Here is a 57,671-nt window from a genome sequence, read left to right as displayed (position 1 = left end):
AACATGGGCGTGACCATTTACGAAAACAGCCCCGTGACCCATTGGCAGTCCGGCGGCCTGCGCACCGCCAGGGCCAGCGTGCGCGCCGCCTGGGTGGTGCCTGCTGTCGAGGGTTACGCCAATACCTTGCCCCCATTGGGTCGCTACCAGTTACCGGTGCAGAGTTTGATCGTCGCCACCGAACCGCTGCCGGCCAGCACCTGGGAGGGCATCGGGCTCAGCCAGGGCCAGGCTTTTGGCGAGAGCAGCCGACAAGTCACCTACGGCCAGCGCACGGCCGACAATCGCCTGGTGTTCGGCGCCCGTGGTGGCTATCAATTTGCCGGCAAGTTACGGCACAACTTCGACCTGACGGACAGCGAAGTAGAGTTGCGTCGCTACCTGTTTGGAGAACTCTTCCCACAGCTGAAAAAGGCCAGGATTACCCACTCCTGGGGCGGCAATCTGGGCATGTCGCGCCGTTTTCGTCCGCACATGCTCTGTGACCACGCCACTGGCATCGCACTGTCCGGCGGTTATGGCGGGGAGGGCGTGGGCGCCACCAACCTCGGCGGCCGTACCCTGGCCGACTTGATCCTGGGCCGCGACACCCCGTTGACCCGACAACCCTGGGTGATTCGCGAAGGCGGACTCCAGGCGCTCAAGTCCTGGGAGCCGGAGCCGTGCCGCTGGCTGGGTTACAACGCGATCATTCGCAGTTTTGTCCATGAAGACCAGGTGTTGGCCAACCCCAACACCCCGCCCTGGCGCCGCAAGCTGGCAACCGGCGTTGCCGGTTTCATGGAAGGCTTCATGCACTGACTCGTTCCACCCACAGGGGAAAACCCATGAGCATCACGCAATTCAAAGACACGCTGAACACCGCTCTGCCAGATTCATCACCGGTGGCGGTGCCCCTGGGCGCGCCCATCGCCGTGGCCTCGACCCTGAGCGTGGAACGCAACGACGGGGTCGAGACCGGCATCTGGGCCTGCACCCCGGGGCGCTGGCGTCGGCAGATCACGTCCCAGGAGTTTTGCCATTTCATCCAAGGGCGCTGCACCTTCACGCCCGATAATGGGGAAACCCTGCACATACAAGCCGGTGACGCACTGTTGTTGCCAGCCAATAGCACCGGTATCTGGGATATCCAGGAAACCGTGCGCAAGACCTACGTCCTGATTCTGTAACGCTTTGATCCTTGATCGCCTGCCATAAAAACAGCCCTAAAACCGCCAGGAAATCGAACCATGAAAGCCATTGCCCTGTTGCCCTTGATGTTGGTGGCCTCTATCTGCCAGGCCGCCGAGACCGTGAAGATCTATAACTGGTCGGACTACATCGCGCCGGACACCACCAGGAATTTCCAGAAAGACACCGGCATCGGTTTCACCTATGACGTGTATGACAGCAACGAAACCCTCGACGGCAAGCTGATGACCGGTAAATCGGGCTACGACGTGGTGTTCCCCTCCAACCATTTCATGGCGCGGCAGATCCAGGGCGGCGCTCTTAAAAAGCTCGACAAGAGCCAGTTGCCCAACTGGAAAAATCTCAACCCCGTGCTACTCAAGGCCGTGGAAAACAATGACCCTGGCAATGCTCACGGCTTTCCGTACCTGTGGGGCAGCACCGGCATTGGCTACAACATCGACAAGGTCAAGGCGGTACTCGGCGACGACGCCCCGGTGGACTCCTGGGACTTGATCTTCAAGCCGGAAAACATGGCCAAGCTGCAAAAGTGCGGGGTCGCCATCCTCGACAACGGCCCCGAACTGCTGCCGGCCGCGCTCAATTACCTGGGCTTGCCGCACCACAGCAAAAAAGCCGAGGACTACAAGAAGGCCGAAGCCCTGCTGATGCAAGTGCGGCCTTACGTGGCGTATTTTCATTCCTCGAAATACACCGCCGATCTGGCCAATGGCGATATCTGTGTAGCCGTCGGTTTCTCCGGCGACATCCTGCAGGCCGAAAGCCGCGCCAAGGAAGCCAGGAACGGCGTGAATATCGGCTACAACATTCCCAAGGAAGGTGCGGCGATCTGGTTTGACATGGTCGCCATGCCCGCCGACGCGCCGGATGAGAAAGCCGGCTATGCCTTCATGAACTATCTGCTGCGCCCCGACGTGATGGCGAGTGTCACCAACTACGTGCACTACGCTAACGGCAACGCGGCGGCCGACAGCCTGGTAGACCCGGCGATCAAGGCCGACACCAAGGTGTATCCGAGCCCGGAGATGATGGGCAAGCTGTTTGCACTGCAAGCCATGCCGTTGAATATCGACCGGGTGCGTACTCGGGTATGGAATACCATACGGACGGGGCGTTGACAGGCGCCAACCACGCTTTCAGATCGAATGAGGTTTATGGGTTCTCCAGGTCATGCCCCAATGACTGGATGAATAGCGAAAACAACTCGGGCTGCGACGAAATGTCCAGCTTGGCGTACAGATGCCTGCGGTGCACTTTTACGGTGTCCGGCGAGATCTTCAAGCGTTCGGCCATGGCCTTGGAGGAGAACCCACGCAACACCAGCCGGGCGATTTCCAGCTCGCGGTCCGACAGCACACCGCTGCCGAAATGACTCAGGGCATCGCGAATCTGGCTGTCCATGGCCGGTGCCCGCTGGGTGCTTTGCTGCCAATGCTGGTGCATGAGCGGCAACACCCACGCCGACAGCGTGGTCAACAGCCCGGCTTCTTCGAGGCTGAAGCGCCGCTGCATGCCCAGCGACAGCGACAGCGTGCCCACGCCGGGCAGTTGCAGGATCACTTGCACTTCGTCTTCCAGCACATTGTCGTGGAAGTAATTGAGGAAGTACTCACTCTGGCGAAAATGGTCCGGCGCCACTTCCTCCAGGCGGTATACGCCGCTGGCATAGTTTTCGCGGCAGGCCTGGTAAAACGGGTCGAGCAGGTACAGGCCGTTGAGGTACACCAGCATCGACGCCGGCTTGCTGCTGGGTTGGGCGTCGTACTCCTCCAGGGCCTGGGGCGGGCCATCCAGCGGGTAGAAAATCGCCAGGGCATTATCGAAGGGCAGGCACTGGTGCAATAACAGCACCAGTTGCTTCCAGAACCGCTCGGTGCCGATCTGTGACAGGGTGCGGCCCAACCCCGCGTGCATACCGATTTCCCGGAACAGGCTCATCTCAACATCCCCACCCTCAAATGATTGGCCAAGGGTTAGGCTTCTGCAGGGCACCGTCAAGGGGAGTACGCCAATAGGGGAATTGGCCGGCAGCCCCACCAGCCGATAACGTCGACACTGTCCAACGGGAAGCATATCCCGAGGAACAATCATTTTTCGTTTCTGCCTCACACCAAAAACAACGACAGAGGATAACGATATGAGTGCCACCCCCGCGCCCGATGGCGTGCTCAAGCCCACCCTGAGCGTCTTTGATGTAGTGGCCATTACCGTTTCAGCGGTAACGCCGGCCAGTTCCGTCTTCGTGATCGCCCCGTTTGCCATCCAGCAGGCGGGCAGTGGCGTGTTCCTGGCGTTTGTGATGGCGGCGTTGCTCGCGTTGATGTTCGCCTTCTGTTACGCCGAACTCGGCCGCGCCCATAACAGCGCCGGCGGCGAGTATGTGTATGCCAAGCGCGTGTTTGGTGGCATGGCCGGTTACGCCACCTTCCTGACGGTGTTGGTGATGTTGCTGTTTATCCCGCCGGTATTGGCGACCGGTGCGGCGACTTATCTGAATAACGCCCTCGGCACGACATTCGATTCGCAAACCGTCGCCCTGGTGATCGTGGTGTGCAGCTACGCCCTGGGCATCCTCAACATCAAGCTCAACGCCTGGATCACCGGCACCTGCCTGCTATTGGAAGTGGCGGCGTTGCTGGTGATTGTGGTGATCGGCTTCGGTAACCCGGTGCAACCGGCCAGTGTTTTGTTGCAGCCACAAATCGTCGAAAACGGCGTGTTGCACCTGGCGCCCTGGGCGTTGGTGATCGGCGCCGTCGGCATCGGCCTGTTCTCGTTCAACGGCTATGGCCCGGCGGTGTTGCTGGCCGAAGACATGAAGTGCGGCGGCAAGGGCGTGCACAAGGCGGTGCTATGGTCGTTGGGGTTGGTGGTGGTCATCGAGTTGGTGCCGATCACTGCGCTGTTGATCGGCGCGCCGTCTTTGAGCGAGATGATCAGCAGCCCCGACCCGATCGGCTATCTGTTGACTAGTCATGGCAATGAAACCTTGTCGCGGCTGGTGAGTGCCGGGATTTTCCTGTCGGTGTTCAACGCCATCGTCGCCATCGTGATCCAGATTGGCCGCGTGGTGTTCAGCAGCGGTCGCGATGCGTTGTGGACGCCTGGCATCAACAAGCTGTTCACGCGTATTCACCCGCGCTGGGACTCGCCGTGGCTGGCGACGCTGTTCCTGGCGATACCCTCGGCGCTATTGAGTTTCAGCTCGAACCTGGCCGACCTGACCTCGTTCAGCGTGCTGCTGATCATGCTGGTGTACCTGGTGGTGGCGCTGAGCGCGCTGATGAGCCGGGTGCTGCTGCGTGATCGTGAGCATCCCTATCGCATGCCGCTATGGCCGCTGCCGGCATTGCTGGCGGTACTGGGTGCCGGTTACCTGCTGGTCACCTTGATCCTTGAAGCCTCGGTACGCGACATCATGATTATCATCTGCTTGCTGGCCCTGTCGGTGATTTTGTATTGCATCAGTGGCCGGTTGAGTCCGGCGTTCCAGAAACTGTAAGGAGTGGGTATGCGTGCACGTCAATTGGGCATTACGTTGGGGTTGGGCATGCCCGGCGAATTGAATGCCATCACCGATGTTCCCGGGGTTCGGGTCGGTCACTCGACGATCAAGGGCTGTGTGGACGGTAAGCAGGTGCGCACCGGCGTCACGCTGATCCAGCCGCGGGCCGGGGAAGCCCGGCAGCAACCGTGTTTTGCCGGCTATCACGTGCTCAACGGCAATGGCGACGCCACGGGCCTTGAGTGGATAAGCGAGGCGGGGCTGTTGACCACGGCGATGGCCATCACCAACACCCACAGTATCGGAGTGGTGCGCGACAGCCTGATCGCCCTGGAGCGCGAGCGCCTGGCGGACCCTGCGGTGTACTGGTGCATGCCGGTGGTCATGGAAACCTACGATGGCCTGCTCAACGATATCTGGGGCCAGCACGTGCGCCCAGAACACGTGCGCCAGGCCCTGGACCAGGCCGAAAGCGGCCCGGTGCAGGAAGGCGCGGTAGGCGGTGGCACCGGCATGATTTGCCACGAGTTCAAGGGCGGCATCGGCACGGCGTCACGGCGGTTGCCAGCAGAGCAGGGCGGCTGGACCGTGGGCGTATTGGTGCAGGCCAACCATGGCAAGCGCCAGGAGCTGCGGGTCGATGGCTACCCGGTGGGCCGTCACTTGATGGGCATTGCCTCTCCCGTTACCGAGCGAGGCACCCCCGGCATGGGCTCCATCGTGGTGATCATCGCCACGGACGCCCCCTTGCTACCCCACCAATGCCAGCGCCTGGCGCAGCGCGCGTCCATCGGCATTGCGCGCACCGGTGGCGGTACCGAGGATTCCAGCGGCGACCTGTTCCTGGCGTTTGCCACCGGTAACCGTGATTTGCCGCCGGCCGACTATGGGCGCAAGGACCTGCCCCTCAGCACCGGGTTGCAGATGGTCAACAACGACCATATTTCGCCGCTGTTCAGCGCGGCGGCAGAGGCGGTGGAGGAGGCGATCATCAACGCCATTCTGGCAGGTGAAGACATGACCACCCAAGACGGCGTCACGGTGCCGGGCCTGGCTGGCGAAACCCTCTTGGCAGCCCTGCAACAGTGTGGCTGGAGTATGTCCCGGTAATGGGGGACAGAGCACTTTAATAGTGCGGATAGTGGCTCTTTAATGTTGCTAATGACACCGTGACAATATATTGGATCCATTAATCAAGTGGGCCGCTCACTTAGAGTGGCTTTACTTGTATTTAATATTTAAATAGTGGTGTGCCCCGATTCGGCCACATAAACGCAACGGCCCCCAATAAACACTGCGTGGGACTTCTTCAACTTGAACCTGCGTCACAATTGTGCGATGGAAATAGATGTAGACGAAAGATTTCAAGTTGTGTCAGTTTTCTTACGCCTTCAAAAGAGGTGAGTGATAGGACTATCCTCGCCCGCGAGGTTCCTATCGAACAAAGACTGATGCACTTGCAAACAAGGAAGTACGTTTATGTCAAAAGTAAAAGACAAGGCTATTGTATCTGCCGCGCAAGCCAGCACTGCTTACTCGCAAATCGATAGCTTCAGCCATTTGTATGACCGTGGCGGTAACCTCACAGTCAATGGCAAACCGTCCTACACCGTGGACCAGGCAGCGACCCAGCTGCTGCGGGATGGTGCTGCGTACCGGGACTTTGATGGCAACGGCAAGATCGATCTGACCTACACCTTCCTCACCTCGGCTACCCAGAGCACCATGAACAAACATGGCATTTCGGGGTTCAGCCAATTCAACACCCAGCAGAAAGCACAGGCCGCACTGGCCATGCAATCCTGGGCGGATGTTGCCAACGTGACCTTTACTGAAAAGGCTTCCGGCGGTGACGGCCACATGACCTTCGGCAACTACAGCGGTGGCCAGGACGGCGCCGCGGCCTTCGCTTACCTGCCCGGTACCGGCGCAGGCTACGACGGCACCTCGTGGTACCTGACCAACAACAGCTACACGCCGAACAAGACCCCGGACCTGAACAACTATGGCCGGCAGACCCTGACCCACGAAATCGGCCACACCCTGGGCCTGGCTCACCCTGGCGACTACAACGCCGGGAACGGCAACCCGACCTATAACGACGCGACCTATGGACAGGACACGCGTGGCTATAGCCTCATGAGTTACTGGAGCGAGAGCAACACCAACCAGAACTTCAGCAAAGGCGGTGTCGAGGCTTACGCTTCCGGCCCGCTGATCGACGATATCGCCGCGATCCAGAAGCTCTACGGTGCCAACCTCAACACCCGCGCCACGGACACCACCTACGGGTTCAACTCCAACACCGGGCGTGATTTCCTCAGCGCCACTTCCAATGCCGACAAGCTGGTGTTTTCGGTATGGGACGGTGGTGGCAACGACACCCTGGACTTCTCCGGTTTCGCCCAGAACCAGAAGATCAACCTCACTGCCACCTCGTTCTCTGATGTGGGCGGCCTGGTGGGCAACGTGTCCATCGCCAAGGGCGTCACCATCGAGAACGCGTTCGGCGGTTCGGGTAACGACCTGATCATTGGTAACCAGGTTGCCAACACCATCAAGGGCGGGGCCGGCAACGACCTCATCTACGGCGGCGGCGGTGCAGACCAGCTGTGGGGCGGCGCTGGCAGCGACACTTTCGTGTACGGTGCCAGTTCCGACTCCAAGCCAGGGGCCGCGGACAAGATCTTCGACTTCACCTCCGGTTCGGACAAGATCGACCTGTCCGGTATCACCAAGGGTGCGGGCGTGACCTTCGTCAACGCATTTACCGGGCATGCCGGCGATGCTGTACTGACCTATGCCTCAGGTACCAACCTGGGCACCTTGGCGGTGGACTTCTCCGGGCACGGCGTGGCGGATTTCCTCGTCACCACCGTTGGCCAGGCGGCTGCCAGTGACATCGTAGCCTGATGTAAAGCGCGCGGCGCTTCGGCGCCGCGCTCCAGGCTGGAGTTGGATATGCCACGTTTTTCCCATTTGATCGCCTGTGTTGTGCAGGTGTTGTTCGTGTCGGCAGGAGCCCACGCAATGGCTAGCAGTCTTGTATTACCCACCTCCGCGCAGCTTGCCGGGCAGTGGGAGCTGAAGCAGCAGGATCAGGTGTGCGCGCTCAAGTTAGTGGAGCAAGCCAACGCCCTGGAGGGCGATATCGCCTGTGCCGAGCAATGGCTGGGCGACAAGCCGCTGACGTGGTCGCCCACCCCGGATGGTATTTGGCTGTTTAACGCTGAAGGCTCAGGGATCACCCATTTGAATCGCCAGAAAGAGGGCGACTATCAAGCCCGCACTAAAGCGGGTGAAGTTGTAAGGCTGCAACGAAAACTTTAATTAAAAGTTATAAGCATATAACTCGATTTGTTAGGCGGCCGTGCCCTACTTGGTAGGGGTGACCCTTTTGCGTAATTCGCTGCAAGGAAAAACAATTAATATGGCGAAGTCCCATGGGGTGGCGCCCTTATTCAGGGCGTTGGGTGAATACAAGAGTATTTTGATCAGCGTTGGCTGTTTCACGGCATTGATTAACCTATTAATGCTGGTGCCCTCGATTTACATGCTGCAAGTGTATGACCGGGTGTTGTCCTCCCAGAATGAAACCACCCTGGTGATGTTGACGCTGATGGTCGTGGGCTTCTTTGCGTTTATCGGCCTGCTGGAAGTGGTGCGCAGCTTTATCGTGATCCGCATTGGCAGCCAGTTGGAGCGACGCTTCAACTTGCGCGTGTACAAGGCCGCCTTCGAGCGCAACTTACAGCGTGGCCAGGGGCATGCCGGGCAATCCTTGGGCGACCTGACTGCTTTGCGCCAATTCATCACCGGGCCTGCGCTGTTCGCATTCTTTGATGCGCCATGGTTCCCGATCTACCTGTTCGTGATTTTCCTGTTCAACGTGTGGCTCGGCGTGCTGGCCACGGCCGGCGCGGTGCTGTTGATTGGCCTGGCGTGCCTTAACGAATACCTGACCAAAAAGCCATTGGGCGAGGCCAGCGGTTATTCGCAGCAGTCCACCCAACTGGCCACCAGCCATTTGCACAACGCCGAAACCATCCAGGCCATGGGCATGCTCGGTGCGCTGCGCCAACGCTGGTTTGGCGTGCATTCGCAGTTCCTGGGCTTGCAGAACCAGGCCAGCGACACCGGTTCGATCATCACCTCCTTGAGCAAATCCTTGCGCCTGTGCCTGCAATCCTTGGTGCTGGGCCTGGGCGCCTACCTGGTGATCAAGGGCGACATGACCGCCGGCATGATGATCGCAGGCTCCATCTTGATGGGCCGCGTACTCAGCCCCATCGACCAACTGATTGCAGTGTGGAAGCAATGGAGTTCGGCCAAGCTGGCCTATCAGCGCCTCGACGAACTGCTGCGCGAATTCCCGCCGGAGGTCGAGCACATGGCCTTGCCGGCGCCCCACGGCCAGGTCAGTTTCGAGCAGGTCAGCGCCGGCCCGCCGGGGCGACGCATGGCGACCCTGCATCAGGTCAGCTTCAACCTGGCTGCCGGTGAAGTGCTGGGCGTGCTGGGTGCGTCGGGCTCCGGCAAGTCCACCCTGGCTCGCGTGCTGGTGGGCGTATGGCCGACCCTGGCCGGTACCGTGCGCCTGGACGGCGCGGATATTCACCGCTGGAACCGCGACGACCTCGGCCCGCATATCGGCTATTTGCCCCAGGACATCGAGCTGTTCAGCGGCAGCATCGCCGACAACATCGCGCGCTTTCGCGAGGCCGACCCGGAGCTGGTGGTCAAGGCCGCGCAACAGGCCGGTGTGCATGAACTAATCCTGCGCCTGCCCCAGGGCTACGACACCGTGCTGGGCGACAACGGCGGTGGCTTGTCCGGCGGCCAGAAACAGCGGGTCGCCCTGGCTCGCGCCCTGTACGGCGGGCCGCGGCTGATCGTGCTGGACGAACCCAACTCCAACCTCGACACCGTCGGCGAAGCCGCATTGGCCAGCGCCATCATGCAGATGAAAGCCCAGGGCAGCAGCGTGGTGCTGGTCACCCATCGTTCCTCGGCATTGGCCCAGGCCGATAAGTTGCTAGTGCTCGGCGAAGGCCAACTGCAAGCGTTCGGGCCCAACCAAGAGGTGCTGCGGGCGTTGTCCGGGCAGCAGGAAGCGCCGAAAGAAAAAACCGGTGTCAGTTTCAGTCGTCAGTACCAGGCCGGAAGGAATCCAGGCGCATGAGCAGCCTTACCGTTGAACCTCAAATCAAAGAACGCGATGCCGGCTTTTTCGTAAAAATGGGCTGGGTGATGACCATTGTCGGTGCCGGTGGGTTTTTCCTCTGGGCCAGCCTCGCACCCTTGGATCAGGGCATCCCGGTACAAGGCACCGTGGTGGTGTCGGGCAAGCGCAAGGCGGTACAAACCTTCAGCCCCGGTGTGGTCAGCCGCATCCTGGTAAAAGAGGGCGAACTGGTCAAGCAAGGCCAGCCGCTGTTCCGTCTTGACCAGACCCAGAACCAGGCCGATGTGCAATCGCTGCAAGCCCAGTACCGTATGGCCTGGGCCAGCGTGGCGCGTTGGCAGAGCGAACGTGACAACCTTTCCAGTATCACTTTTCCCGCTGAACTGAGCGCCAACCCCGATCCGGCCCTGATGCTGGTGCTGGAAGGCCAGCGCCAATTGTTCAGCAGCCGTCGCGACGCGTTTGCCCGTGAACAAGCCGGGATCCGCGCCAGCATCGAGGGGGCTACCTCGCAGTTGAGCGGCATGCGCCGTGCGCGCAGCGACTTGACCGCCCAAGCCCAATCCCTGCGTGCGCAACTGAGCAACCTGCAACCCTTGGCCGACAACGGCTATATCCCGCGCAACCGGCTGATGGACTATCAGCGCCAGTTGTCCCAGGTGCAGCAGGACCTGGCGCAAAACGCCGGGGAAAGCGGCCGGATAGAGCAGGGCATTGTCGAATCGCGCCTCAAGTTGCAGCAGCACAGCGAGGAGTATCAGAAGGAAGTGCGCAGCCAGCTGGCCGACGCGCAACTGCGTAGCCTGACCCTTGAACAGCAACTGACCTCCGCCGGCTTCAACCTGCAACACAGCGAGATCAACGCGCCGGCCGATGGCATCGCGGTCAACCTCGGCGTGCATACCGAAGGCGCCGTGGTGCGCGCCGGTGAAACCCTGCTGGAGATCGTGCCCCAGGGCACACGTCTGGAAGTGGAAGGGCATTTGCCCGTGCACCTGGTGGACAAGGTCGGCACACACTTGCCGGTCGACATCCTCTTCACCGCCTTCAACCAAAGCCGCACGCCACGGGTGCCGGGTGAAGTCAGCCTGATCTCCGCCGACCAGATGCTCGACGAAAAAACCGGTGCGCCGTATTACGTGCTGCGCACCAGCGTCAGCGAGGCGGCCATGGAAAAACTCAACGGCCTGGTGATCAAGCCCGGCATGCCCGCCGAGATGTTCGTGCGCACCGGCGAGCGTTCACTGCTCAACTATCTGTTCAAGCCGCTGCTGGACCGCGCCGGCTCTGCGTTGACAGAGGAATGAGCATGAAGCCAGTGTTCATTTCGCTGTTGCTGGTGTGTGGCAGTGCCCAGGCCGCGATGGGGCCCTTCGATGTGTACGAGCAGGCGCTGCGCAACGACCCGGTGTTCCTCGGCGCCATCAAGGAGCGCGACGCCGGCCTGGAAAACCGCACCATTGGCCGTGCCGGCTTGCTGCCGCGGCTGTCCTACAACTACAACAAGGGCCGCAACAATTCCGAGGCGCACCTGCCCGACGGGCGCGGCGGCAGTTACCGCGACGACCGCAACTACAACAGCTATGGCTCCACCTTCAGCCTGCAACAGCCGCTGTTCGACTACGAAGCCTATGCCAACTACCGCAAGGGCGTAGCCCAGGCGCTGTTTGCCGATGAAAGCTTTCGCGACAAGAGCCAGGCGTTGCTGGTGCGGGTGTTGAGCTATTACACCCAGGCGCTCTTTGCCCAAGACCAGATCGACATCGCCAGGGCCAAGAAGAAGGCGTTCGAACAACAGTTCCAGCAGAACCGGCATCTGTTCCAGCAAGGCGAGGGCACTCGCACCGATATCCTTGAAGCCGAGTCCCGCTATGAGCTGGCCACCGCCGAAGAGATCCAGGCCCTGGATGAGCAGGACGCCTCGCTCCGGGAGCTGGGCGCGTTGATCGGCGTGCAAAGCGTCAACATCAACGACCTGGCACCGCTGAACCAGAGCTTTGCCGCGTTCACCCTGACCCCGGCCAACTACGACACCTGGCATGAGTTGGCGCTGACCAACAACCCGGTGCTGGCGTCGCAACGCCAGTCCCTGGAAGTGGCGCGCTATGAAGTGGAACGCAACCGCGCCGGGCATTTGCCGCGAATCACCGCGTATGCCACCTCGCGCAAGCAGGAGTCCGACAGCGGCAACACTTATAACCAGCGCTACGACACCAACACCATCGGCGTCGAAGTAAGCATGCCGCTGTATGCCGGTGGCGGTATCTCGGCTTCCACCCGCCAGGCCAGCCGCGCGATGGAGCAGGCCGAGTACGAGCTGGAGGGCAAGACCCGCGAAACCCTGATCGAACTGCGTCGCCAGTTCAGCGCGTGCTTGTCAGGCGTGAGCAAGTTGCGCGCCTATCAGAAAGCGCTGGCATCCGCGGAGGCGCTGGTGGTGTCGACCAAGCAAAGCATTCTCGGCGGCGAGCGCGTCAACCTCGACGCACTGAACGCCGAACAGCAGTTGTACAGCACCCGCCGCGACCTGGCCCAGGCCCGTTATGACTACTTGATGGCCTGGACCAAATTGCACTACTACGCGGGCAACTTGCGTGACACCGACTTGGCCAAAGTGGACGAAGCCTTCGGCCCGGATGGAAAACTGTAGGAGCGCGTGTTTTGTGGCGAGGGCGCTTGCTCCCGCTCGACAGCGAAGCTGGAGCCGGCTTTTTTAGGGAGCGCTTCGCACTCCAGCGGGAGCAAGCTCCCTCGCCACAGGGCAGGGAATAACAATAATAGGGAGTGTGCACATGATCACCGATTCACCGCGTTTCAAACCCTTCACCGCAGGTTCCTTGCTCTTGCTGTCCGTTGCGGCACAGGCGCAATACACCGAGACCGGCCAGCCGGGTAACCCCGCCAGTTGGCGCTCGGCCGAGTACCAGAGCGACTGGGGCCTGGGCCGCATGAAAGCCGATGAAGCCTACGCCGCCGGGATCAGCGGCCAAGGCGTGAAAATCGGCGCGCTGGACTCAGGGTTCGATGCCAATCACCCCGAAGCCTCCAAAGACCGTTTCCACCCGGTCACCGCCACGGGCACCTATGTCGATGGCAGCGTCTTCAGCACCACGGGCGCGCTCAACCCGAACAATGATTCCCACGGCACCCACGTCACCGGCACCATGGGCGCCGCCCGCGACGGCGTGGGCATGCATGGCGTGGCCTACAACGCGCAAGTTTTTGTGGGCAACACCAACGCCAACGACAGCTTCCTGTTCGGCCCCACCCCTGACCCCAAATACTTCAAGACCGTGTACACCGCTTTGGTGGACTCCGGCGTGCGCGCCATCAACAACAGCTGGGGCAGCCAGCCCAAGGACGTCAGTTACCAGACTCTGGATAACATGCACGCGGCGTACGCCCAGCATTACAACCGTGGCACCTGGCTGGACGCGGCAGCGGACGTGGCCAAGGCTGGCGTGATCAATGTGTTCAGCGCCGGCAACAGCGGCTATGCCAACGCGAGCGTGCGCTCGGCCTTGCCGTATTTCCAGCCGGAACTGGAAGGCCACTGGCTTGCCGTGTCCGGGTTGGATAAGGCCAATAACCAGAAATACAACAAATGCGGCGTCGCCAAGTACTGGTGTATTTCTACCCCCGGCGCGCTGATCAACAGCACCATTCCTGACGGGGGTTATGGGGTCAAGTCCGGCACCTCGATGGCAGCGCCCCATGCCACCGGCGCGTTGGCGCTGGTGATGGAACGTTATCCCTACATGACCAACGAGCAAGCCTTGCAGGTGCTGCTGACCACCGCCACGCAGCTCGACGGCTCGATCACCCAGGCGCCCAATGCGATTGTCGGCTGGGGTGTGCCTGACCTGGGCCGGGCGATGCATGGCCCTGGGCAATTGCTCGGGCCTATGGAGGTGAACCTGGCCGCCGGGCAGGGCGATGTGTGGAGCAATGGCATCTCCGACCAGGCGCTGCTTCAGCGCCAGGCCGAGGACCGCGCCGAACACACTGCCTGGCAGCAAACCCTGATCGACAAGGGCTGGCAAAACGGCGTCGGCGCGACTGCCAGCCAGCAGGACCAGACCGACTACGCCATCGGCAACGCCCGCGACCAGGCCGCCGCCAACCGCGTGTACGAGGGCAGCCTGGTCAAGGCCGGTGCCGGTAGCCTGGTGCTCAGCGGCGACAGCAGCTATCGCGGCGCGACCCTCGTCAACGGCGGTCTGCTGGCCGTCAATGGCTCGCTGGCTTCGGCAGTGACGGTGAATGAAAGCGGCACCCTCGGCGGTTCCGGGCGTATTGCCGCGTTGTCTGTAAACAACGGCGGCCGTGTGGCCCCGGGCAATTCCGTGGGCACCTTGCAAGTGGCAGGGGACGTAAACCTCGGCGCCGGCTCTACCTATGCCGTGGAGCTGACACCCACCAGCAGTGACCGCATTGTTGCCGGCGGCCAGGCGGTTCTGGGCGGCGGCACGGTCACGCTGGCGCTGGAAAACAGCCCGACCTTGCTCAGCCAGAGCCAGGCCCAAAGCCTGATTGGCCGGCAGTACTCGATTCTCGAGGCGGCGGGCGGTATCCAGGGCCAGTTTGGGCAAGTGCTGCCCAACTACCTGTTCCTCGGTGGCACCCTTGACTACGCCGCCAATGCGGTGCAACTGAATGTTGGGCGCAATGGCGCCAGCTTCGCCAGCGTCGGCGCGACCCGCAACCAGCGCAACGTTGCGGCGGCGGCCGAGCAATTGGGCGCTGGCAACCCAGTGTTTGAAAGCCTGCTGCAGTCGCAGTCAGTCGCCACCGCCCAGCAGGGTTTGCAGCAACTGTCGGGGGAAATCTACCCCGCCGTGGGTGCGATGCTGATCAACGACAGCCTGCAACTGCGTAATGCCGTGGGCGAGCGCCTGCGCCATGTGCCAGTGACCGGTGAAAGCAACCTGTGGTTCAAGGCGCTGGGCGCCTGGGGCAAGACCGACAGCCGCACTGAAACGGCGGGTTCCACCACCTCCATCGGTGGCCTGTTGGCGGGCGTGGATGGCGCGCTGGATGAGCAGACCCGCGTAGGTGTGGTTGCCGGTTACAGCGACAGTTCCTTGAACATGGGCAGCGGTACCCATTCATCGGCGTCCATCGACAGCTACCACTTTGGCGCGTACGCCGGGCGTGAGCTGGGTGACTGGCGCCTGAGCGTCGGCGGTGCCTACAGCTGGCATCGCGGCGACGTGAAGCGCGACCTGCAATGGGGTGATGTCAGCGGCAAGCAAAAAACCAAGCTGGACGCGACCACGGCGCAAGTCTTCACCGAAGCAGCGTACCGCATCCGCCTGCAAGCCGTGGCCCTGGAGCCGTTCGCCAACCTGGCCTATGTGCATCTGAACAGCGAGTCCTTCCACGAAAAAGGCGACGCCGCTGCCCTGGAACGCGGCAGCGACCGGCGTGATGCGGTGCTCAGTACCCTTGGCGTGCGTGCCCTGAAAACCCTGGCCCTCAATGACCACCAGCAACTGGACCTGTCCGGTTCGTTAGGCTGGCAACACAGCCTGACGGCGGTGGAGTCCGAAGAGCACCTGGCGTTTGTCGCCGGCGGGCCTTCATTTGCGGTGCGCAGTGCACCGTTGCTGCGCGATGCCGCCCTGGTGGGCTTGCAGGCCAGCCTGGCGCTGAATGCGTCGACACGGGTCAACCTGGATTACAACGGCCAACTGGGTGGGCGCGCGAAAACCCAGGGCGTGGGTTTGAGCCTGAACTGGGAGTTCTAAGCACACCGCGAACAAAAAATGTGGGAGCTGGCTTGCCTGCGATAGCGGTGGGTCAGCCAGCAGAGGCGTGACTGGCCGGACGCTATCGCAGGCAAGCCAGCTCCCACATTTGTAACGCTCCGCGTCACGCTTTGGGACGCAGAGCGTCCGGGGCCGCATTCCCACGCGGAGCATGGGAACGATCAGCGGCGGTGTTCTGGAGAAAGTGATTTACACACGTGCAATAAGAAAACTAAGGAAGGTCACCGTGAAAAAACGCAAGTCAGGGTTAACTACCGCCATCCACACAGGCCCGGGCTATCCGCTCAAGGCGCTGAGCTGCGTGCCATACGGCGCGTTGCTGTGTTGCCTGGCAAGCCTGGGGACCGCCCAGGCTGCACCCTATGTGGAAACCGGCAAACTGGGCGACGCCGCCAGCTGGCGCAGCAATGAGTTCAAAGCCGACTGGGGCCTGGGCGCCGTGCACGCCGACACCGCCTATGCGGCCGGCTATACCGGCAAGGGCGTCAAGCTGGGGATCTTCGACCAGCCGGTGTACGCCCAGCACCCGGAGTTCGCCAGCCCAGACAAGGTGGTGACGATTGTCACCGAGGGCATTCGCCAATACACCGACCCGTATATCCCGGTGAAGGCCGGAGATGCGTTCCGCTACGACGGCACGCCGTCCAAGGACTCCAACGGCAAGTTGGGTAACCACGGCACCCATGTCGGCGGCATTGCGGCCGGTAACCGCGATGGCGGGCCGATGCACGGCGTGGCGTTCAACGCACAAATCCTCACCGCCGAAAACGGTGACCCGGGCCCGGAAGACGGGATCATCCTCGGCAACGACGGTGCCGTGTACAAGGCCGGCTGGGATGGGCTGGTCGCCAGTGGCGCGCGTATCATCAACAACAGCTGGGGCATCGGCATCGGTGATCAGTACGCCAAGGGCGGCCGCGATCCGGCGTTCCCCAATTTCACCGTCAACGAAGCCCAGGCGCAGTTCAATACCATCCGGCCGATCCTCGGCACCGTTGCCGGGGGGGCGTACCAAGGCGCCATCGACGCGGCCCGCAGCGGTGTGCTGACCATCTTTGCCGCAGGCAATGACTACAACCTCAACAACCCGGATGCGATTTCCGGCCTCGCGTATTTTGTGCCAGAGATCGCGCCTAACTGGCTGTCCGTCGCGGCACTGCAGCAGAACCCGAATACCGCCAGCCCCGATCCGTACGTGATCAGCACTTTCTCTTCGCGTTGTGGCTATGCGGCGAGCTTTTGCGTGTCGGCACCCGGCACCAAGATCTACAGCTCGATCATCAACGGCACCAGCCTGGACAACCTCACCACCGACTGGGCCAACAAAAATGGCACCTCCATGGCCGCACCTCACGTGGCAGGCGCCGCAGCGGTGCTAATGGAACGCTTCCAATACATGAGCGGCGACCAGATCTCCACCGTGCTCAAGACCACCGCCACCGACCTCGGCGCGCCGGGCATCGACTCCCTCTATGGCTGGGGCATGATCAACCTGGGCAAGGCGGTCAACGGCCCAGGGATGTTTATCACCGCCGAGGATATCCCGGCCGAGTTCCGTATCGACGGCGCCTACGGCAGCGGCCAGTTCGTGGCGGACCTGCCGGGCGTCGGCGCGGTGGTGGATGCCGGCAACCCCACCCAGCGTGTGTGCGATGACCTGCACTGCGGGCGGGATGTGTGGAGCAACGACATCTCGGGCCATGGCGGCCTGACCAAGCAGGGCATCGGTACCTTGGTGCTCACCGGCGCCAACACCTACAGCGGGCCGACGCTGGTCAACCAGGGCTTGCTGGCGATCAACGGTTCGGTCACCTCCGACGTCACCGTGAGCCAGAGCGGCGTGGTCGGTGGTTCGGGGCGTATCGGTTCGCTGAGCGCGAAAAGCGGCGGTACTGTGGCACCGGGCAATTCCATTGGCACCTTGAACGTGGCGGGCAACGTCAACTTCGAACCGGGCTCGACCTACGCGGTAGAATTGTCGCCCACCAGCAGCGATCGTATCGTCGCGGGCGGCACCGCCACCCTCAACGGCGGCACCGTGACCCTGGCCTTGGAAAACAGCCCGACCTTGCTGAGCGCGACCCAGGCCCAAAGTCTGATCGGCCGCCAATACAACATCCTGCAAGCGGCAGGTGGCGTCACCGGCAGCTTCGCGGCAGTGGTTCCCAACTACCTGTTTGTCGGCGGTACCTTGAACTATGCCGCCAACGGCGTGCAGCTGGATGTGGCACGCACCAACAGCTTCGCCAGTGTGGCCGCCACGCCGAACCAGCGCGCCGTGGCCGCAGCCGTCGAGCAATTGGGCGCGGGCAATGGCGTGTACGAAAGCCTGCTGCTGGCACCCACGGCCGCCTCGGCCCAGGGTGCGTTCCAGCAACTGAGCGGCGAGGTTTACCCGGCGCTGGAAACCGCGCTGGTCAATGACAGCCGCTACGTACGCGAAGCGGTGGGCGAGCGTCTGCGCAATGGCGAGATGGGCGCTACCAGCCAAGCCATCGACAGCCGTGGCAACGTGTGGGTCAAGGCACTGGGTGCATGGGGCAAGACCGACAGCCGCAACGACACGGCGGGCTATACCACCTCCATCGGCGGCATGCTCGCCGGTGTGGACGGCGCCCTCGATGAGGCCACACGCATCGGCCTGGTGGCCGGCTACAGCGACACGTCGTTGAACATGGGCAGCGGCACCCACAGCCGCGCCTCGGTCGACAGCTACCATTTCGGCGCCTATGCCGGGCATGAAATCGGCGCCTGGCGCCTGAGTGGCGGCGCGACCTACAGCTGGCACCGCGCCGATGTCAAACGCGACCTGCAATACGGCGACGTCAGCGGCAAGCAAAAGGCCAAGGTCGATGCCCACAGCACCCAGGTGTTCACGGAAGCGGCGTACCGCATCAACCTGCAACCGCTGGCCCTGGAGCCGTTCGCCAACCTGGCCTACGTGCACCTGGCAACTGACAGCTTCAAAGAGAAGGGCGACGCCGCCGCGCTGAGAAGTGGCGACGACAGCCGTGACCTGGTGCTCAGCACCCTGGGTATGCGTGCCTTGAAGACCTTCAATATCAACGACCATCAGCAACTGGAAGTCTCCGGCACCCTGGGCTGGCAGCACAACCTGAGCAGCACCGATTCGGAGCAGCACCTGGCGTTTGCCTCGGGCGGCCCTTCGTTCACGGTGGAAAGTGCGCCAATGGTGCGCGATGCCGCGTTGGTCGGAGCACGGGTCAGCCTGGCATTGAGCAAGGATGCGCGGGTGAACTTCGATTACAACGGCCTGCTGGCCAGCAAGGAGAAGGTGCACGGCGTCGGCTTGAGCCTGGACTGGGCGTTCTAAAGGCCAGATGCAGTTGGTTGTGGCGAGGGAGCTTGCTCCCGCTCGGGTGCGCAGCGCCCGCAAGTTTTTGGGGCCGCAGCGCAGCCCAGCGGGAGCAAGCTCCCTCGCCACACAAGCTCGCTCCTACAGGTGGTAACGGATAACAGGTGTTTTGGCTTTCTCTACAAATCCAACAACAGAGAGGCACTACCAATGGGTATCTTTGACTATAAAAACCTCGGTACCGAGGACTCCAAGGCGTTGTTCGCCGATGCCATGGCGATCACGCTGTATTCCTACCACAACCTGGATAACGGCTTTGCCGTCGGCTACCAGAACAATGGCCTCGGGCTGGGGTTACCGGCCACCCTGGTCAGCGCGCTGATTGGCGGCAGCAATGCCCAAGGGGTCATCCCCGGGATCCCCTGGAACCCCGACTCGGAAAAAGCCGCCCTTGAGGCGGTGCAAGCAGCCGGTTGGACGCCCATCAGCGCCAGTACCCTGGGCTATAGCGGCAAGGTCGATGCGCGCGGCACCTTCTTTGGCGAAAAATTCGGCTACGGCACGGCGCAGGCCGAGGTGCTGGGCAAATACGATGATGCGGGCAAGCTGCAGGAAATCGGCATCAGTTTTCGCGGGACTTCGGGGCCTCGGGAAAGCGTGATCACCGACTCCATCGGCGATGTGATCAGCGACCTGCTCGCCGCCTTCGGGCCCAAGGACTATGCCAAGAACTACGCGGGGGAAGCCTTTGGCGGCTTGCTCAAAAACGTGGCGGACTACGCCAGTGCCCAGGGCCTGGGCGGCAATGACGTGGTGGTCAGCGGCCACAGCCTTGGGGGCCTCGCGGTCAACAGCATGGCCGACTTGAGCGACAGCACCTGGTCGGGGTTCTATAAGGACTCCAACTACGTGGCCTACGCATCGCCGACCCAAAGCGCCGGCGACAAAGTGCTTAACGTCGGCTATGAAAACGACCCGGTGTTCCGTGCCCTGGATGGTTCATCATTCAACCTGTCGTCCCTGGGCGTGCACGACAAACCCCACGAGTCGAGCACCGACAACATCGTCAGCTTCAACGACCACTACGCTTCATCCCTGTGGAACCTGTTGCCATTTTCCATCCTCAACCTGCCCACCTGGGTCTCGCACTTGCCCACCGGTTACGGCGACGGCATGACCCGCATCCTCGACTCGGGCTTCTACGAGCAGATGACCCGCGACTCGACGGTGATCGTCGCCAACCTGTCCGATCCGGCACGGGCCACCACCTGGGTGCAAGACCTCAACCGCAATGCCGAGGCGCACAAGGGCAATACCTTCATCATCGGCAGCGACGGCGACGACTTGATCAAAGGCGGCAGGGGCGCGGACTTTATCGAAGGTGGCAAGGGCAACGACACCATCCGTGACAGCAGCGGGCATAACACGTTTTTGTTCAGCGGGCAGTTTGGCAATGACCGGGTGATTGGCTACCAAGCTACGGACAAGCTGGTGTTCAACGACGTGGCGGGCAGCAATGATTACCGCGATCACATCAAGGTGGTGGGCGGGGATACCGTCATTGGCTTTGGGACGGATTCGGTGACGCTGGTGGGTGTGAGCAGCTTGTCGGGGGAGGGGATAGTCATCAGCTAACGTATTCGGTGTGGGAGCTGGCTTGCCTGCGATGGCGGCGGTCGAGACAGCCATGCGGTGACTGACAAATCGCTATCGCAGGCAAGCCAGCTCCCACATTTGATGGGGTGTTGCTAGATGATCATTTTTCCTTACGCACCGTGGCCACATCATCGGCCTTGATACGAATACGCTTGCCGGCAATATCGGTGAACTCGTAGAAGCCGTCGGCGGTCTTGGCGTTGGGCGTGTCCTTGGTCAAATACTGCGTGCCGTTCTGCAAGGTCACCACGGTTTGCGTGGAGCAACCGGCCAATACCAGAAAAGTGAGTGCAACCAGTGGCAGACCCAAATTCTTCATGTTCATAACCCTTACCTTTAACCCTGAAAAGTCCCGCAGCGTCTGCTTGCGGGGCCATAAATATTACGCGATCAACCCACTCATCAGATTGTTTTTTTGCAAAAAGTTGCAGGCGCCATTTATCTATTACTGATTGCAACAACGGCTTTGCCCCGGCACTCTGTATGCATAACCAGTATTTGATTGCATTGCACCATGGCCAACCCCCTTGAAGACCCCTTGTATTACCTGCATAACTTCCGCCAAGTGCTGGTTTGGTTGGGGCAACGCTACGCCGATTTGCTCGATGCGCACGAACAGCATTTCATTCAGCAATTTGACAGGTTGCCCCAGGCGTCCCAGGCGTTGTTGGTGCGGATGGTGATGCGCAAGGGCGTGCATTTTCGCGCCGCCAAGCTCCATTACCTGGAAATTGGTTGCCCTCATGCGGCGGCGGGGCCACTGCGTGAGTTGGGGTGGGTGGAGGATCAAAGCCCGCTGCCGTTTGCCACCCTGTTCGCGCTGCTGCAAAAGAGTGAATTGCTCGGTGCCTTCAAGCCCTGGATCGACCAACCCAAGGGTAACAAAGCCGACTGGCTTGAACCCTTGGCCGCGCAATTTACCGAGCCGCGCAGCTTTGCCCAGTGGTGCCCCGACGTAGACGATGCGCTCTACAGCCTGACGGTAATGGAGTTGTGTGATCGCCTGCGCCTGATGTTCTTCGGCAATCTGCACCAGGACTGGTCGGAATTCGTGCTGGCAGACTTGGGCATCTACACCTATGAAAAAGTCGAGTTCTGCGCCGAGTCGCGTGGGTTACGCAGCCGGGACGACGTGCATGGGTTCCTGTTCCTGCACCAGTGCCAGCAAGCCTTTGAAGCCGGTGAAGCGCTGGATACGGTGTTGGCGCAGGTCGCCACGTTGTGTACCGACAACCCCTGGCTGGAAAAGCGCCGCGCCAAGCTGTTGTTCCAGATCGGCCAGTATTGCGAACGGTGCGCCGAGCTGGCACTGGCCGAACAGATCTACCGCAATTGCACTCATCCCGGCGCGCGAGCGCGGCTGATCCGCGTACTGGAACGTCAGGAGGATTACGCCCAAGCCATGTCCCTGGCGACCGAGGCACAACAGGCCCCACGCAGCGCCGCCGAACACCAACAGCTGCTAAGGGTAGTGCCGCGCCTGCGGCGCAAACTTGGCGGGCCGGCGCTGCCCAGGGCCAAGCCCCAAGCGGTGGCGCGCCTGGACCTGGCACTGATGCAGGAACCGCTGCTGTCGGTGGAATCCAGTGTGCTGGCGCACCTGAGCGAACCGGATGCGCCCGTGCATTACGTCGAGAATGGCCTGATCAATTCGCTGTTTGGCTTGCTGTGCTGGGAGGCGATTTTTGCGCCGTTGCCGGGGGCGTTCTTCCACCCGTTCCAGCGCGGGCCGGCGGACCTGCACAGCGAGGACTTTTATCAACGCCGAGAAGCTTTGTTTGCCGCGTGCTTTGCGCAACTGAAGGACGGTCGCTACAAGGCAAGCATCCGCCAACGCTACGTGGATAAATGGGGCATCCAGTCGCCCTTTGTGTTCTGGAACCTGCTTAGCGAAGACCTGCTGGAGCAAGCCCTGGCCTGCCTGCCCGCCGAGCATTTGCGCCATTGGTTCACGCGCCTGTTGCAGGATATCCGTGCCAACCGGGCCGGGATGCCGGACCTCATCCAGTTCTGGCCCGCGCAAAACACCTATCGCATGATCGAGGTCAAAGGCCCCGGCGACCGCCTGCAAGACAACCAGTTGCGTTGGCTGCAATTCTGCGGCGAGCACCAGATGCCAGTCACCGTCTGCTACGTGCGCTGGGCGGAGCAACCCGCTTGAGTTACAGCGTGGCCGTGCGGGCGTTGTGTGAGTTCACGGCCAAGGTCGGTGACCTCGACTTGCGCTTTACGCCGTCGCCCAGTGCCCAGGAAGGCATCGTCGGCCATCGCACGGTAGCGTCACGGCGCAATGCGCACTACCAGAGTGAAGTGGCGCTTGAAGGCGAGTACCAGCAACTCAAAGTGCGGGGCAGGGCGGACGGCTATGACCCGGACAGCAACCGCCTCGAAGAGGTGAAGACCTACCGCGGCGACCTCGCTGCCCAGCCCGCCAACCATCGGCAACTGCACTGGGCCCAGGTCAAGGTGTATGGCTGGCTGATGTGCCAGAAGCTCGGGCTCAGTGAGATCGACCTGGCGCTGGTGTACTTCGATATCGTCGGCGAAGGCGAAACCTTGCTCAACCAGCGATTCGACGCGCCAGACCTTGAACGGTTCTTCAACCAACAATGCGCGCTGTTCCTGGACTGGGCCCGGCAAGAAATGCGGCATCGCGAGGCACGCAACGCTGGCGCGCAGTGCCTGGCATTTCCCCATGCCGACTTTCGTACCGGGCAGCGCACCTTGGCCGAGTCGGTCTACAAAGCGGTGAGTACCGGCCGGTGCCTGATGGCCCAGGCGCCCACCGGCATTGGCAAGACCATCGGCACTATCTTCCCGCAGCTCAAGGCCTTGGTGCCGCAGCAACTGGACAAGCTGTTCTTCCTCACCGCCAAGACGCCCGGGCGCAAGCTGGCCCTGGATGCTGCGCGGGTGTTGTACGACAGCAGTCCCGATCTGCCACTGCGTGTGCTTGAACTGGTGGCTCGGGACAAGGCGTGCGAACACCTGGACAAAGCCTGCCACGGTGATTCCTGCCCATTGGCCAAAGGTTTTTACGACCGCCTGCCTGCCGCCCGCCAGGCCGCGTCCAAGGTGCGCCTGCTCGATCAACAAAGCCTGCGCAACGTGGCGCTGGCCCATCAGGTATGCCCGTACTACCTGAGCCAGGAAATGGCGCGCTGGAGCGACCTGATCGTCGCCGACTACAACTATTACTTCGACTTTGGCGCCATGCTGTTCGGCCTGGCCCAGCTCAACCAATGGCAGGTCTCGGTGCTGGTGGATGAAGCCCACAACCTGGTCGAGCGAGCCCGCTCGATGTACAGCGCCAGCCTGGATCAATACAGCCTCAAGACCGTGCGCGATAAGGCGCCCGAGCCCCTGAACAAACCTTTGCAGCGCTTGAATCGTGAGTGGAATGCCTTGCACAAGGACCAACTCGCACCGTATCAGGCGTATGCGGCCAAACCTGACAAACTGCTCCAGGCCCTGAGCCTGTGCACCAGCGCCATGGGCGACTACTTCAACGACCACCCCGAAGCCCTCATCGGTGACCTGCAAGCCTTCTACTTCGACGCGCTGCAATGGGCCAAAGTGGCCGAGCTGTTCAACGAGCACTTTATCTTCGATATCACCAAGCGCTCGTTCAGCGGCAAGCGCAGCAGCTCGACCCTGTGCCTGCGCAACGTGGTGCCGGCCGAGTTCATCCGGCCCAGGCTGACCGCCGCGCGCAGCAGCGTGCTGTTTTCCGCAACCCTGAGCCCGCGCCATTATTATGCGGACTTGCTGGGCCTGCCGGCGGATACCGCCTGGGTTGATGTGGCATCACCGTTCAAGGCCGAGCAATTGCAGGTCAGCATCGTTGACCGCATCTCTACGCGGTTTGTGCATCGCCAGGCGTCGCTGGAACCTATCGTGGAACTGCTCGCTCGGCAATTCGCCGCGCAACCGGGTAACTACCTGGCATTTTTCTCAAGCTTCGATTACCTGCAACAGGTGGCCCAGTTAATGGCCGAACGGTACCCGCAGATTGCGTTGTGGTTGCAGGCGCGGGGCATGGCCGAGGCCGAGCGCCAAGCCTTTTTGGAGCACTTCACCCATCACAGCCAGGGCATTGGCTTTGCGGTGCTGGGCGGTGCGTTTGGCGAAGGTATCGACCTGCCCGGAGCGCGCCTGATCGGTGCGTTTATCGCTACCCTGGGTTTGCCGCAGCTCAACCCGGTGAATGAACAGATCAAGGCACGTATGGGCGCTGTTTTCGGCGCGGGGTATGACTACACCTACCTGTATCCCGGTATTCAGAAAGTTGTGCAGGCAGCGGGGCGGGTGATCCGCAGCCAGCAGGATCGCGGGGTGGTAATGCTGATCGATGACCGCTTTGGCGAATCGCGGGTGCGGCAGTTGCTGCCGCGTTGGTGGGCGATCAAGCCCCTGTAGGAGCGAGCAGGCTCGCTCCTACAGGTTTGGGCTACACCACTTCCAGGTAGGAGCTTTGTATCTCCCGGGCCAACTCACGCACGGTGTCGATGAATTCTGTCAGCCGAGTGTGCAGCCCATCTTCCAGAATCTCATCAATCCCCGTATACCGCAGCCGGGCTTCAAACTCCGCCGCCAAGCGCTGCGCCGTTCGCCCATAACTGCCGGGCAAGTCCGCAAGGATATGGCTCAACTCCTCGATACACGCATGCAACGAGCGCGGTACATCACTGCGCAACAGCAGCAGTTCCGACACCGAGCGGGCATTCAAGGCATTCGGATACAGCTCGGTATAGGCCTCGAACGACGACAACGCGCGCAGCAGGGCGCTCCACTGGTAATAACCGCGTGCCGATACGTCGCTGACTTCTTCCGACTCCTCGCCGAACATCTCATAGCGCGCATCCAGCAGGCGCAAGGTGTTGTCAGCACGTTCGACAAAGGTGCCCAGACGAATGAAGCGGTAGGCGTCATTGCGCATGATGGTGCCCGAGGTCGCGCCCCGAAACAGGTGCGAGCGCTGCTTGACCCAGTCGCAGAAGTGGCTGATGCCGTGTCGCGCCAGGCCGCCGGCGGCGATGCTGCGCATTTCCAGCCAGGTGGCGTTGAGGTTTTCCCACATGTCGGCGGTGATGCGTCCGCGCACGGCGTGGGCATTGCCCCGGGCGGCGCGCAGGCAGTTGTAGATGCTGGCCGGGTTTTCTTCGTCGAGGGCGAAGAAGTGCAACATGCGCTCGGCATCCAGGGTCTGGTGCCGTTCCAGGTAGCTGTCCAGAGTGCCGCTGCTGAGCAACGACATCGCCAGTTCATCCAGGCCATCGCTGCGCCCGGCCTGGGGCATCAAGGACAGCGAATAACTGACTTCCAGCATGCGTGCCAGGTTCTCGGCGCGTTCCAGATAGCGGGACATCCAATACAGATCCGCAGCGGTTCTACTCAACATACTCAGCCCTCCACCACCCAGGTGTCCTTGGTTCCGCCGCCTTGCGACGAGTTGACGACCAGCGAGCCTTCTTTCAGCGCCACGCGGGTCAAGCCGCCGGGCACCAGGCGGGTTTCCTTGCCCGAGAGCACGAACGGGCGCAGGTCGATATGCCGGGGTGCGATGCCGTTTTCGACAAAGGTCGGGCAGGTGGACAGGCTCAGGGTCGGTTGGGCGATATACGCATGGGGACGGGCCTTGATGCGTTGGCGGAAGTCCTCGATCTCGGCGGCCGTCGACGCCGGACCCACCAGCATGCCGTAGCCGCCGGAGCCCTGGGTTTCCTTGACCACCAACTGCTCGAGGTTGGCCAGCACATGAGACAGTTCATCGGGCTTGCGGCATTGGAAGGTCGGCACGTTTTGCAGGATCGGTTCCTCGTCCAGGTAGAAGCGGATCATCGCCGGTACGTAGGGGTAGATCGACTTGTCGTCAGCCACCCCGGTGCCGATGGCGTTGGCCAGTACCACATTGCCGGCGCAGTAAGCCGCCACCAGCCCCGGCACGCCGAGCATCGACTCGGGGTTGAACGCCTGGGGGTCGAGGAAGGCGTCGTCGATGCGCCGGTAGATCACGTCCACCGCCTTGGGGCCGTCGGTGGTGCGCATGAACACCTTGAGGTCATGCACGAACAGATCAGCGCCTTCCACCAGTTCCACACCCATTTCCCGGGCAAGGAACGCGTGTTCGAAGAAGGCGCTGTTGAAGCGCCCAGGCGTCAACACCACCACATTCGGGTTATCGAGGCGGCTGGCGCTCTTGAGCGTCTTGAGCAACAGGTTGGGGTAGTGGTCCACCGGGGCAATGCGTTGCTTGGCGAACACTTCCGGGAACAGGCGCATCATCATCTTGCGGTCTTCGAGCATGTAGCTCACGCCGCTGGGGGTGCGCAGGTTGTCTTCCAGCACGTAATAGGTGCCGTCGCCGTCGCGTACCAGGTCGACACCGGAGATGTGCGAGTAAATGTCGCGGTGCAGGTCCAGGCCGACCATTGCCTTCTGATACCCCTCGTTGCCCAGCACCTGTTCTGCCGGAATGATCCCGGCCTTGATGATGCGCTGGTCGTGGTAGATGTCGGCGAGAAACATGTTCAGTGCGTTGACCCGCTGGATGCAGCCACGCTCGATCAGGCTCCATTCACTGGCGGGGATGCTGCGGGGAATGATGTCGAAGGGAATCAGGCGTTCGGTGTCTTGCTCGTCGCCATACAGGGTGAAGGTGATCCCGGCGCGATGGAACAGCAAGTCCGCTTCACGGCGACGCTGGGCCAGCAGTTCTGGCGGCGTATTGGCCAGCCAGCGAGAGAAGTCCTGATAGTGCGCACGGCATACGCCGTTTGCGTCATTCATTTCATCAAAGAAAGATCGAGCCATTCCAGTACCTTGTCAGTGCCCAGTGTGGCTTTGGGTGGCACTGCCGCTTAAAAAAACGCATGTTTTTATGAGCCCGTGGCTGAAGGTGCCAACAGACCTGGTCCTTACTTTCTTATGGGGGCGGCTCTGGGTCGGGGGGTAACGCATGCTCCTGTTTTCCGGGTGGTGAATGGATAAAGCAATGCCTGTGCCGGAATGCGAACTAGGCATCAATAACCTGTGGCGAGCGAGCTTGCTCGCGCCGGGCTGCGCAGCGGCCCCAATAAAAGCGGGAGCGTTGCGCACTCCAGCGCGAGCAAGCTCGCTCGCCACAGGAGGGGGCTCACCACAATGGGGCGCGGCGTGTTTCAGATTGGTGCGCCAACCCACTTGAACTTCATCGAGCCCCGATTCTTCTAAGAAGTTTCGTCACCTTGTGGAGCACCGTCGTGTCCAGAATCATCTCCCCCCACACTCCGGAAGCGGCCCTGAACGACCACAGCGAACACAACGCAAAGATTTTCGGCTCGCCCAAGGACCGCCTCGACTTTTACCGGCGCGAGATCCAGTACGAAACCAGCATCCTGGCTAACCGCACCGACGCCTACCTGACCGCGCAATCCTTCCTGGTGATTGCCTTTGTCTCCGGCATGGGCAACCTCAACCCGGAATGGGGCAAGCTGTTCACGCTGGTGGTGCCGATCTTCCTGGTTTCGCTGGGTATTCTCAGTTCGCTGAATGCCTGGCCCGGTATCCGTGCGGCGTATGAAATCATCGACCACTGGCACTACAAGCAAAGCGAATTGCTGCGCAGCGAGCCGGTGATGGGCATGGCCTACGATGAGTCGCCACTGTTTTCCGAGGTGGAGTCGAGCCACAAGGGCTATCGCAAGTCGTTGTTGTTTTCCATGCGCGCGCCGTGGTTGTTCATGGTGTTCTGGCTGGTGTTGGGCATCTATGCGTTTTATATCCAAGTGGACAATCCACTGCGCTGACCACGCGGACGGAACTTCAGCCGTGGCCGTGACGCCTTAGCTCTATGCGGTACAGATTTTTCACCGGCCTGCAAAGAGGTGCCTCATGACCCAGCCTAAAGATCCCCAGACCCACAATCGCAACGACCCAGCCATCGACGGCGGCGAGCCGGCCCCTGGCACCGCCGCCGATGCGCCCAAGGATCCAACGCCTGCGAGCGACCCAAAGGCCAAGGAAAACGACTACAGTCCAGACTTCAGGCCCGAGCGTGAGCACAAGCCTGAAACCGATGCCGATATCGATACCCAAGGCGGTTAGAGGAGACGCACATGTCAAAAGAACTGGACGATGAACTCAACGACCCGGGCAACGAAGACCCGGGTTCGCTGATGGACGATGCCGAGGTACCGCTGAACGACCTGGATGAAGCGGCGGACGTTGGCAACACTGAAAATCAGGACTGATCCGGCGGCGGGCCCGAGGGATTGCTGAGCTTGAAGTAGACGTCTTCCTCGGCCCCGCCGTCCAGCGACACCTCCTGGCCCACCACGCGGTTATCGATCAGCGTCTGCGCCTGATCGCGGCTGATATTAACCACCGTGCTGCGCTTGCCGGTGATTACATACACCACATCCACCCCGTGTTCGGCCAAAGCTGCCAGGTAGTTCGCATGGGGCAGGTCTTCGCCCAGTTCATATTGACGTTGCTCGCGTGTGGTCACGCCGCCTGCCTGCGCCAGGTATTGCTGCGAATATCCCAGGCGTTGGCGTTCCTCAAGCAATCGTTGGGCGATGTTTTTCATTAGTTGACTCGCACTGTGGGTCCTGACTGTTTGAAACCCCGGGGCGGTGCCGGATTCAATTTTTTTGCGCGGCCTGACGCTCATACCACGCCAGCATGGGCTGGGTGCTCAACCCGTGGGCCAGGATGCTCAATGCGATGACCGATAGCGTCAAGTTGACCGCCACCGCACTGCTGGTGCCCACCAGGCCATGGTTGAGCGCATAGAACAGGTAGTAAATGCTGCCGATCCCACGGATGCCGAACCAACTGACCAGGCTGCGTTGGCGATGGTCCAGCAGGCGGCCCCAAGGCATGGCGAATACACTGGCGGGGCGAATCACACAAAACAGCAATGGTGCCACCGCCAACGCGGCCCACTCCCAGTGGCTGACCAGCACGATGCCCAAGACTGTCACCAGGAACACCTCCATGGCCCGCTCCACCAGGCTGCCGAATGCCAGCATGTCGCCCATCATCACGCCTGCCGCGATCTGGGTGTCCTTCAACTGGCTGACGTCACCATGCAAGGCTTGCTCGGGCTCGATTTCGAGGTGGCCCACCACCGGTTGCGCCAGGTGCTCGGCGGGTGTCTGGGCGTTGCCGGTGGACTTCACCTCGGCCTGGCGCAACCCCAGGCCCGCCGCGAATACCGACAGGAAGCCATAGCCGCCCACGGCTTCGGCGGTCACATAGGCAAGGGCGATCAATGCCAGTGTCAGGTAATCATTGGGCGAGAGGGTGCTGTCGGCATTGATCAGGCGCAGGCGCAACGTCACCCGGCCGATTCCTCGGCCCATCCAGTAGCCGATCAATAGCCCGACCGGCACCGCCCATACCAGGTTTTTCAGCACCCAACCGCCGACCCAGTCGCCATCGAAGCCGCCATGTTGCATGAACAGCAGGCCGAAGATCACAAACGGAAAGGCGCTGCCATCGTTCAGCCCCGCTTCGCCGGACAGACCGAAGCGCAGCGCATCGTAGTCCTGGGCATTGTTGACCTGAACCAGGCCCGCCAGCACCGGGTCGGTCGGCGCCAGGATCGCGCCCACCAACAAAGACACCCCCCACGACAGATCAAGCAGGTAATGCAGCAACAGCCCGGTGCCGAGGATGGTCAACAGCATGACCGGGCCGGCCAGGCCGAAGGCGATGCGCCAGGTGCGATGCTTGAGCGGCAGGCGCAATTTAAGGCCGCTGACAAACAGCGAAAACAGCACTGCCACTTCGGTCAGGTGCTCCATCCAGCGCGCCGACCCCTTGATGTCCAGGTGCAGCAGGTCCACACCCAGGGGGCCGATGGCGGTGCCCAGCAACAGGCACACCGCCGAGGTGGTGACCGGCATCCAGCGCAAGTATGAGGAGGTGAGGGCCAGGGTAAGCAGTACGGCGCCCAATACGGCCAGCCATAGAATGAAAGTCATTGTGCGTGTTCCAGGGCCGTGGTCTATGCAACTTTGAGAACGGCGACCGGAAGGGGGTTCAATGTGATTGCCCGCCATGGGGACAAGGCCCTATTTAGCCATTGAACGAAGGTTTGCCATGCACTAAGTTGGCCGCTTGTCGCCCGCGCATCTACGGATCTGCGTCTTTCTTCTTTCACCAGAGGCTCTGGCATGAAGTTTTCTCCCTTCGTTGAGCGCATTGCAGGGCAGGGCGTTGCCGCCTGGGACATCCACCACGCCGCGTTCGACGCCGCCAGCCAGGGCGAAGACGTCATCATCCTCAGCGTCGGCGACCCGGATTTCGCCACGCCGACCTTTATCACCGACGCCGCCGTCAATGCCTTGCACGCGGGAGATTCCCACTACACCGAGATCGCCGGTCGCCCCGCACTGCGCGAGGCGATCGCAGCCCGTTACAGCCAGACCCTTGCCCGGCCGTTGGCCGCCGACAACGTGATCATCGTGCCCGGTGCGCAGAACGCGCTGTTCATCAGTTCGCTGTGCCTGTTGCAGGGCGGTGACGAAGTGTTGGTGCTCGACCCGATGTATGTCACCTACGAAGCCACGCTCAAGGCCAGCGGCGCCACCCTGGTGCGGGTGCCCTGCAGTGCTGAGGCCGGCTTTCGCCTGAATCCGTCCTTGCTCGCCGCCGCGATCACCCCGCGTACCCGGGCGATATTCTTTTCCAATCCGAACAACCCCACTGGCGTGGTGCTTGACCTGCAGGAGCTGCAAGCCATTGCCGACCTGGCCATCGCCCATGATCTGTGGGTGGTGGTGGATGAGGTCTACGAAAGCCTGGTGTTCGACGGTCAATACCACAGCCTCGCGGCATTACCGGGCATGGCCCAGCGCTGCATTGTGATCGGCAGCTTGTCCAAGTCCCACGCCATGACCGGCTGGCGTATCGGCTGGCTCATCGCTCCAGTGCAAATGGTGCAGCACGCCGAAACCCTGCTGTTGAGCATGATGTACGGCTTGCCCGGCTTCGTGATGGAGGCGGCGACCGCCGCGGTGTTGGCCCACGATGACGTCACTGAAGGTATGCGGGAGACCTACCGACGCCGACGTGACCTGGTAGTGACCGCCTTGAGCACCTGCCCAGGCATCCGGGTGCTGGCGCCGCAAGCGGGCATGTTCGTGCTGGTGGATGTGCGCGGTACGGGGCTGGGGTCGCTGGATTTTGCCTGGCGCCTGTTTCGCGAAGCGGGCGTGTCGGTGCTGGACGCGGCAGCCTTCGGCGAGCCGGCCCAGGGGTTCGTTCGACTGTCCTTTACCCTGGGCGAGGAGCGCCTGGCGCAAGCCTGTCGGCGGATTGTGGGGTTTGTGGAAAAGCTGACCAGTGAGCGGGCCGAGCACTGGGCATGAGTACCTGAACAACCCATTTAGTCAGCCAACGGCGGCAAACGCCGTTTCACCGGGGTTTTCTTGACGATAGCGGTGTTGGTTTCGGCATAGGTATTCAGCCGGTCCAGCAGCGTGTCGAGGTGTTCCATGGTGCGTACATGCAGGCGTGCGATAAAGCAGTCGTCCCCGGTAACCTTGTCGCACTCTGTGAACTCGGGGATCGCCTGGATCTGACGCTCCACCTCCTGCAATTTGCCGGGCAGGGGGCGGATGCGCACGATGGCTTGCAGCAGATAACCGAAGTGTCTGGGGTCGATGTCGACGGTGTAGTGGGTCAGCACGCCACGTTCTTCCAGGCGCCGCAGGCGTTCGCTGACGCTGGGTGACGACAGCCCGGTGATGCCTGCCAGGGCCTTGAGGGACAACCGCGAGTCGTCCATCAAAGCGGCGATCAATTGCTGGTCGATGGTGTCGATCATGGTCTGTGCCTAATAAGAAAAGGTGATTTCGGGCTTTTGCCTTTTTTAGTCGCTTTAGCCGTCACCAACAGATTGCCATACTGGAGCCTCACTTGAGGAGCCTCAATCATGGATTCATCCATCCGTCGCGGGTCGTGGGAAATGGTCGCCGCCATGCTGATCTCGGGCAGCATTGGCTGGTTTGTGCTGGTGTCTGGCGTGTCGGTGATCGAGGTGGTGTTCTGGCGCTGTGTGATCGGTGCGCTGACGCTGGTACTCGTGTGCGCCTGGCTGGGTTACCTGCGCCTGGACCTGCTCAGTTGGGCAAAACTGGGGCTGGCCGTGCTCAGCGGCGTGGCCATCGTCGGCAACTGGTTGCTGCTGTTCGAATCCTATTCCCGTGCCTCCATCGCTATCAGCACCGCGGTGTATAACGTGCAGCCGTTTATCCTGGTGATGCTGGCGGCGGTGTTTCTCGGTGAAAAAATCACCGTGCAGAAACTGGTGTGGTTGAGCGTGGCGTTTCTGGGCATGTTGGCGATTGTCACCGCCCATGGCGAGCAAACGGGTGGCGGTGATTACCTGGTAGGCATCGCGCTGGCCCTGGGTGCGGCATTTTTATATGCGGTCGCGGCGTTGATCATCAAGCGCCTCAAGGAAGTACCGCCGCATTTGATGGCATTGATCCAGGTGGCCACTGGCGCGCTATTGCTGGCGCCGCTGGTGCCCTGGAATGGCCTGCCGGCATCCACCACAACGTGGGCGGCCTTGGTCACTTTGGGGGTGGTGCACACGGGTTTGATGTACGTACTGCTGTATGGCGCGATCCAGAAACTGCCGACGGCCATTACCGGCGCACTGTCGTTCATCTACCCGATTGCGGCGATCTTTGTGGATTGGATTGCGTTCGGGCATCGCCTGGGGTGGCTGCAATGGCTGGGCGTGGCGGCGATTCTGCTGGCAGCGGCAGGGTTGCAGCGGGGCTGGTGGTGGCCCCGCAACCTCGGTAGGCGCGAGCTTGCTCGCGAAGAAGGTTAACGATGACGCCGCGTATCAGGGTTGAAACGCGGCGTTCTCTCGTTCTTCGCGAGCAAGCTCGCTCCTACAGGTGAGGGTTAGTGCGTGCCCTGATAGATGAGGTTTTCCGGGTTGAAATGCTCCACCGCGCTGCCAGGCTGCGGCAGGCCGAGGATATGCCCCTTGATCTTGCCCACCACATGCATCTCGCAGGGTTTGCAGTCGAACTTCAGGGTCAGCACTTCGTCACCGTGGATCAATTGCATCGGCGCCACCTTGGTCTTTACCCCGGTCACTCCTTTGGCCTGTTTAGGGCACAGGTTGAACGAGAAACGCAGGCAGTGCTTGGTGATCATCACCGGCACTTCGCCGGTTTCTTCGTGGGCTTCGAAGGCTGCATCGATCAGCTTCACGCCGTGACGATGGTAGAAGTCCCGGGCCTTCTGGTTGTAGACGTTGGCCAGGAACGACAGGTGCGCCTCAGGGTAAACCGGCGGCGGCGAGGTTTCAGCCTTGCGCCCGCCCCGCGGATGCGCGGCGACGCGTGCGGCGGTCAGTGCTTCGATCACTTCACGGCGCAAGGCCTTGAGCTGCGAATTGGGGATGAAGAACGCTTGCGGCGCATCCAGTTCGATACGGGTGGCGTGGTACTCGGTGGTGCCGAGCTGGCCGAGCAGGTCGCGCAGGGTGTCCAGCGCCTGTTCCGGCTTGTTGGCCACGCCAAACGGGCCGGGCAGGGTGACGCTGGCGCTGATGCCTTCTTCGCTGGTCGCGGTGATTTGCAGCTGCTCTTCACGCAGGCGTGCGACCCATGACAAGCCGATACGGCGCTCGGCCGAGGTCTTGAGCAGGGCCTGTTGCCAGTTGTGGTCCAGGTTGCGATTGAGCGGGTGATGCGGGCGCAGTTGATGCAGGCCGGCCGGCATTTCGTTGGGCTCGACGCGGTAGCGGTAGCGCTTTTCACCGTCTTCCTCGAACTCACCCTTGGGCTCGGCGATGTTGGCGCGAAAACCCACCACTTCACGCTTGATCAGCACATTGAGGCCGTCGCCGTTGGACAGCGGCTCATGGGTGACCACCTGCAAGTCGCGCTTGCCGGCTTTTTCCACGGTGCCCACGGGCAGGCCGGTAAAGGTCGGGGTGTCAAACGCGCCGATGTCGATCTTGCGGTCGCTGACAAAGTAATCGGTGCTGCCGCGGTGGAAGGTTTTTTCCGGGTCGGGCAGGAAGAAGTGCGCGGTACGCCCGCTGGAAGCGCGGGCCAGGTCCGGACGGTCTTCGAGGATCTCGTCGAGGCGCTGGCGGTAGTAGGCGGTGATGTTCTTCACATAACCCATGTCCTTGTAGCGGCCTTCGATCTTGAACGAACGCACGCCCGCTTCGACCAGGGCACGCAGGTTGGCGCTCTGGTTGTTGTCTTTCATCGACAGCAGGTGCTTTTCAAAGGCCACCACGCGGCCTTGGTCATCTTTCAGGGTGTAGGGCAGGCGGCAGGCCTGGGAGCAGTCGCCACGGTTGGCGCTGCGGCCATTTTGCGCGTGGGAGATATTGCACTGCCCGGAGAACGCGACACACAGGGCGCCGTGGATAAAGAACTCGATGGCGGCATCGGTCTCGTCGGCAATGGCGCGGATCTCTTGCAGGTTCAACTCGCGGGCCAGTACCAACTGCGAGAAACCGGCCTGGTCGAGAAACCTGGCCCGGCCCAGGGTGCGGATGTCGGTCTGGGTGCTGGCGTGCAGCTCGATCGGCGGAATATCCAGCTCCATCACGCCCAGGTCTTGCACGATCAGCGCATCGACACCGGCATCGTAGAGTTGATGGATCAGCTTGCGCGCAGGTTCCAGCTCGTTGTCATGCAAGATGGTGTTGATGGTGGTGAAGACGCGGGCGTGGTAACGGCGGGCGAATTCCACCAGTTGAGCGATATCGCTCACCTCGTTACACGCATTATGGCGGGCGCCGAAGCTCGGCCCGCCGATATAAACGGCGTCGGCGCCGTGCAGGATAGCCTCGCGCGCAATGGCGACATCGCGGGCAGGGCTGAGCAATTCCAGGTGATGCTTGGGCAAGGACATAGTTTTTAGTCAGGCTTGTCACGGTCGAGGCGCGCATTGTAGCCGTGAAATGCCTGGGCGGCATCTACCGCAGGGCTGTCGGGCCTAATGCAAGTCCGTTAAGCGAACGCATTACTCAACGCAACGAAGACCCAATGTGGGAGCTGGCTTGCCTGCGATGGCCATAGGTATCTACACAATTTTGGTGCGACGCTGAACCTGTGGCGAGGGAGCTTGCTCCCGTGACGGCCTGACAGCCAGCGCTGTTCTAACTGACGCGCCGCTGTCCAAATGTGGGAGCTGGCTTGCCTGCGAAGACGGCCTGACAGTCAACCCAGTTGGACCGTGTACATATCCATTCCTGCGGTAACTGCCACTTAGGGTTCCGCCTGACGGCGGGTCACTTTGGAAAAGAGCCCCAAAGTAACCAAAGGGCTCTTGCCCCACCACTCGGCACCTCGCCTAGGCTCGGTGTGCCCGTAATCCGCCAGTGATTTGGGGGGCCGCCGCCACGCGCCATCCATGGCGCGGGGCGGCTAAACCGGCATCCCTGCCGGTTTACCCCCCAAATCACTGTCGAATTCCGGCCAGCGTGGTTTGACGGGGCGCCTAAGATCAAAAGCAGATCAAGAGCGGCTCGCTTCGCATCGTAGTTACCGTTGGCGGGTACAGCCCACAAAGTTGTGTAGATACCTATGCTGCGATGGCGATGGAACATTCACCACCGCTATCGCAGGCAAGCCCACCTTTTTGACCGCGTTCGACATTCCGATCAGATCGGCGTTAACGGCGTCACAGATTCAAGCCTTGGCAGCCATCGCCGTCACTTCCACCCGCATACCTTCCACCGCCAAGGCGGCAACGCCCACTGCCGCCCGCACTGGCCAGGGCTTGGCGAAAAAGCGCTTGTAGACCTCGTTGAACGCAGCACGGTCGGCCATGTCGGTGAGGTAGATGGTCAGGTGCATGACCCGGTCCATGGAACTGCCGGCTTTTTCCAGCGCAACTTTCAGCGCTTGCAGGGTGCACTCGCTTTGCAGGGTGATATCGCCCAGTTCCAGGCTGCCATCGGCATGGGTGGGAATCTGGGTGGAGACCAGGATGCCGTTGAAGCCGATCACGTCGGAGGAGATGGAATCGGCGTCCGGGTCAGGGGTATAGGACAGGTCGTGGTTGGCCATGGGCACCTCGTGTTGGCAGGAACAGAAAGGCGCCATGGTCGGTGAAATTCACTCCAGGGGCAAACCCCGGCTTATATCCAGCGTCGGAACAGCACGCTGGCGTTCACGCCGCCAAAGCCGAAGCCATTGGACAGCGCGTATTCAATCGGCATGGGCCGCGCCTCATCGCGCACCATGTCCAGGCCGTCGGCGAGGGCGTCTGGGTTTTCCAGGTTGAGTGTCATTGGCGCGATCTGGTCACGCAGGGCAAGCACGGTGAAGACGGCTTCGATGCCCCCCGCAGCACCGAGCAAGTGGCCGGTGGCGGATTTTGTCGAGCTGATCGCCGGGCTGCCGCCGGTACCGAATACCGTCCTGATCGCCGCCAGCTCGCCCTTGTCGCCCACAGGCGTGGAGGTCGCGTGGGCATTCAGGTACTGCACCTGCGATGCCTCGATGCCCGCCTGGCGCAACGCTTGAGTCATTGCCCGGCGCGCACCGTCACCGTCTTCAGGCCCTGCGGTCATGTGATAGGCGTCTGCACTGGTGCCATAGCCCACCAGTTCGGCAATCGGCTGTGCGCCCCGCGCCAGGGCATGCTCCAGTTCTTCAATTACCAGAATGCCGGCGCCTTCGCCCATCACAAAGCCGTCGCGCGCCTGATCGAAGGGGCGCGAAGCGCGCTGCGGCGTGGCATTGAAATCGCTGGACAGCGCTCGCGCTGCGGCGAATCCGGCAAGGCTGACGCGATGAATCGCCGCTTCGGCACCGCCGCATACCGCGACGTCGACTTCCCCGGCGCGGATCATTCGCGCTGCGTCGCCGATAGCCTGAACCCCGGCTGCACACGCGGTTACTGGCGCACCCAGCGGGCCTTTCAAGCCATAGTTGATCGACACATGCCCGGCGGCCATGTTGCTCAGAAACGATGGAATGGTGAAGGGCGACAGACGACGCGGGCCCTTGCTGTCAGTGGTGCGCACCGCATCGGCAATGGCCGGGAAACCACCGACACCGGAGGCGATGATGGTCGCCGTGCGCGCCTGCTCCTCAGGTGTTTTGGGTGCCCAATTGGCCTGCTTCAGGGCTTCATCCGCCGCCGCCAGGGCGAACAAGATAAAGCGGTCCATCTTGCGCTGTTCCTTGGCCGCCAACAGTCGATCAGGATCAAAACCGGCTTCGGGGTCTTGCAACGCACTTTGCACCTGGCCGCCGATGCTGACCGCCAGATCACCGATCAACTCTTGCGGCAAACGGCGGATGCCCGACTGTCCGTCCAGCAAGCGCTGCCAAGTGGATTCCACGCTCGACCCCAGCGGCGTCAGCGCGCCCATGCCCGTCACGACGATACGTTTACTCATGCTCAATCGACTCCTGTTGCTTGAAGGGTACACAGCGTATGGACGTCACTATCATCATGAAAGTAACATGGCGTCATACAAGTTTGTACTCGCACACAGGAATACTTATGCAGCGCAAATCCCTCATCAGTGCCGAATGCCCCATCGCCCGTAGCCTTGAACGGGTAGGGGAGTGGTGGAGCATGCTGATCATGCGCGACGCCTTGCACGGCTTGCGCCGTTTTGACGAGTTCTCGCGCAGCCTGGGCATCGCGCCCAACATGCTGACGCGCCGCCTTAATGGCTTGGTAGAAGCGGGGATGCTGGAGCGCCGCGCCTACAGCGAGCGGCCGCCACGCTACGAATACGTGCCGACGGCCAGAGGCGAAGACTTTCGTATGGTGCTGATGGCGTTGGTGGCGTGGGGCAATCGGCATTACGCCGAGGAGGGCATCAGTGTCGAGGTGGTGGAACGCGAGACGGGCCGGCCGGTGCAGCCGATGATGGCGACGGAGGAAGGTGCGTGGGTGGCGATGGATCAGTGCGTGGTACAGCCCGGCCCGGCCGCCAGCGCAGGGATGCGCCAACGGCTGAGCCGTGAGTGATTGATTACTCTTTTACATCCATGAACTCTTCGGCCCACGCCACATAGCTCTCAGGCAAGGTGTAAGTGTGGGTCAACTCCGTCGCACTGAGGTTCGAAGTGCTATGGGTCAGCTGGCGCTGGGCACGCAGGCTGTCGTAAGTGGCCTTGATCGCGGCGAAGTAGGCGCCATGCCCGGCCACCACGATGCGTACGCCCAGGCTGGCCAGGCGCTCGCTGTCGTGCAGTTGTGGGTTGCCGTAGGTCACCAGCATCAGCGGAACGCTGAGGTTCTCCGCGATTTGCTCCAGGTGGTCGAAGTCCTTGACGCCGACCATGCAGATGCCGTCAGCACCGGCCTTTTCGTAGGCCTTGGTCCGCGCAATCACGTCGCTGGTGGGCAGCACGCCGGCATTGGTGCGCGCAATGATCGACAGCGCCGGGTCGACACGTGCCTCCAGCGCGGCCTTGACCTTGCCGATGCCTTCTTCGACGGAAATCAGGTCCGTGGATTTACGCCCGAATTGCGCGGGCAAGAGGGTGTCTTCGATGGTCAGCGCAGCGACGCCGGCGCGTTCCAGTTCTTCGACGGTGCGCATCACGTTCAGGGCGTTGCCGTAGCCATGGTCGGCATCGGCGATGAAGGGCAACTGGGCCACACGGCCGATGCGGGTGGCTTGCTCGACGAACTCACTCAGGGTAATCAACGCAAAATCGGGGGCCGCCAGCACCTGCAGGGAGGCGACCGAGCCGCCCAGGATTCCCACTTCAAACCCCAGGTCGGCCGCGATGCGGGCAGACATGGGGTCGAATACGGAGGCGGTTTCAACGCACAGGGGCGTTGCCAGCAGGTCACGGAAATTACGGCGTAGCGCTGAGTGAGAAATCTTGGGCATGGTCTTTCCTGGCTTTGGTCATCGTCAAGTGACGATCAATGTCTATTCGTGGTGCCGGGAGATTACCACGCAGATGCCCCTGTGATTATGACGTTTGAGCGCGGTGAGGGTTATCGAGCGACTGCACTGTACGACGTACCCAGGTCGCGGGCCCAGCCGTCGAGCACGTCCTTGACGTTGTCGGCGGTCATGACTTGCTTGTCATTGGCCAGGGGGGCACCGGTGCCTTTACGCACCATGGCCGCCACGACATCGCCGGTCGAACCATCTTCCAATGAGAGCTCCGTGGCGATTTCACTGTCTCGATCGCGTATGCCTGTGGCGGCGCTCACGCCCGCTGCGACCAGGGTGATCGGCAGCCACTCATACAACCGCAGTCCCTGGGGGCTGGTGGCGATGCGGGTGATGGCAGGGCGTACTGTGAGGGTGTCAGGGCCAGGTTTTGAGGCCAGGTAAACGTATTTGCCAAGTTCCGAGCGCAGTACCAGGTCGTAGTAGCCGGTGACGTGGGAGAGCGTGCTTTGCGGGATCTGAGCGCTGGGTTCAACAGCCGGGAAAAACTGGCTAGGCGCCAGGTAGACCTGCTTGTAGCGGCCGCGCTTCAAGGCCGGGCTGATCCAACTCAGTACGGTCTGGCCCGACGGGCTCTGTTGTTCTTTAAGCAGGCTGTAGTCATGAAGAAAGCCTGTATATCGCTCGGGTTCGACCTTGTTGCTGCTGCAAGCCATCAGGCTCAGGGTGGCCGCCATCAGTAGCAGGAGTGAGCATTTACGGGCCATCAATGGGTTGCCTGTTCGTTTGGAGTGTCGTGTGACGATTCGATATGCAACTGGCCATGGGTCATGATCCAGTGGACAAGCTCGGCGATGGGAATGGAGTGGGCGTACTCGACCCAGCGCCCGGCGTCGGGGCTGTAGTGTTCGAAGTAGCGACGCAGCACGATACGGTCCAGGTCCGCGTTCAGCCCCAGGCAGGATTCCTGGAACAGCATCGGGCTATCCTGAGCCGGGGAAGAGGTGCGCTGGCTCAGTACCAGTGGCCGCGCATCGCCTGCTGCTTGCTCGGTGTACCTGCTGCTCGAAACTTTCATAGGCGTCTTTCGTGAGTGGGAGATGTGCAGAATGCCCGACAGGTTTTGCCCAAAGATGTCCGGGTTGTGTCCGTGGCGAAGGAATGTTGCTCGATTGAAATAAATGACCCCGGCGCCGGAATGGTTTTAGATGTCGTTCTTTTTTTGGCCTGGGAATCTGTGAACGTGAGCAGACTGCTGATCGTCGATGACGACGTGGAAGTGCTGGCATTGCTGAAGAAATTCTTCGTCCAGCACGCCTATGAAGTCGACGTGGCCGCCGACGGCGAGGCCATGTGGGCGGCCGTCGCACAACAGCGGCCGGACACGATCATCCTCGACCTCATGTTGCCCGGCGAAGGCGGCCTCAGCCTCTGCCAGAAAGTGCGGGCGCAGTTCGGCATCCCTATCATCATGCTCACGGCCATGGGCGAGCTGAGCGACCGCATTGTTGGCCTGGAGCTGGGCGCCGACGACTACCTGACCAAACCCTTCGCCCCGCGCGAATTGCTGGCCCGCCTGCGCGCTGTGCAACGGCGTGCGGGACAGCCGGTCATCGCGGCCGACGAGCGCTCACGCCCGGTGATTGCCTTCGCCGGTTGGCATCTGGATATCACCTGTCGCGAGCTGCGTTCGCCGGAGGGCGTCATGATCCCGTTGTCCGGTGGCGAGTTCGACCTGCTGGTAGTGTTTCTCGAACACCCCCAGCGCATTCTCACCCGCGACCAGTTGATCGACCTGACCCACGGCCAGGGCCACGACGCCTTCGACCGCAGCATCGACGTGCAGGTCAGCCGGCTGCGGCGCAAGATCGAGCCCGATTGCAAGCGCCCGGACCTGATCCGCACCGTGCGCAATGGCGGCTATCTGTTCACTGCCCCGGTGACCCGCGCATGATTCGCCGCCTGCTGCGCCGCGACACCCTGAACCGGCGGATCGCCCTGACCATTCTCGCCGCGATGCTCGCCTCACTGGCCCTCAATGCCTTGTTCGTGCAGGTGGCCGGGGTGTGGGCGCGTCCGCCCATCGACCGCACGGGGTTGCTGGAACAAATGGCCGCGACGTTGAAAGTGATCGAGGCGGCGCCTGCGCCGTTGCGCTCGCATCTGGCGGCAGCGGCCAGCGATGCCCGGTTGCAGGTGACGTGGCATACCGACCCCGTGGATTTCGGCCTGCCCAGCGGCGGCAACGTGCTACAGGCGGGCGAAGTCCCGGGGATACAGGCGTTGTTTGGCACGGGGCGCACCATTCAGGTGTACAGCCCGGACGATTGGCCCCGTGGCAGCCCCGACGCGCATTATGTCGCGCTGGTGCAGTTACTTGATGGCAGCTGGTTGTCCTTTATCCCACCCGAACGCAGTTGGGGCCTGAGCGCACCCACGCGGATTGCGGTGATCATCATCCTGGGGTTGATCGCCACCTTGCTGGTCGCCTGGGTGGCCACCCGGCAATTGGCCAAGCCATTGCAGCGTTTCGCCAGTGCCGCCAGACGCTTCGGCGGCGATCTGCGCGCACCGCCCATCGACATCGAAGGCCCCGACGAAATACGCCAGGCCACTATCGCCTTCAACACCATGCAGGCGCAAATCCAGCACTTCATCGGCGAACGCACCCAGATGCTGGCAGCCATTTCCCATGACTTGCGCGCGCCTTTGACGCGAATACGCCTGCGCTGCGAGTTCATGGAGGATCTGGACCATCAGCACAAGCTGATTCGCGATGTCGAGGAAATGCAGTCGATGATCAACGCCGCGCTGGCGTTTTTCCGCGACGATACGGTGCTGGAGCACAGCACGGCATTCGATCTGTCGGAACTGCTGCAAACCATCATCGACGACTATCGCGACCAGCAGCTGACGGTCGACTTCCGGGGGCCGCCCCATCTGGTCTATCACGGCCGGCCATTGGCGCTTAAACGGGTGGTGGTCAACCTGCTGGAAAATGCCGCCAAGTACGCCCGGCACCCCGGCATTGCTCTGAGTGTTGACGATCAGAGGGTGTGCATCGAAGTCAACGATGAGGGCCCGGGGATTCCCGAGGCGGACCTGGAACGGGTGTTCGACCCGTTCTTTCGTCTCGAGACCTCACGCAACCGCAATACCGGTGGGGTGGGGCTTGGGCTCTCGGCGGCGCGGGCCATTGTGCGCGAGCAGGGCGGTGAGCTGAGCCTGAGCAATCGGCGTGGTTCGGGGTTGGTGGCCCGGGTTGAATTGCCGCGCTAGCGTGATGCGATATGCGCATTATTAATGAATTAGGTTATGCGTTATCAGTATTTTACATCTCGCCTTCAACACTACGAAAATAGCTCGGACACCCAAAAACCTGTGGCGAGGGAGCTTGCTCCCGCTGGGGCGCGAAGCGGCCCTGCTCTTTTTCAGGAGCATGGGGCCGCTACGCAGCCCAGCGGGAGCAAGCTCAATCGCCACAGATAAAAGCTTTTTAAAACCGAGACCGTGCGTGCGGATCGATTTGAATGCCCCACAAGGCATCTGGAGACGAACGTGCGTTACCTCAAAACCCTGGCGGCCGGGTTGGCCGCCTCTTTGCTGTGTCTGACGGCGCAGGCGCAAACCCTGGTGGTCGGCGACCAGAGCTACAACGCCCAGGCCGTGATGGAAGCGGCGGGGGTGCTCGATGACCTGCCTTACACGCTGGACTGGAAGCAGTTCACGGCCGGGTCGCCGGTGGCCGAAGCGCTCAACGTCGGCAGCCTGGACCTGGGCCTGCTCGGGGATGCCCCGGTGTTGTTCCTGGGCGCCTTGGGTGCACCGATCAAAGTGATTGCCGTCAGCCGGCAAAATCTCGACGGCGTAGCCATCCTGGTAAAAAAAGACTCGTCGATCCACAGCCTGGCCGATCTGGCAGGCAAGCGCGCTGCGATCTGGAAAGGTTCCTGGAGCCAGCAACTGTTGCTGACCGCACTGGACAAGGCCGGGGTTGCGCGGGATTCGCTGCAATGGCGCTACCTCAGCGCCCTGGATGCCTCCCACGCGCTGGAAGGCGGTGCGGTTGACGTGATCGCCACCTGGGAACCCTACGTCACGCAACAGGAACGCCAAGGTGCGCGGGTGTTGGCAACCGCTGAAGACTTGATCCCGGCCCAGAGTTTCATTGCCGCCAACGCCAGTGCTGTCGAGGCCAAGCGTGAACCCATCAGTGACTTTCTCCAGCGCCTGAAAAAAGCCCGCGACTGGGCGCGCCAAAGCCCGGCCAACGCCAACGCGTATGCCGATGCCTGGGCCAAGCGCACCCGCGCTGATGCCGACATCGCCCGCGTCTGGTTTGCCCGCGCACGCACCACCGTCGAGCCGCTGACGCCTCAGGCGCCCATCGAGGCGCAAAAGACCGTGGACTTTTTTGCCGGCCTGGGCCTGGTCAAGTCTTACTCGGCCGCCACGTTGTTCGACCCTTCATTCGCGGCCGCCTTGCAACCCGCCGTCGCCACCACCCAGCCCTGACCGCTTGAAGGACTACTGCGCAATGACTAAAAGACAGCTCAAACTGGGCGCCCTGACCATGGGCTGCGGTGGGCCGGGCCGCCATAACCTGTGGCTTGATCCGCAATTGCCGGCCGATGCCAGCGTCAACGTCGATTGGTACATCGAGATAGCGCGCCAGGCCGAGGCGGCGCTGTTCGACCTAATGTTCATCGTCGACAGCCAGTTCATCACCGAAGGCTCGCCCTCCCATTACCTCAATCGCCTGGAGCCGCTGACGTTGCTGTCGGCACTGGCCGTGAGCACGCGGCATATCGGCCTGGTCGGTACGCTGACGACCTCGTATAACTCGCCGTATAACGTCGCCCGGCGCCTGGCCTCCCTGGACCTGATCAGCAAAGGCCGCGCCGGCTGGAACGTGGTGACCAGTGGCGATGCCGGTACCGCCGGCAATTACAGCCGCGACGAACATTACGACTATGCCACCCGCTACGGGCGTGCCGCCGAACACGTTCAGGTGGTACAGGGGCTGTGGAACTCTTACGAAGACGATGCGTTTGTGCGCAACCGTGCCACTGGGCAGTTTCTCGACCCGAGCAAGCTGCACAGCCTGAACCACCAGGGCGAACACTTTTCGGTGGTGGGCCCGCTGAATATCCAGCGCTCCCCCCAGGGCCAACCGGTGATATTCCAGGCTGGCGACTCCGAACAAGGCCGTGACCTGGGCGCCGCCACCGCCGATGTGATCTTCACCCACGCAGCCAGTATCGAGCAGGGCCAGGCGTTTTACCGGGATATCAAGGGTAGGGCGGCACAACGGGGGCGCGATCCGGAACAGGTACTGATCATGCCCGGTGCGGAAATTTACGTGGGCGACACCGATGCCCATGCCCGGGAAATCGAGCAGCACTACCATCAGCTCGACCACAGTTTCGCGCTGGCGCTCAAGGAGTTCGGGCGCAATTTTGGTTGGCATGATTTCAGCCAATACGACCTGGACGCGCCGTTCCCGCAAGAGAGCCTGGAGGCCGCGCGCAGCAGTTTTTTCACCGCAGCCAAACGCATCGCAGACCAGGCCCGGGAAAAGGGCTTTACCCTGCGCCAGGCCGTCGAATTTGGCCGGCAATTACGCCCAGGCGCGTTCGTGGGCAGCGCCGCCACGGTGGCGCAGAAAATGGCGGATTGGTTCCAGGCGCGGGCGGTGGATGGGTTCAATATCTACATCGGGCACCCTGGGCAATTTGATCGCTTTACTCAGGAGGTGATCCCTTTGCTGCAGGAGCGCGGTGTTTATCGCACGGCCTACGAGGGCTCGACCTTGCGTGAAAGCCTGGGCTTGGCGATTCCGAGGTTCCAGCGCCCCCCCTCACCCTAAGGGGTGATTTCGATGACTTTGCGGGTGTGGGACTATCACTTCAGTCCCCGGCGCCAGTGACCTGGTGTCGCACCCAACCGTTATGACGGCGAGTCTTCGAAGTGGATAATGATCGACTGTCTTCAGCCCAGTGGTTCGAACAGATAGCCAGGGTGACCGAGAGCATCGGGCACGCGGGGTTTGCCGCCACGTTGTTCGATGCCCTGGGGTGTATCCGCCCCATTCAGGCCACGACCTTGTACCTGTACCCCCACGACGGCATGCCCAGCGCAGTGTTCGAACTGGACGGGCCATGGCTGCCCCAGGGCAATGTGCGCCAGTACCTCTCCGGGTTTTACTTGCTCGACCCGTTCTACGGCGCCTGCGTGGAGGGGGCGGCTTCCGGCTGCTACGACCTCGCCGACGTAGCCCCCGATCACTTCGAGCACAGCGAGTACTACCAGTCGTTTTACCGGCATTCGCATCTGGAGGATGAGCTCAACTACATCCTGCAGGCGAGCAACGGCTTGAGCCTGGCGGTGTCGCTGGCCTTTACGCAAAAGCTCGACGCGGCCACCACCGAGCAATTCAAGCGCATAGCACCTTGGGTACTGGCGGTGCTGGGCAAGCACTTCGCCGGCCTGGAGACTCAGGGCGCGCGCTTCGAAAGCCTGTTGGAACAGCGTATTCACTCGGCACTAAACAACTTCGGCTCGTCGCTGCTCACCGAACGCGAATGCCGGATCACCCAGTTGATCCTGCGCGGCCACTCCACACGTTCGCTGGCCGAGCGCCTCGGAGTCTCCGAAGACACTATCAAGTCCCATCGCAAGCACATCTACAGCAAGCTCGACATCGGCACGCAATCGGAACTGTTTTCCCTGTTTATCGACTCGTTGGCCGAGGCCCAGGGCGGGCTGAGCAAAGACCCCCTCGAACGCTACATGAGCAAAAGCCGTTGACCGACTGCATGACCACCCACAACAAGAGAAAAAGCCATGAACCTACCCTTTGAACCGCAACGCCAGACCCAGGACTACCAGGCCTCGGACGCGGCGCACCATATCCATGCCTTTGTGGATCAAAAGGCGCTGAATGCCGAAGGCCCACGCGTAATGGTCCGCGGTGAGGGCCTGTACCTGTGGGACAGCGAGGGTAAGCGTTACCTGGACGGGATGTCGGGCCTGTGGTGTACGCAGCTGGGTTATGGCCGCAAGGACCTGACCTCTGCGGCGGCTGCGCAGATGGATCAGTTGGCGTACTACAACATGTTCTTTCACACCACCCATCCGGCGGTGATCGAGCTGTCCGAGTTGCTGTTCAGCCTGTTGCCAGGGCACTACAGCCATGTGATCTACACCAACTCCGGTTCCGAAGCCAATGAGGTGCTGATCCGCACCGTACGCCGCTACTGGCAAGTGCTCGGCAAGCCGCAGAAGAAGATCATGATCGGTCGCTGGAACGGCTATCACGGCTCCACCCTGGCGGCGTCTGCCCTGGGCGGCATGAAATTCATGCATGAAATGGGCGGCTTGATCCCGGACGTCGCGCACATTGACGAGCCTTATTGGTACGCCCAGGGTGGTGACTTGACCCCGGCCGAGTTCGGGCGGCGCTGCGCCCTGCAACTGGAAGAAAAGATTCTGGAGTTGGGCGCGCAAAACGTCGCCGGTTTTATCGCTGAACCTTTCCAGGGCGCCGGCGGCATGATTTTTCCGCCAGAAAGCTACTGGCCAGAGATCCAGCGTATCTGTCGCCAATACGATGTGCTGCTGTGCGCTGATGAAGTGATTGGCGGTTTCGGTCGTACAGGTGAGTGGTTTGCCCATCAGCATTTCGGCTTCGAACCCGACACGTTGTCGATCGCCAAGGGCCTGACCTCAGGTTACCTGCCCATGGGCGGTTTGGTATTGAGCAAACGCATGGCCGAAGCCCTGGTGGAGCGGGGCGGGGTGTTTGCCCATGGACTGACGTATTCCGGGCACCCGGTTGCGGCGGCGGTGGCCCTGGCCAACCTCAAGGCGCTGCGTGACGAAGGGATCGTGCGCCAGGTGAAGGACGACACCGGGCCGTATTTGCACACGCTCCTGCATGAAGTCTTTGGTAACCACCCGCTGATCGGCGAGATCCAGGGTACCGGCTTGCTGGCAGCCTTGCAGTTTGTCGAGGACAAGGGCACGCGCAAACGCTTTGCCAATGAAAACGACCTGGCCTGGCAATGCCGCACGTTTGGCTTCGAAGAAGGCGTGATTATTCGCTCGACCCTGGGCCGTATGATCATGGCGCCGGCCCTGGTGGCCAGCCGCGCGGAGCTTGATGAGCTGGTCGACAAAACCCGCATTGCGGTGGACCGCACCGCACGGATCGCGGGAAAACTGTGAAGGGCTGAGCCCCTGCATGCCGCTCGGTTGAACAGGGTGGGCGCCCCATAGCGGCCTGCCCACCGCTCCCAATGGATGACTCATCAACGGTGTCGATTTGATCGAACGCCGCGGTGCCCTGCATTCCACTTTCCAGGAGTCAGCAATGAATACAATAACAAACGTAGCCGATACTCCCGCCGATCAAACCTCAACCCAACTGACCTCATCGCGCCGCTTTCGACAACCCCTGGGCCTTGTCGGGCTTGTACTGTTCGGCCTGGCGTATATGGTGCCGCTGGCGGTGTTCACCACCTACGGCCTGGTCACCCAGATGACCAAAGGGCATCTGGCCACCGCCTACCTGTTGACCCTGGCTGCCATGCTGCTGACGGCCTACAGCTATGGGTGCATGGTCAAGGCGCACCCGTATTCGGGCTCGGTCTACACCTATACGCGCAAGGCGTTTGGCGCCTCCTTCGGCTTTATCGCCGGCTGGACCTTGCTGCTGGACTACATCTTCCTGCCGCTGCTCAGCTATTTGCTGATCGGCATCTACTTGTCCGAATACTTTCCTACCGTGCCCACCGCCGTATGGGTATTGGGCTCCATTGCCCTGGTGACGGCGCTCAATCTGGTGGGTATCGAGTCGATTACCCGGGTCAATTGGGTGCTGATCGTGGCCCAACTGGTGTTCATCGTGGTGTTCGTGGGGTTGTCGATCCACAACCTCAGCGGGCAAGCCGAGCCGGTGTCGCTGCTCATGCCGTTTCACCATGAAGGCTTCAGTGTGCCGCTGATCATGACCGGCGCGGCGGTGCTGTGCCTGTCGTTCCTGGGGTTTGATGCGGTATCGACCCTGGCCGAGGAGACGCCGGACCCACGCCGTACCATTCCGCAGGCAATCATGGCGGTGTCGCTGATCGGTGGGTTGCTGTTTCTGGTGGTGTCGTATTGCGCCCAGATGGTCTTCCCGGAATGGAACAGTTTCGCCGATCCCGACGCGGCTTCGGTGGATGTGATGCGTCGGGTCGGCGGTGAGCTGCTGGTGAGTGCATTTACCGCCACCTACGTGGCGGGTTGTTTCGCTTCCGCGATGGTCTCCCAGGCCAGCGTGTCCCGGGTGCTGTTCGCCATGGGCCGCGACGGCGCATTGCCCAGGGTATTCGGCAAGCTGGTGACGAAAAAACGCGTGCCGGCCAATGCGATCATGCTGGTCAGCCTGTTTTCGCTGATTGCGCTGTTTATCAGCCTGGACACCGTGGCCAACATGATCAGCTTTGGCGCGCTGTTCGCGTTTTCGGCGGTGAACCTGGCCGTGATCAAGCATTACCTGGGCGACCAGAAGCTGCGCGGCACACGCAACTATCTGCTGTACGCCGCCCTGCCGGGCCTGGGGTTTCTCAGCACGCTGTGGTTGTGGACGAGCCTGTCCGGCCTGTCGTTCACCATCGGCCTGGGCTGGATGGGCCTGGGGCTGCTGTGTTTGCTGTGCCTCACCCGAGGGTTCCGGGTGGGGATGCCGGAATTGCACATGGCCGAATAAGCGAAATAGCCACCCACTTATACAACTGACACACCTGGGCTCATGTGGGAGGGGGCTTGCCCCCGATGGCGCCCTCAGGGCCGGCCAGGATGTTGGATCCATACCCCGCTTCAGGAATACAACATGTTCAACCTAGACTATTGGCAGCAACGCGCTGCTCGCCAAACCTTCATCAGCACCGCCCTGATCGACGGCCATCCCGTAGGTGCACTCTGCGGGGCGACCTTCGACACCATCAACCCGGCGACTAACCGAGTCCTTGCGCAGGTCGCCGCCTGCGGTGCAGCGGAGGTCGACCTGGCAGTGCGCTCCGCACGCCGCGCCTTTGAGAACGGCCCGTGGCGGCGCATGCCTCCAGGCGAACGCAAAAAAGTCCTGATCAAACTCGCCGACCTGTTGATGACCCACCGCGAAGAACTCGCATTGCTGGATTCCTTGAACATGGGCAAGCCGGTAATGGATGCCTACAACGTGGACGTCCCCGGCGCTGCGCACGTGTTCGCCTGGTACGGTGAAGCCCTGGACAAGCTCTACGATCAGGTCGCGCCGACTGCCCACGACGCGTTGGCGACCATCACCCGCGAAGCCCTGGGTGTGATTGCAGCCGTGGTGCCATGGAATTTTCCGCTGGACATGGCCGCCTGGAAACTGGCACCCGCCTTGGCGGCAGGCAATAGCGTGGTACTCAAGCCCGCTGAGCAATCGCCGTTTTCCGCCCTGCGCCTGGCCCAACTGGCGCTCGAGGCGGGCGTCCCCGAGGGCGTGCTGAACGTGGTGCCAGGCATGGGCGATGGCGCTGGCAAGGCACTGGGGTTGCACCCGGACGTCGATTGCCTGGTGTTTACCGGTTCGACCCAAGTGGGCAAGTACTTCATGCAGTACTCCGCACAGTCCAACCTCAAACAGGTGTGGCTGGAGTGTGGTGGCAAGAGCCCGAACCTGGTGTTTGCAGACTGTCAGGACCTGGACCTGGCGGCGGAGAAGGCGGCCTTCGGGATTTTCTTCAACCAGGGCGAGGTGTGTTCGGCCAATTCGCGCCTCTACGTGCAACGCTGCATCCACGACGAGTTCATCGAGCGGCTGATCGATAAATCCCACGCCTGGATGCCCGGCAACCCACTGAACCCTGCCAGCGCAGCCGGTGCAATTGTCGACAGCGGGCAAACCGCACGCATCATGCAAGCCATCGGGCAAGCTCGCGCAGACGGTGCCACGCTGTTGACCGGTGGCCAACAGTTGAACATCGAGGGTTGTTCAAACTTCATCCAGCCGACGATATTCGCCAACGTCACCGCAGATATGAGCCTTTCCCGTGAGGAGGTGTTTGGCCCCGTGCTGGCGGTGAGTGCCTTCGATACCGAAGAACAGGCGATACAGCAAGCCAACGACAGCCTCTACGGCCTGGCGGCATCGGTGTGGAGTGATGACCTGAACCGTGCGCATCGCGTGGCCCGTGCCCTGAACGCCGGCACCGTGTCGGTCAACACCATTGATGCGCTGGATGTGACCGTGCCGTTTGGCGGCGGCAAACAGTCGGGGTTCGGGCGCGATTTGTCGCTGCATTCGTTTGATAAGTACACGCAACTGAAAACCACCTGGTTCCAGTTGCGTTAACTGCCCCGTTTCGCATAACTGCTGTGCCGTCACAGGCATTCATCCGCCAGTGGGCAATGCCTATAGTCCACTCACCCCGTGCAGCGCTTCAACCGCGCTGCGCGATCCAGCCCAAGACTGAGGTGAGCCTGATGAACCGTGAATTGGACCCCGCACTGACGGATATCAACCAAGTGGACGCCGAGTACTTCGAGTACAGCAAGGCGGCGAACCCCATCAGTGCCAACCTGATTTCCCGCATTCCCTACCACAGCTTTCCCGCCTCGCTGTATGACAATGGCCCCTCCCGCGTGGTACCGCTGGACCTCAGCGAGGCTTTGGGCTGCGAAGGCCCCGCCACCGGCCCCGGGTTGTGCGCAAACTTCATGCGCCTTAACCGTGGTGACACACTGACCCTGCAACCCAACGCCACTTCCCAGGTGTTCTACGTGATTGCCGGGCAGGGCAGCGTGGTTCAGGGGGAGTATGAGATTCAATGGTCCAAGGGCTGCTTTATTGCCCTACCGGGATTACAGCAGGCGCACTTCAGTGCCCGCGAGGATGCACGTCTTTACTATGTTCACGATGAGCCGTTGCTGCGTTACCTGGGGGTGACACCCCGCGCCGATCGCTTTGCGCCGACCCTGTACCCAGCAGCGCTGGCCAACGCGAAGTTGCGTGAAGCGGCCGATGATCCCAGGGCACAGGACCGCAGCCGCATCAGCATCCTGCTGGGGAACCGTCATTTCCCGCAGACGCGCACGGTGACTCACGTGCTGTGGGCCATGTACGGGATTCTGCCGGCGGGATCGGTGCAGAAACCCCATCGGCATCAGTCGATTGCACTGGACTTCATTATTGATTGCCCCAAGGGCTGTTATTCATTGGTGGGCACCGAGCTGGACGCGGATGGGCAAATCCGTAACCCGCAGCGGGTCGACTGGTCGCCCGGCCTGGCGTTTGTCACACCACCCGGTTACTGGCATGCGCATTTTAATGAATCGGATAGCGAGGCGTTCCTGATCCCGATTCAGGATGCGGGGCTGCAAACCTACTTGCGTGCGCTGGATATCCGCTTCAGTTGAGTCACTTCCAGTCCGGTGTTTCGCCCAGTCGTTCAACGATAAAGTCGATAAAACACCGGACCTTCGATGACACGATGCGCTTGGGCGGGTACACAAACCACACCGCAAACGCCCGCTCCACGCCCTGGATGTGCCATTCGGGCAGCCACACTGCCAACTCGCCGGCCTCGATACTTCGTGCCACCAGCCAGTCCGGCAACAGCCCAAAGCCCAAGCCTTGGCGCACGGCGATGAGTTGCGCGTCCAGGTCATTGATTCGAATCACGCCGTCATGCTGCAACGGGAGCGCGCGGCCGGCGGATACAAAACTGATATCGCCGGTGGCCGCCGTGCCCAGCACCGCAGGCACACCGGCCAAGTCCGTGGGCGTGGACGGAGGAGGGTGCTGCGTGCCAAACGCCGGGCTGACCACCAAGCGGTAGTGGCCGTCGCTGAGCTTGCGTGCCTTGAGCGCCGAATCGGCCAGCTCGCCAATGCGGATGGCCAAGTCGACGCCGGCATGAATCAAATTGACCTTGTTGTTATCCAGCACCAGTTCCACGCTGATCTGCGGGTAGCGCGCCAGAAAGTCATTCAACGCCGGCAGGATGTGATGGCGAGCAAACGCCGGTGGCAGGTTGAGTTTCAACACGCCCCGGGGATGCTGGTTCAGCGCAGACGTGGCTGCCTTGGCGTGTTCCAGTTCATCCAATACTCTGCGTGCGTGTATCAGGAAGGTCTGGCCGCCTTCGGTCAGATGCAGCGTGCGTGTGGAGCGGTTGAACAGCGCTATGCCCAGGTCCTGCTCGAGGTCCTTCACATAGCGTGAAACCGTTGAGGCCTTGATCCCCAAGCGCTCGGCGGCACGGGAGAAATTGTTGCCTTCGGCGGCTTCGATGAAGGCGGTGAGCGCGGTGAAATAGTCCAAGGGCAGCCTCAGGGCAGGGCGGTGAGACGTGCAGGTTGTTGATTTTTGCCGGGGGCTGTCAACTGCTAGACCCTAGAGCCACGATGCAACCCCCGTTTTCCTAGCGGGGCTGAATGATCAAGGCGATATGGGATCGCTTGCAGGAAAGGTTTCTTCGATCGCCTCGTCGAGCTGGCTATCGCTGACGGAGCGGTCTCGCACCTTCACATTCGACTCGCAATGGCAATCGGCACTGGGGCACGCTTGACCCTGTGGGTGCAAGTCGGCGCATGCCTGGCTGCAGTAGGCTTTGCCGTTGCGCTGGTGACGCGTGTCATGGGTCACCTGGCAGGTGCAACCTGGGCAGGCGCAGGGCAAACCTTGAGTTGTCGGGTTCATAGGTCCTCCGAATATTCAGTGATTGATAAACGGGCAGCGGTTTTCTGATACGTAAATCAGGGCTGCTGGTAATGCCCTGGGATGTCATGGCCTTCATCGGCGGGCTTGTTGCGCTTTTGCACCTGGACGTCGCTCAATTTCGCGTCCTTGAGCTCTGCAAAGCGCTGCCTGAGCAGGGACTCGGCCCATTGAGGGTCCAGCGTGTCGGCATCGTGCTCAAGCGTGCGGCTTTGTGGCTGGTTGTCGAGGATGAAACTGATGAGGTAATGCGGTTTCTCGAACATGAACGTGGCTCCGTTACGGTTAACAAGGCGTACCCGAGCAGGGCATGTTCATTTGATGAGTAGGTTGCGCGGTGATTCAGAAAAAATAAGCCGCTTTCATCTATTGATCTCGATCAGGTGGGGAGGCTGGCTCGCTCTATAACCTTGGGCGCTTATAGATGGCCAGGGACGGCTCAACGGGCTGCTCTGGTCGCACATTCTCAAGGAAGAGTCAGCCATGCGATCACTGAAGATCCTGTTGTTATCATCGGCATTCAACGGTTTAACCCAACGGGCCTGGCTGGATCTGCGCCAGGCGGGTCACGACCCCAGCGTTGTGGTGTTCACCGATCAAGCCACGGTATGCCAGCAGGTCGAGGCGTCTGGCGCCGACCTGGTGATCTGCCCATTTTTGAAGGACCGTGTGCCGCATCAACTGTGGAGCCATCCGCAACGCCCGGTGGTGATCATCCATCCGGGCATCGTCGGCGACCGTGGCGCCAGTGCGCTGGACTGGGCCATCACCCAGCAGGCCCGCCGTTGGGGCGTCACCGCCTTGCAAGCGGTGGAGGAAATGGACGCCGGGCCAATCTGGTCCACCTGTGAGTTCGACATGCCCGCCCAGGTGCGCAAATCCGAGCTGTACAACGGCGTGGTGAGCGACGCCGCGATGGTTTGCATTCGTGACGTAGTGGCGAAATTCGCCAAGGGATTCGTCCCGACACCGCTCGATTACACCCAACCCGGCGTCATCGGGCGCTTGCAGCCGAACATGACCCAGGCCGACCGCACCTTCAGTTGGTTCGATTGCGCAGGCTTTATCAAACGCAGCCTCGACGCTGCCGATGGCCAGCCCGGCGTGTTGGCCAGCCTGTTGGGCGGGCAATATTACCTCTACGACGCGCACTTGGACGCCCGCCAGGGCACTCCCGGAGAAATCCTCGCGGTACAGGACGACGCTGTGTTGGTGGCGGCTGGAGATCACAGCCTGTGGATCGGCTCGCTCAAACCCAAAGGCCCAGAGACCTTCAAACGACCGGCACGGCACGTTCTGGCTGAGCAGTTGGCCGGGGTGCCGGTGCTGGACAGTTCAATCGCCTGCCAGGCGTTCAACGAGCGGGTCTATCAACCCATTCGCTACCAAGAGTTCGGCCACGTCGGCGAACTGACGTTCGAGTTCTACAACGGCGCCATGAGCACCGAACAATGCCAGCGGCTGGTCGCAGCGTTGCGCTGGGCCAAGGCGCGAGATACCCGGGTGTTGCTGATCAAGGGCGGGCGCGGCAGCTTTTCCAATGGGGTGCACCTAAACGTCATCCAGGCCGCCGACGTGCCGGGGCTGGAAGCCTGGGCCAACATTCAAGCCATCGACGATGTGTGCCTGGAGCTGCTCACTGCCAGGCAACTGGTGATCAGCGGCCTGACCGGCAGCGCAGGCGCAGGCGGTGTGATGCTGGCGCTGGCCGCCGACATTGTATTGGCCCGCGAAGGTGTGGTGCTCAACCCGCACTACAAGACCATGGGACTCTACGGCTCCGAATACTGGACCTACAGCCTGCCACGGGCCGTGGGCAGCGAAATCGCGCATAAGCTTACCGAAGAATGCCTGCCCATCAGCGCCATCCAGGCCCAGCAGTACGGCATGGTTCAGGCCATCGGCCCGCGTTGCCCACAAGCATTTGGCTTGTGGCTTTTGCAACAGGCCGACAGTGCGTTGACCGATGATAAGTACCTTCATGCACGCACACGTAAAGCCACGCTGGATACTCAGCAAGTTGAACGCTGTCGCGAGCAGGAACTGGCACAGATGCGATTCGACATGGTGGGAAATCGCCAGCAGTTTGCCGAGAAATGCCGCAACTTCGTGTTTAAACGCAAAACCTGCCAGACCCCGCAGCGGTTGATTGCGCCGTGGGCGTTGAGGTACGAGGCTGGCGTGCCGCAAAGCCGGATGCTGAATGACTGACCGTCGACGCGGGGAGGGCGCGGCGGCCAGTCCAGCCTCGCGTTGGGCGATAGGGTTCCCCATAATGAAGTCCAATTTGCCCAAATGCTCAAACTAGAGGCCCCATGGAACTGTACAACCTTAACGATGACGCAGCGCTCGTATGACTCGGGCGCTGTTTATTTCGTTGGATGGGCCCAAGGGTACCGGCAAAACCACGCTGTTGGAGGCCGTTACGACAGCGTTGAGGGCCGACAATAAAAAGGTCGTCCGACTGTGCGAGCGCAAGAGCGATCCCTATCGAGCGCAAACGATGGCGCTGGTTAACAAATTCGCCAGAGACCCCAGCCGGGATCTGGAACTTGAGGTGTGTGAGCGCTTTGCTGACAGCCGCAGCTGGATTACCCAGCACGTACTGGCCGCACAGCCACCTGATAGCATCATCCTGATGGATCGCTGGTACCCGTCTGATGCCGCGTTTCGTCGGTTGATACCCTTCGCAGACATTCTTGAGCTGAACATTAATCGGCAGGTGCAAGTGCCGGACCTGCACGTGGGGGTTGTCACCGCGGCGCAAATATCCTGGGCACGGGCGGCAGCACGACGGCGCGGGCTGAGCAGTACGGTGATGTTTAAGCTGGAGGAGCAAGTTGTGTGTACCGAGGCTTTTGAACGAGCGGCGGTGGGGCAGGGGTGGGTGATGTGTCGCAATGAAGGGACGATTGAGGAGGCGATGAGGCGGGTGGTTTTGCAGATATATAAGGTCCTTCATCCCAAGCATCAGGAGTAACGGAGTGCCGTTGAACCAGCAAGATCAGGATGATGTTGGTCATCAGAACAAACGTCACCGAACGAAGAAACTCTATGAAAACGTCGTGATAGGAAACTTCCTGTACGGTCTCGGATTCGCCGTGCGGTCATGTCTAGACGCAAACACCTCGATCCCAAGCGTGGTCAACCTGCTACAGCAGACGCCTGCAGACAAAGAGCTGGCTGACGTACTGCTGAGCTTTCCAGGTGTCGTGCGCTTGATCGAATTCAAGATGAAGGGCGCCAGCCTGAAAAAAGAACGACTACGACATCGTTTACTCATGGCCGCCCTGACAGGTGAGAATCAGGTATTGGTCGAAACGTCCAGAAGCCTGCACTGGTATGTGGAGGTGGGCGCCAATGACACCGACACGCCTTTGGTTTCGCGAGCCGTGCCTTATCTGGACGCCTTCGACGAAGAACACTTGGCGTTGTCCGCGGGAAGCCTTGAACGACTCGTGGAGCAAACCGCGCGCGAAGCTGTTCGCGGCCTGGACCCGATGATGCGCGAGCGTTCACAGATATACCTGCGATTTTTACGCAATATTCAAGCTGACGACCCGGTGGGCGCAGGTGGTGTGCTTCTGGTCATGGGCGCAGGTGGAGCAATGCATTTTGTTCAGCTGCGAGACGTCTGTGATTTGAGTATGCCGCACAGGCAATGGCTGGAGCTGGAAATGAGCGGTCCGCAGCTGGAGCGATCTGTGCCTGCATTGGAGCGAGGCATGAAGCGTCCCAAACACCGCGACGGCCCCGAATATGGAAGGTAATGACCCATGGACGAACACGTGAACGAGAATGACCTCAGCCTGCGGGCCATGGCCGTTGCTGCCAAGGGCATCATGAGCGCAGCGGAAAATGACAGAAAAGCCGCTGAGCAGGCGATTGCGCGCCTTGGCTATCTGGAAAAACGTGTTGAGCAGAGCCTGCAACAGATTCCGACGATACTGGGCGCTTCAGCGGCGCAGATCGCAGATTCAGTGGCTTCAAAGGCGGCCGAGCAGTTGGTTGGCAGGTTCAGACAGGCCGATGCCGCGGCGCTTGATGCCGCGCAAAAGTACCAGGCCGCCAGTGACAGCCTTAAGCGTCGATTCTGGCTCAGCATCTTCGCTATTCATCTAGGTGTGGTATTGCCTCTGGCGTTGCTGTTTTTCTTTGCGGTCCCCAGCACCGATGAGATTGCGCAAAGGCAACGAGAGTTAGCGGCGCTTGAGCAAAACATACAAGCGTTGAAACGCCAGGGTGGTGACGCTGCCATTATTGACTGCGAGGGACGCCCGTGCGTGCGCACGCGAGAGGTCCCGGGCGAAAACCCCTATCACGATGCCGCTACAGGGAAGAAGACTTATCGGTTGATCTGGACCAAGTGAGCTTCATCAACTTTGAACTAATCACTAAGCCTGTCCACCTAACGCTTTGCACGTTGCCTCAAGCCCGGGGTTTTCCTGGG

49 protein-coding genes and 1 pseudogene (1 of these 50 only partly in view) are annotated in these 57,671 nt (G+C 61.4%); 34 read left to right on the top strand and 16 right to left on the bottom strand.

Annotated elements, in window-relative coordinates; all coding sequences use genetic code 11:
- The 3 genes in view from AC07S6_RS04090 to AC07S6_RS04080 are tightly spaced (at most 60 nt apart) and all read left to right on the top strand, a layout consistent with a single transcriptional unit that may run on beyond the window.
- A protein-coding gene (locus AC07S6_RS04090) for an NAD(P)/FAD-dependent oxidoreductase (protein ID WP_495111769.1) crosses the window boundary here: on the top strand, window positions 1–801 show its 3' portion. It extends 606 nt beyond the left edge of the window; the window shows 801 of its 1,407 coding nt (coding positions 607–1,407); the start codon falls outside the window, past its left edge; the stop codon is at window positions 799–801.
- A 26-nt stretch (window positions 802–827) separates the two neighbouring features.
- Complete coding sequence (locus tag AC07S6_RS04085) at window positions 828–1,169, top strand: cupin domain-containing protein (protein WP_495111768.1); 342 nt, start codon at window positions 828–830, stop codon at window positions 1,167–1,169.
- A gap of 60 nt (window positions 1,170–1,229) precedes the next feature.
- Window positions 1,230–2,309, top strand: a complete 1,080-nt coding sequence (locus tag AC07S6_RS04080; protein ID WP_495111767.1) for a polyamine ABC transporter substrate-binding protein — start codon at window positions 1,230–1,232, stop codon at window positions 2,307–2,309.
- Between the two features lie 34 nt (window positions 2,310–2,343).
- Here AC07S6_RS04080 and AC07S6_RS04075 read toward each other — a convergent pair whose 3' ends face one another.
- Window positions 2,344–3,129: a helix-turn-helix transcriptional regulator gene (locus AC07S6_RS04075; protein WP_495111766.1), complete on the bottom strand. Its 786-nt coding sequence runs from the start codon at window positions 3,127–3,129 to the stop codon at window positions 2,344–2,346.
- A gap of 199 nt (window positions 3,130–3,328) precedes the next feature.
- On the opposite strand from AC07S6_RS04075, the gene AC07S6_RS04070 reads away from it, so the two are divergent.
- The 10 genes from AC07S6_RS04070 (at window position 3,329) to AC07S6_RS04025 (ending at window position 20,603) form a co-directional block, all read left to right on the top strand.
- Entirely contained in the window at window positions 3,329–4,693 is a 1,365-nt protein-coding gene (locus tag AC07S6_RS04070) for an APC family permease (RefSeq protein ID WP_495111765.1), read from the top strand.
- Window positions 4,694–4,702: 9 nt separating this feature from the next.
- Window positions 4,703–5,806, top strand: a complete 1,104-nt coding sequence (locus AC07S6_RS04065) for a DmpA family aminopeptidase (protein ID WP_495111764.1) — start codon at window positions 4,703–4,705, stop codon at window positions 5,804–5,806.
- A 369-nt stretch (window positions 5,807–6,175) separates the two neighbouring features.
- Window positions 6,176–7,609 carry a serralysin family metalloprotease gene (locus AC07S6_RS04060; protein WP_495111763.1) on the top strand — a complete coding sequence of 478 codons (1,434 nt, stop codon included), beginning with the start codon at window positions 6,176–6,178 and terminating at the stop codon, window positions 7,607–7,609.
- A gap of 48 nt (window positions 7,610–7,657) precedes the next feature.
- On the top strand, window positions 7,658–8,026 hold the full coding sequence (locus AC07S6_RS04055; protein WP_014718405.1) for an AprI/Inh family metalloprotease inhibitor: 369 nt from the start codon (window positions 7,658–7,660) through the stop codon (window positions 8,024–8,026).
- Window positions 8,027–8,126: 100 nt separating this feature from the next.
- Entirely contained in the window at window positions 8,127–9,878 is a 1,752-nt protein-coding gene (locus AC07S6_RS04050) for a type I secretion system permease/ATPase (protein ID WP_495111762.1), read from the top strand.
- A complete protein-coding gene (locus tag AC07S6_RS04045; RefSeq protein ID WP_320748021.1) occupies window positions 9,875–11,188 on the top strand; it encodes an HlyD family type I secretion periplasmic adaptor subunit in 1,314 nt (437 codons plus the stop codon). The genes AC07S6_RS04050 and AC07S6_RS04045 overlap by 4 nt, the downstream gene beginning before the upstream one ends.
- A gap of 2 nt (window positions 11,189–11,190) precedes the next feature.
- Window positions 11,191–12,531, top strand: a complete 1,341-nt coding sequence (locus AC07S6_RS04040; RefSeq protein WP_003191155.1) for a TolC family outer membrane protein — start codon at window positions 11,191–11,193, stop codon at window positions 12,529–12,531.
- A 142-nt stretch (window positions 12,532–12,673) separates the two neighbouring features.
- The gene (gene eprS, locus AC07S6_RS04035) at window positions 12,674–15,631 is read left to right on the top strand and encodes an autotransporter serine peptidase EprS (RefSeq protein WP_495111761.1); all 2,958 of its coding nucleotides are present in this window, start codon (window positions 12,674–12,676) and stop codon (window positions 15,629–15,631) included.
- Window positions 15,632–15,878: 247 nt separating this feature from the next.
- Window positions 15,879–18,986, top strand: a complete 3,108-nt coding sequence (locus AC07S6_RS04030) for an autotransporter outer membrane beta-barrel domain-containing protein (protein ID WP_495111760.1) — start codon at window positions 15,879–15,881, stop codon at window positions 18,984–18,986.
- 192 nt (window positions 18,987–19,178) lie between these two features.
- Complete coding sequence (locus tag AC07S6_RS04025) at window positions 19,179–20,603, top strand: polyurethane esterase (protein WP_495111759.1); 1,425 nt, start codon at window positions 19,179–19,181, stop codon at window positions 20,601–20,603.
- A 121-nt stretch (window positions 20,604–20,724) separates the two neighbouring features.
- On the opposite strand, the gene AC07S6_RS04020 is transcribed toward AC07S6_RS04025, so the two are convergent.
- Window positions 20,725–20,949 carry a YgdI/YgdR family lipoprotein gene (locus AC07S6_RS04020; RefSeq protein WP_003191162.1) on the bottom strand — a complete coding sequence of 75 codons (225 nt, stop codon included), beginning with the start codon at window positions 20,947–20,949 and terminating at the stop codon, window positions 20,725–20,727.
- Between the two features lie 189 nt (window positions 20,950–21,138).
- Between AC07S6_RS04020 and AC07S6_RS04015 the strand changes: the two genes are divergently transcribed.
- Complete coding sequence (locus tag AC07S6_RS04015) at window positions 21,139–22,785, top strand: VRR-NUC domain-containing protein (RefSeq protein WP_495111758.1); 1,647 nt, start codon at window positions 21,139–21,141, stop codon at window positions 22,783–22,785.
- The gene (locus AC07S6_RS04010; RefSeq protein WP_495111757.1) at window positions 22,782–25,043 is read left to right on the top strand and encodes an ATP-dependent DNA helicase; all 2,262 of its coding nucleotides are present in this window, start codon (window positions 22,782–22,784) and stop codon (window positions 25,041–25,043) included. The genes AC07S6_RS04015 and AC07S6_RS04010 overlap by 4 nt, the downstream gene beginning before the upstream one ends.
- 31 nt (window positions 25,044–25,074) lie before the next feature.
- Here AC07S6_RS04010 and AC07S6_RS04005 read toward each other — a convergent pair whose 3' ends face one another.
- Together AC07S6_RS04005 and AC07S6_RS04000 are read right to left on the bottom strand one after the other, a co-directional pair.
- Window positions 25,075–26,025 (bottom strand): alpha-E domain-containing protein, encoded by a 951-nt coding sequence (locus AC07S6_RS04005; RefSeq protein ID WP_116667463.1) that lies wholly within the window; start codon window positions 26,023–26,025, stop codon window positions 25,075–25,077.
- 2 nt (window positions 26,026–26,027) lie between these two features.
- On the bottom strand, window positions 26,028–27,437 hold the full coding sequence (locus tag AC07S6_RS04000) for a circularly permuted type 2 ATP-grasp protein (protein WP_073522382.1): 1,410 nt from the start codon (window positions 27,435–27,437) through the stop codon (window positions 26,028–26,030).
- A gap of 428 nt (window positions 27,438–27,865) precedes the next feature.
- Here AC07S6_RS04000 and AC07S6_RS03995 point away from each other — a divergent pair, with 428 nt between their 5' ends.
- From AC07S6_RS03995 to AC07S6_RS03985, 3 genes are all read left to right on the top strand, one after another.
- Window positions 27,866–28,411: a hypothetical protein gene (locus AC07S6_RS03995; RefSeq protein ID WP_014718415.1), complete on the top strand. Its 546-nt coding sequence runs from the start codon at window positions 27,866–27,868 to the stop codon at window positions 28,409–28,411.
- A gap of 85 nt (window positions 28,412–28,496) precedes the next feature.
- Window positions 28,497–28,709, top strand: a complete 213-nt coding sequence (locus tag AC07S6_RS03990; RefSeq protein ID WP_096144667.1) for a hypothetical protein — start codon at window positions 28,497–28,499, stop codon at window positions 28,707–28,709.
- Window positions 28,710–28,720: 11 nt separating this feature from the next.
- On the top strand, window positions 28,721–28,855 hold the full coding sequence (locus tag AC07S6_RS03985; RefSeq protein ID WP_014718417.1) for a hypothetical protein: 135 nt from the start codon (window positions 28,721–28,723) through the stop codon (window positions 28,853–28,855).
- On the opposite strand, the gene AC07S6_RS03980 is transcribed toward AC07S6_RS03985, so the two are convergent.
- Window positions 28,846–29,193: a helix-turn-helix domain-containing protein gene (locus AC07S6_RS03980; RefSeq protein ID WP_054899059.1), complete on the bottom strand. Its 348-nt coding sequence runs from the start codon at window positions 29,191–29,193 to the stop codon at window positions 28,846–28,848. The two genes, AC07S6_RS03985 and AC07S6_RS03980, sit on opposite strands and share 10 nt — an antisense overlap.
- A 55-nt stretch (window positions 29,194–29,248) precedes the next feature.
- A complete protein-coding gene (locus AC07S6_RS03975; protein WP_495111756.1) occupies window positions 29,249–30,595 on the bottom strand; it encodes a cation:proton antiporter in 1,347 nt (448 codons plus the stop codon).
- Window positions 30,596–30,787: 192 nt separating this feature from the next.
- On the opposite strand from AC07S6_RS03975, the pseudogene AC07S6_RS03970 reads away from it, so the two are divergent.
- Window positions 30,788–31,963, top strand: a pseudogene (locus AC07S6_RS03970) (pyridoxal phosphate-dependent aminotransferase); the annotation flags it as partial.
- Between the two features lie 38 nt (window positions 31,964–32,001).
- Here AC07S6_RS03970 and AC07S6_RS03965 read toward each other — a convergent pair.
- Complete coding sequence (locus tag AC07S6_RS03965; protein ID WP_197881398.1) at window positions 32,002–32,442, bottom strand: Lrp/AsnC family transcriptional regulator; 441 nt, start codon at window positions 32,440–32,442, stop codon at window positions 32,002–32,004.
- Window positions 32,443–32,550: 108 nt separating this feature from the next.
- Between AC07S6_RS03965 and AC07S6_RS03960 the strand changes: the two genes are divergently transcribed.
- Window positions 32,551–33,459, top strand: a complete 909-nt coding sequence (locus tag AC07S6_RS03960) for a DMT family transporter (protein WP_490614534.1) — start codon at window positions 32,551–32,553, stop codon at window positions 33,457–33,459.
- Between the two features lie 77 nt (window positions 33,460–33,536).
- Here the strand turns inward: AC07S6_RS03960 and AC07S6_RS03955 are convergent, their stop codons facing one another.
- From AC07S6_RS03955 to fabF, 3 genes are all read right to left on the bottom strand, one after another.
- A complete protein-coding gene (locus AC07S6_RS03955; protein ID WP_019820074.1) occupies window positions 33,537–35,516 on the bottom strand; it encodes a peptidase U32 family protein in 1,980 nt (659 codons plus the stop codon).
- A gap of 779 nt (window positions 35,517–36,295) precedes the next feature.
- The gene (locus tag AC07S6_RS03950) at window positions 36,296–36,676 is read right to left on the bottom strand and encodes a RidA family protein (protein WP_014718423.1); all 381 of its coding nucleotides are present in this window, start codon (window positions 36,674–36,676) and stop codon (window positions 36,296–36,298) included.
- 71 nt (window positions 36,677–36,747) lie between these two features.
- Entirely contained in the window at window positions 36,748–38,016 is a 1,269-nt protein-coding gene (gene fabF, locus AC07S6_RS03945; RefSeq protein ID WP_014718424.1) for a beta-ketoacyl-ACP synthase II, read from the bottom strand.
- 107 nt (window positions 38,017–38,123) lie between these two features.
- Here fabF and AC07S6_RS03940 point away from each other — a divergent pair, with 107 nt between their 5' ends.
- Complete coding sequence (locus AC07S6_RS03940; protein ID WP_032873990.1) at window positions 38,124–38,600, top strand: winged helix-turn-helix transcriptional regulator; 477 nt, start codon at window positions 38,124–38,126, stop codon at window positions 38,598–38,600.
- A gap of 4 nt (window positions 38,601–38,604) precedes the next feature.
- Here AC07S6_RS03940 and AC07S6_RS03935 read toward each other — a convergent pair whose 3' ends face one another.
- The 3 genes from AC07S6_RS03935 to AC07S6_RS03925 form a co-directional block, all read right to left on the bottom strand.
- Window positions 38,605–39,474, bottom strand: coding sequence for an isocitrate lyase/PEP mutase family protein (locus tag AC07S6_RS03935; RefSeq protein ID WP_014718426.1), 870 nt, complete (start codon window positions 39,472–39,474; stop codon window positions 38,605–38,607).
- Between the two features lie 110 nt (window positions 39,475–39,584).
- Window positions 39,585–40,253, bottom strand: coding sequence for a DUF3313 domain-containing protein (locus AC07S6_RS03930; protein WP_057975952.1), 669 nt, complete (start codon window positions 40,251–40,253; stop codon window positions 39,585–39,587).
- Window positions 40,253–40,564: a hypothetical protein gene (locus AC07S6_RS03925; protein ID WP_034127413.1), complete on the bottom strand. Its 312-nt coding sequence runs from the start codon at window positions 40,562–40,564 to the stop codon at window positions 40,253–40,255. The genes AC07S6_RS03930 and AC07S6_RS03925 overlap by 1 nt, the downstream gene beginning before the upstream one ends.
- Before the next feature lie 165 nt (window positions 40,565–40,729).
- On the opposite strand from AC07S6_RS03925, the gene AC07S6_RS03920 reads away from it, so the two are divergent.
- The 9 genes from AC07S6_RS03920 (at window position 40,730) to AC07S6_RS03880 (ending at window position 51,918) form a co-directional block, all read left to right on the top strand.
- A complete protein-coding gene (locus AC07S6_RS03920; RefSeq protein WP_371264155.1) occupies window positions 40,730–41,440 on the top strand; it encodes a response regulator in 711 nt (236 codons plus the stop codon).
- A complete protein-coding gene (locus tag AC07S6_RS03915) occupies window positions 41,437–42,765 on the top strand; it encodes an ATP-binding protein (RefSeq protein WP_495111755.1) in 1,329 nt (442 codons plus the stop codon). The genes AC07S6_RS03920 and AC07S6_RS03915 overlap by 4 nt, the downstream gene beginning before the upstream one ends.
- A gap of 279 nt (window positions 42,766–43,044) precedes the next feature.
- On the top strand, window positions 43,045–44,001 hold the full coding sequence (locus AC07S6_RS03910; RefSeq protein WP_034127415.1) for an ABC transporter substrate-binding protein: 957 nt from the start codon (window positions 43,045–43,047) through the stop codon (window positions 43,999–44,001).
- A 22-nt stretch (window positions 44,002–44,023) separates the two neighbouring features.
- Window positions 44,024–45,355: an LLM class flavin-dependent oxidoreductase gene (locus tag AC07S6_RS03905; protein ID WP_495111754.1), complete on the top strand. Its 1,332-nt coding sequence runs from the start codon at window positions 44,024–44,026 to the stop codon at window positions 45,353–45,355.
- A gap of 101 nt (window positions 45,356–45,456) precedes the next feature.
- Complete coding sequence (locus tag AC07S6_RS03900) at window positions 45,457–46,296, top strand: helix-turn-helix transcriptional regulator (protein WP_032873985.1); 840 nt, start codon at window positions 45,457–45,459, stop codon at window positions 46,294–46,296.
- A 36-nt stretch (window positions 46,297–46,332) separates the two neighbouring features.
- Window positions 46,333–47,715 carry an aspartate aminotransferase family protein gene (locus tag AC07S6_RS03895; protein WP_495111753.1) on the top strand — a complete coding sequence of 461 codons (1,383 nt, stop codon included), beginning with the start codon at window positions 46,333–46,335 and terminating at the stop codon, window positions 47,713–47,715.
- A gap of 145 nt (window positions 47,716–47,860) precedes the next feature.
- Window positions 47,861–49,240 (top strand): APC family permease, encoded by a 1,380-nt coding sequence (locus AC07S6_RS03890; protein ID WP_495111752.1) that lies wholly within the window; start codon window positions 47,861–47,863, stop codon window positions 49,238–49,240.
- A gap of 123 nt (window positions 49,241–49,363) precedes the next feature.
- Entirely contained in the window at window positions 49,364–50,854 is a 1,491-nt protein-coding gene (locus AC07S6_RS03885; protein ID WP_495111751.1) for an aldehyde dehydrogenase, read from the top strand.
- A 131-nt stretch (window positions 50,855–50,985) separates the two neighbouring features.
- The gene (locus AC07S6_RS03880; RefSeq protein WP_072434559.1) at window positions 50,986–51,918 is read left to right on the top strand and encodes a cupin domain-containing protein; all 933 of its coding nucleotides are present in this window, start codon (window positions 50,986–50,988) and stop codon (window positions 51,916–51,918) included.
- 1 nt (window position 51,919) lies between these two features.
- On the opposite strand, the gene AC07S6_RS03875 is transcribed toward AC07S6_RS03880, so the two are convergent.
- The 3 genes from AC07S6_RS03875 to AC07S6_RS03865 all read right to left on the bottom strand — a co-directional run bounded on the left by AC07S6_RS03875 (window position 51,920) and on the right by AC07S6_RS03865 (window position 53,487).
- The gene (locus AC07S6_RS03875; RefSeq protein ID WP_495111750.1) at window positions 51,920–52,825 is read right to left on the bottom strand and encodes a LysR family transcriptional regulator; all 906 of its coding nucleotides are present in this window, start codon (window positions 52,823–52,825) and stop codon (window positions 51,920–51,922) included.
- 117 nt (window positions 52,826–52,942) lie between these two features.
- Window positions 52,943–53,203 carry a metallothionein gene (locus tag AC07S6_RS03870; RefSeq protein ID WP_014718436.1) on the bottom strand — a complete coding sequence of 87 codons (261 nt, stop codon included), beginning with the start codon at window positions 53,201–53,203 and terminating at the stop codon, window positions 52,943–52,945.
- A gap of 56 nt (window positions 53,204–53,259) precedes the next feature.
- Complete coding sequence (locus tag AC07S6_RS03865; RefSeq protein ID WP_003191203.1) at window positions 53,260–53,487, bottom strand: hypothetical protein; 228 nt, start codon at window positions 53,485–53,487, stop codon at window positions 53,260–53,262.
- Window positions 53,488–53,704: 217 nt separating this feature from the next.
- Between AC07S6_RS03865 and AC07S6_RS03860 the strand changes: the two genes are divergently transcribed.
- The 4 genes from AC07S6_RS03860 to AC07S6_RS03845 all read left to right on the top strand — a co-directional run bounded on the left by AC07S6_RS03860 (window position 53,705) and on the right by AC07S6_RS03845 (window position 57,591).
- Complete coding sequence (locus AC07S6_RS03860) at window positions 53,705–55,432, top strand: hydrogenase maturation protein (RefSeq protein ID WP_495111749.1); 1,728 nt, start codon at window positions 53,705–53,707, stop codon at window positions 55,430–55,432.
- Between the two features lie 142 nt (window positions 55,433–55,574).
- Window positions 55,575–56,201, top strand: coding sequence for a dTMP kinase (locus AC07S6_RS03855; protein WP_495111748.1), 627 nt, complete (start codon window positions 55,575–55,577; stop codon window positions 56,199–56,201).
- Between the two features lie 10 nt (window positions 56,202–56,211).
- Window positions 56,212–56,991, top strand: coding sequence for a hypothetical protein (locus tag AC07S6_RS03850; RefSeq protein WP_138763784.1), 780 nt, complete (start codon window positions 56,212–56,214; stop codon window positions 56,989–56,991).
- 6 nt (window positions 56,992–56,997) lie between these two features.
- Entirely contained in the window at window positions 56,998–57,591 is a 594-nt protein-coding gene (locus AC07S6_RS03845; protein ID WP_495111747.1) for a hypothetical protein, read from the top strand.
- Window positions 57,592–57,671 lie beyond the last annotated feature (80 nt).

This window comes from Pseudomonas sp. GW821-FHT07B01, assembly GCF_059419065.1.
Note: the sequence above shows the minus strand (reverse complement) of the source record. Positions and strands in the feature narration are given on the sequence as shown.

Excerpts from the sequence above, each read along its gene's own strand:
- AC07S6_RS04085 (WP_495111768.1), top strand. The coding sequence starts at position 828 with ATGAGCATCACGCAATTCAAAGACACGCTGAACACCGCTCTGCCAGAT.
- AC07S6_RS04080 (WP_495111767.1), top strand. The coding sequence starts at position 1,230 with ATGAAAGCCATTGCCCTGTTGCCCTTGATGTTGGTGGCCTCTATCTGC.
- AC07S6_RS04075 (WP_495111766.1), bottom strand. The coding sequence starts at position 3,129 with ATGAGCCTGTTCCGGGAAATCGGTATGCACGCGGGGTTGGGCCGCACC.
- AC07S6_RS04070 (WP_495111765.1), top strand. The coding sequence starts at position 3,329 with ATGAGTGCCACCCCCGCGCCCGATGGCGTGCTCAAGCCCACCCTGAGC.
- AC07S6_RS04065 (WP_495111764.1), top strand. The coding sequence starts at position 4,703 with ATGCGTGCACGTCAATTGGGCATTACGTTGGGGTTGGGCATGCCCGGC.
- AC07S6_RS04060 (WP_495111763.1), top strand. The coding sequence starts at position 6,176 with ATGTCAAAAGTAAAAGACAAGGCTATTGTATCTGCCGCGCAAGCCAGC.
- AC07S6_RS04055 (WP_014718405.1), top strand. The coding sequence starts at position 7,658 with ATGCCACGTTTTTCCCATTTGATCGCCTGTGTTGTGCAGGTGTTGTTC.
- AC07S6_RS04050 (WP_495111762.1), top strand. The coding sequence starts at position 8,127 with ATGGCGAAGTCCCATGGGGTGGCGCCCTTATTCAGGGCGTTGGGTGAA.
- AC07S6_RS04045 (WP_320748021.1), top strand. The coding sequence starts at position 9,875 with ATGAGCAGCCTTACCGTTGAACCTCAAATCAAAGAACGCGATGCCGGC.
- AC07S6_RS04040 (WP_003191155.1), top strand. The coding sequence starts at position 11,191 with ATGAAGCCAGTGTTCATTTCGCTGTTGCTGGTGTGTGGCAGTGCCCAG.
- eprS (WP_495111761.1), top strand. The coding sequence starts at position 12,674 with ATGATCACCGATTCACCGCGTTTCAAACCCTTCACCGCAGGTTCCTTG.
- AC07S6_RS04025 (WP_495111759.1), top strand. The coding sequence starts at position 19,179 with ATGGGTATCTTTGACTATAAAAACCTCGGTACCGAGGACTCCAAGGCG.
- AC07S6_RS04020 (WP_003191162.1), bottom strand. The coding sequence starts at position 20,949 with ATGAACATGAAGAATTTGGGTCTGCCACTGGTTGCACTCACTTTTCTG.
- AC07S6_RS04015 (WP_495111758.1), top strand. The coding sequence starts at position 21,139 with ATGGCCAACCCCCTTGAAGACCCCTTGTATTACCTGCATAACTTCCGC.
- AC07S6_RS04005 (WP_116667463.1), bottom strand. The coding sequence starts at position 26,025 with ATGTTGAGTAGAACCGCTGCGGATCTGTATTGGATGTCCCGCTATCTG.
- AC07S6_RS04000 (WP_073522382.1), bottom strand. The coding sequence starts at position 27,437 with ATGGCTCGATCTTTCTTTGATGAAATGAATGACGCAAACGGCGTATGC.
- AC07S6_RS03990 (WP_096144667.1), top strand. The coding sequence starts at position 28,497 with ATGACCCAGCCTAAAGATCCCCAGACCCACAATCGCAACGACCCAGCC.
- AC07S6_RS03985 (WP_014718417.1), top strand. The coding sequence starts at position 28,721 with ATGTCAAAAGAACTGGACGATGAACTCAACGACCCGGGCAACGAAGAC.
- AC07S6_RS03980 (WP_054899059.1), bottom strand. The coding sequence starts at position 29,193 with ATGAAAAACATCGCCCAACGATTGCTTGAGGAACGCCAACGCCTGGGA.
- AC07S6_RS03975 (WP_495111756.1), bottom strand. The coding sequence starts at position 30,595 with ATGACTTTCATTCTATGGCTGGCCGTATTGGGCGCCGTACTGCTTACC.
- AC07S6_RS03965 (WP_197881398.1), bottom strand. The coding sequence starts at position 32,442 with ATGATCGACACCATCGACCAGCAATTGATCGCCGCTTTGATGGACGAC.
- AC07S6_RS03960 (WP_490614534.1), top strand. The coding sequence starts at position 32,551 with ATGGATTCATCCATCCGTCGCGGGTCGTGGGAAATGGTCGCCGCCATG.
- AC07S6_RS03955 (WP_019820074.1), bottom strand. The coding sequence starts at position 35,516 with ATGTCCTTGCCCAAGCATCACCTGGAATTGCTCAGCCCTGCCCGCGAT.
- AC07S6_RS03950 (WP_014718423.1), bottom strand. The coding sequence starts at position 36,676 with ATGGCCAACCACGACCTGTCCTATACCCCTGACCCGGACGCCGATTCC.
- fabF (WP_014718424.1), bottom strand. The coding sequence starts at position 38,016 with ATGAGTAAACGTATCGTCGTGACGGGCATGGGCGCGCTGACGCCGCTG.
- AC07S6_RS03940 (WP_032873990.1), top strand. The coding sequence starts at position 38,124 with ATGCAGCGCAAATCCCTCATCAGTGCCGAATGCCCCATCGCCCGTAGC.
- AC07S6_RS03935 (WP_014718426.1), bottom strand. The coding sequence starts at position 39,474 with ATGCCCAAGATTTCTCACTCAGCGCTACGCCGTAATTTCCGTGACCTG.
- AC07S6_RS03930 (WP_057975952.1), bottom strand. The coding sequence starts at position 40,253 with ATGGCCCGTAAATGCTCACTCCTGCTACTGATGGCGGCCACCCTGAGC.
- AC07S6_RS03925 (WP_034127413.1), bottom strand. The coding sequence starts at position 40,564 with ATGAAAGTTTCGAGCAGCAGGTACACCGAGCAAGCAGCAGGCGATGCG.
- AC07S6_RS03915 (WP_495111755.1), top strand. The coding sequence starts at position 41,437 with ATGATTCGCCGCCTGCTGCGCCGCGACACCCTGAACCGGCGGATCGCC.
- AC07S6_RS03905 (WP_495111754.1), top strand. The coding sequence starts at position 44,024 with ATGACTAAAAGACAGCTCAAACTGGGCGCCCTGACCATGGGCTGCGGT.
- AC07S6_RS03895 (WP_495111753.1), top strand. The coding sequence starts at position 46,333 with ATGAACCTACCCTTTGAACCGCAACGCCAGACCCAGGACTACCAGGCC.
- AC07S6_RS03890 (WP_495111752.1), top strand. The coding sequence starts at position 47,861 with ATGAATACAATAACAAACGTAGCCGATACTCCCGCCGATCAAACCTCA.
- AC07S6_RS03885 (WP_495111751.1), top strand. The coding sequence starts at position 49,364 with ATGTTCAACCTAGACTATTGGCAGCAACGCGCTGCTCGCCAAACCTTC.
- AC07S6_RS03880 (WP_072434559.1), top strand. The coding sequence starts at position 50,986 with ATGAACCGTGAATTGGACCCCGCACTGACGGATATCAACCAAGTGGAC.
- AC07S6_RS03870 (WP_014718436.1), bottom strand. The coding sequence starts at position 53,203 with ATGAACCCGACAACTCAAGGTTTGCCCTGCGCCTGCCCAGGTTGCACC.
- AC07S6_RS03865 (WP_003191203.1), bottom strand. The coding sequence starts at position 53,487 with ATGTTCGAGAAACCGCATTACCTCATCAGTTTCATCCTCGACAACCAG.
- AC07S6_RS03860 (WP_495111749.1), top strand. The coding sequence starts at position 53,705 with ATGCGATCACTGAAGATCCTGTTGTTATCATCGGCATTCAACGGTTTA.
- AC07S6_RS03855 (WP_495111748.1), top strand. The coding sequence starts at position 55,575 with ATGACTCGGGCGCTGTTTATTTCGTTGGATGGGCCCAAGGGTACCGGC.
- AC07S6_RS03845 (WP_495111747.1), top strand. The coding sequence starts at position 56,998 with ATGGACGAACACGTGAACGAGAATGACCTCAGCCTGCGGGCCATGGCC.